This is a genomic window from Cupriavidus sp., from assembly GCF_057315035.1.
Map to the genome: position 1 here is coordinate 408893 of NZ_DBHKYV010000003.1, position 53955 is coordinate 462847.

The following is a 53955-nucleotide window of genomic DNA, read 5'->3' on the forward strand; positions in this document are numbered from 1 at the left end:
AAGCAGGCGCTGCTGGTGCCGGGCGCGTTCAATGCCATGAGCGCCCGCGTGATTGAAGACCTGGGCTTCCAGGCGGTGTACCTGACCGGCGCCGGCGTCACCAATATGTCATTCGGCTTGCCCGACCTGGGGTTTATCGGGCTGAGCGACATGGCCGAGCACACTTCGAGGGTGCGGGATGCGGTGGCATTGCCGCTGATCGTGGACTCGGACACCGGCTTTGGCAATGCACTGAACGTGCATCACGCCGTGCGCACGCTGGAACGCGCGGGCGCCGATGCGATCCAGCTCGAAGACCAGGTAATGCCCAAGAAGTGCGGGCATTTTGCCGGCAAGCATGTGGTCAGCACCGACGAGATGGTTGCCAAGATCAAGGCGGCGACCGACGCGCGTGACGACTCCGCGTTCCAGATCATCGCCCGGACCGATGCCGCCGCGGTGCATGGGATCGAAGACGCCATCGACCGTGGCTACCGCTTCGCGGAGGCCGGCGCCGACATCCTGTTCCTGGAAGCCATCGAAGACCTGGCCGATATCGAGCGCCTGCCCGGCTTGTTCAAGACACCGCTGCTGATCAATATCGTCATTGGCGGCAAGACGCCAGTGCAAAGCCGTGCTGCGCTGGAACAGCTCGACTATGGCCTGGTGCTCTACGCAAATGCCGCATTGCAAGGCGCCGTGCGCGGCATGCAGCAGGCGCTCGGCAAGCTGCAGGCGAATGGCCAGATGGATGAAGACCCGGCCATCGTGGCGCCGTTCAGCGAGCGCCAGCGGCTGGTCAGGAAGCCGCTGTACGACGAGCTCGATGCACGGTACAAGACCGACGACTAAGCCGCGGCCACGCAGCGGCCAAGCCGCGACGCCTGCTTTAATACATTTAAATCTGTTTCCATACATTTCACTTCAGTCCGGCAGGACTTACCGCGATGATGGCGTCGTTCCCCGCAGGGGACACTCATAAATGGGAGACGAACATGCATCTCGGAAAGAACTGGATGGTATTGGGCGTAATGGCGGCGGCCCTGGCTGCGCTGCCGGCCATGGCCCAGCAGCAGCCCGCGCCAAAGAATGCCCAGGAGGCAAAAGCCGCGTTCGCGGAGAAATTCCGGCAGGCCGATGCCGACGGTGATGGCAAGCTGAGCCGCCAGGAAGCAGAAGCCGGCATGCCTGAGGTGGCCAAGAATTTCGACAAGATCGATACCAAGAAGACCGGCTATGTCACGCAGAAGCAGGTGGGCGCCTATTTTGTGGCCCGTGCCAAGCAGAAGCGTGCCACCAGCGATCCGGGATCGTTGAACTAGTCATCGCGCTACCAGCCACAGCAAGCTCTCAGCGTCGTCTTCACGATTGCCGTCGAAGGCGGCGCTACTCCGCCGACCCTCATCAGGCACCAGTCATCGCACGCGTCGTGACGCGCATTCTGGTGCGCGCAACGCACCGGCGACGGGCCTGCGCCCCTGCTGCGGTGCACACTACCCGACGCCAATCCGTACCCGCCGTCGCGCCGGCACCTGCCGTCGGGATCGGCTCATCGCATTCTTTCCCATTGATTCACAAGGAGTTTTGTCCCGATTGACGGGCTAAATCCGGCAAATGTCGGGCATGTGGCACAGCCTTTGCAAATCTTGGATTCAAGATTGCATCCGCAGCAATCCACTGCCAACCATCGCCTGATACAAGGAAGCCCCGATGTCCAAGTCTCCGTTCGCGCCCGTCATCCAGACTGCCTCCGATGCAACAGAAGTCTCCACAACGCGCCGCCGCGTGCTGAAAACCGCCGGTGCCGCGCTGACCGCGCTGGCAGCGCCAGCCATCGTGCGGGCCCAGGGTTCATCGAAGCTGCGCATCGGCTTCTGGCCGGTGGCCTCGGGTTTGCCGTTCTACGCCGCGGTGGAGAAGGGCTATTTCAAGGAAGCGGGGCTGGATGTGGAGCCGCTCAAGTTCGCCAGCGCGCAGCAGGTTATCGAGGCCATGCTGGCGGGCCGTTGCGATGGCAGCGCCAACGGCACGGCATCCGCCGCGCTGGCGCTGGGCGAGATTGCCCAGCCAGGGCTGCTCAAGATCTTCTGCACCAATCCGACCAACGCGAAGTTCGTGCTCGAGGAATTCGTGGTTGCCAAGGACAGCCCGATCAAGTCGGTGGCCGAACTCAAGGGCAAGCGCGTGGCCTGCGGCCCGGGCGTGCAGAACGTTGTACTGGCCAAGACCATGCTCGAACGCGCCGGTGCTGGCCAGATGAGCGTGACCGAATTGCCAATCGGCCAGCACGTCGCGGCATTGGCGGCAGGGCAGATCGACGGGGTGTACACGCTCGAGCCAACCGGCACCGTGGGGCGGCTCAAGGGCATCACGCGCACGCTTGAAGCCGGCGTGGTGGCGCGCTACATCCTGGGCGATCCGTTGGCGCCGTGGCACGGCGGCTCGGCCAGCCTGACCACGGAATTCCTCACCAGGAACAAGGATGTGGCCAAGCGCTACATGACCGCTTATCGGCGTGGCATCGCGCTGGTCAAGCAGTCACCGCAGGAAGCGCGGCCGTACCTCAAGGGCTATACCGCCATCGAGGGGCCGCTGACGTCCGAGGTGCCGATGTCCGACTATGTGTTTTACGACGAGTTCAAGGCCAGCGACGCGGCGTACTTCCAGAAGTTCTACGACCTGTTTTCGGAGAAAGGCATTTTCTCGCGCAAGGTCGATGTAAACACGATGCTCTACAAGGGGTAACGATCATGCGCCAACTCTCGCCTTCCGAACCATCGGGCGCGGCTGCCGGCGCTGCCGCGCAGCCGTGGTCGCCACCAGCCTCGGCCGATGCCATGCCGCGCCGCCCGCTGGCGGACCGGCTGCTGCCCGCGCTCGGGCCGCTGATCCTGTTTGTCGTGTGGGATGCCGTGGTGCGGCTTGGCTGGATCAAGGCCATCCTGCTGCCAAGCCCGTTCGACACGGTATCGGCATTGGTCGCGGGCCTGGCCGGCGGTGCATTGCTGACCGATTTCGCGGTCACGGTGGCCCGCACGCTGCAGGCCTTTGCGATTGCGGCCGTGATTGGCGTGCCGCTCGGTGTACTGCTCGGCAGTAACGAGCGTGCCTATCGCAGCGTGGAGTTCGTGATCGACTTCTTCCGTTCGACCCCGTCGTCGGCGTTGATCCCGTTGTTCCTGTTGATCTTCGGGGTGTCGGAGATCAACAAGATCGCGATCGCCGCATTTGGCGCAATGCTGATCATCGTCTTCAACAGCGCGTACGGCGTGATCAACGCCCGCAAGCAACGCGTGATGGCGGCGCGCGTGATGGGTGCCTCCCGCTGGCGCATCTTCCGCGACGTGCTGATCTGGGAAAGCCTGCAGCCGAGCTTTGTCGGGCTGCGCTCGGCGGTGTCGATGTCACTGGTGATCGTCATCGTCGCCGAGATGTTCATCGGATCCGAGAATGGCCTGGGCCACGCGATCATCGACGCCCAGCAGGTGCTCAACGTCAAGACCATGTATGCGGCCATCCTGGCTGCCGGCGCGCTGGGCTACATCCTCAATATCGTGTTTCTGCTTGTCGAACGACGCATCGTTCATTGGAGCGGAAGGTAAATCATGAGCACTGTCCTGACTCCCGCACGCCATGCCGATGTCCCGACCCCGGCGTTCCGGCCTGGGCCGCCGGGCACCCATATCACGATCCGCGGCCTGACCAAGTACTTTGCCGGCTGGCCGCTATACGAGAACTTCGATCTCGACATCCCCAAGGGCAAGATCGTCTCGGTGTTCGGGCCCAATGGCTGCGGCAAAAGCACGCTGATCAACATGATTGCGGGGCTGATCCCGATCGATCGCGGAGAGATCCTGTTCGATGGCAAGTCGCTCAAGGACACGCGCATCGGCTACGTGTTCCAGAACTACCGCGAGGCGCTGTTCCCGTGGATGCGGACCATCGACAATATTGCCTATCCACTGCTGCTGGAAGGCTGCAGCAAGGCCGAGGTGGATCGCAGGCTGGCGGAGCTGGTGGCATCGTTCGATGTCAAGTTCGACCTGAACCGCTATCCGTATGAGTTGTCGGGCGGGCAGCAGCAGACTGCCTCGATCATGCGCGCGCTGGCGCCCCGGCCCGAGGTGCTGTTCCTCGACGAACCGTTCTCGGCGCTCGATTTCGAGATGACGCTATTTATCCGCGAGAAGCTGCAGGAAGTATTCATGCAGACTGGTACGACCATGCTGCTGGTCTCGCACGACCTCGAGGAAGCGGTATATCTGGCTGATCAGATCCTGTTGCTGACCAAGCGCCCGACGCGTGTGGCGGAGATCCTTGACTATGCCGACGCGCGTCCGCGTACCGTGGATACGCTGTCGCAGGCAAGCTTTGTCGCCGCCAAGCGCCAGAGCCTGGAGATCTTCCAGCGCGAGGTACGCCGCTGATGTCCGAGGCGGATCCGGTGCTGCAGGGCGACGGCCGCACGTCGCGCGCGGACAGCGTCTACGCACTGCTCAAGGGCGATATTGCGGATTTTCGGCTGGTGCCCGGTGACCGCTTTACCGAAGCCGAGGTCTGCGAAAGGCTTGGCGTATCACGTACGCCGGTGCGCCAGGCGCTGTTCCGCATGAAGCAGGAGGGCTTTGTCGATGTAAGTTTCCGGGCCGGCTGGCGCGTATTGCCATTCGATTTTGGCAAGCTCGAACAGCTCTATGACTTGCGCATGGTGCTGGAGACCGAGGCGGTACGACGCCTGTGCGCGATGGACCGTGACGCGTTGCAACCGCTGCTGGCGGAGCTCTGCGCGACCTGGCTCGTCGAGCCGGGCATGCGGCTATCGGACATGGCGCGCGTGGGGGAACTCGACGAGGCCTTCCACTGCGCGCTGGTACGTGTCGTTGGCAATGGCGAGATGTCGCGTGTGCACCAGGACATCACCGAGCGCATCCGTATCGTCCGCCGGCTCGACTTCACCAAGCGTGCGCGTGTGGATACCACCTACGAAGAGCATGCGCAAATCCTGCGCGCGATCCTGGCCCACCGTGCCGACGAAGCGGCACGATTGCTGCGCTCGCATATCAGCACCAGCCAGTCTGAAGTGCGCAAGATCACGCTGCACGAAGTCTATCTGGCGCGCATGCGTGCGAGCGAAGATGCGGCGTGAATCTCGGCCTGGGATTGCGACGCGTTGCAATAAACAATTGAACCTGACGTCATGATGGAAAGCATGAACAAGTCCACCGCATCCGCCCCTGTTACCTCGATTGCCGCACTGCACGAACACTATGCGCGTGGCACGCTCGACCCGCTAGCCTGCGTGGCCGAGGTACTGCGCCGGATCGACGCGTTTGACCGGCCCGAGGTCTGGATCCATCGCATTCCTACCGAATCGCTGATGCAGCGTGCCGCCGAACTGGGAGCGATGCTGGAAAGCGAAGGGGCGGGTGTGCTGCAACGCCTGCCATTGTTCGGTGTGCCGTTCGCCGTCAAGGACAATATCGACGTGGCCGGCGTGGCAACTACCGCAGCGTGCCCTGAATACGCCTATGTGCCGCAGGTCTCGGCCTTTGCGGTGCAACGGCTGCTCGCCGCGGGTGCGTTGCTGATCGGCAAGACCAATCTCGACCAGTTTGCCACCGGGCTGGTCGGTACACGCTCACCATTTGGCGCGGTGCGGCACACCACGGCGCCCGCTTATGTTTCCGGCGGATCGAGTTCGGGTTCGGCGGTGGCCGTGGCATCGGGCTGCGTGGCATTCTCACTGGGCACCGATACGGCCGGTTCTGGCCGTGTGCCGGCTGGCCTGAACGGCATTGTTGGCCTGAAGCCGTCGCTGGGTCTGGTCAGCAAGGGCGGGGTGGTGCCCGCGTGCCGCACGCTCGACACGATCTCGGTGTTCGCCCACGACGTGGCGGATGCATGGACTGTGTTGTCGCGCATCGCGATCTACGATGACGCTGACAGCTACGCGCGCCGCGTGCCGATGCTGGGTTTGCCGCGTGCGGCGTTGCGCGCGGGTATTCCGGATCAGCTCGACTTCGAGGGCGATGCCCATGCGGCGCTGGCTTTCGCCGCCTCGCTCGACATCATGGCCAGCAGCCTGGCACTCGAACCGGAAACGGTCGATTTCACACCGCTCGCGCAAACCTCAGCGCTGCTCTATGACGGCCCGTGGGTGGCCGAACGCCGGGCCGCGGTGGGCGAGTTCTTCGTGGACCGGCGTGCGGATATCGACGCCACGGTGGCTGCGGTGATTGGCAAGGCCGACCAGTTCGATGCGGTCGATACGTTCAACGCGCAGTACCGGCTGGCCGATCTCAAACGTCAGGCGGATGCGCTGTTTGCGGCGATCGATGTATTGATCGTGCCGACCACGCCGACGCATCCAACCATCGCCGCTGTGCAAGCTGATCCGATTGCCGAGAACAGCAAGCTTGGCCGCTATACCAACTTTGTGAACCTGCTCGATCTGTGTGCGTTGTCGTTACCTGGGGTGCCGCGCGCCGATGGCCTGCCGGCCGGCATCACGCTGATTGCGCCGGCCGGGGCCGACCATCGTCTGGCCGTGCTGGGCACGCAGATCCAGGCGCTGTTTGCCGATACGGCCATCCCGGCTTCATTGCCCGAGACACCGCTACCGTTCCAGGAACCGACCGTGGCACTGGCCGTGGTGGGCGCCCATTTGCGCGGCCAGCCGCTCAACTGGCAACTGCGCGAGGCAGGTGCGCGCTTTGTGGAGACCACGACAACGGCGGCGTGCTACAGCCTTTATGCGCTGGCCGGCACGGTACCGGCAAAGCCAGGTCTGGCGCGTGCCGAGCACGGTGCGGCAATTGAAGTAGAGGTCTGGGAAGTGCCGCAGCGCCACTTCGGCAAATTCGTGGCCGATGTACCGGCGCCGCTGGGCATCGGTACCGTGGCGCTGGCCGATGGGCGCCAGGTCAAGGGCTTTATCTGTGAACCATTTGCGCTCGCCGAAAGCAGCGGCGCACGCGATATCACTGCGTTTGGCGGCTGGCGCGCCTGGCTGCGCACTGCCACGGTTTAGTCCGATTGGGTAGTGGCCTGCTGGCTATTCAATCTTCTGGATGGTATCCACCGCCCTCCGCCGGCTTCTATGCTCTAGTCACCTGGATCACGGAGTGCAGGGTGAAGATCTTTACGGGGATTGTTGCTGGTTGCCTGCTGGTCGGCGGCTGTGCGACAAAGAGTGAAAAGGTCGGGTTCAAGGCGGACGAGAACAGCGGCAAGCCCAAAAAGGCCGCGCAAGGTTGGGTATCCGCCTACAAGGACTGGTCGACCGACAAGGACCTTGGTGCAATCCTGCAGCAGCCGGAGAACCAGGGGTTGCGCGAACTGCTGATGTCTGCGCGCTGCATGGAGCCCTCGTCACGGGGCAATGGCGCACGAGCGGCGGGGCAGCAGGGGGCTGGCGGCCAGGGATTCGTTGTCGCCGGCACCCGGCAGGTATTCGATCTATATGCCGATAGACAAAAGGCGGAACCGGAGCAGTTGAAGCGGGCCGCCCTCAACGCCAGCAGCGTCGACGTGAGCTTTCCGACCGCCAGCTTCCGCGGCGTCAAGTGCGCTGTTTATGCACGCTATGCCGAGGGAGACTCGCCAGCGCGACCTGGCCTGCTCGCCGTACTGGCGATCGAACAGAAATTCGAGGACGGGAAGTTCACTGATTACTTCAAGTTCCGCCCGCTGTATGTGCGGGTTGGCAACTCGATAGCCACGACGGCCAGCGGCACCAGTGCCGCGCCGTCCCGCATCGCCGTGTCTTTTGCATTGGTGGCAAAACAGCTGGTGGTCAACAGCGAAGGTGCGGCGTCGTTTGCCGAACTCGGTACCGCGGCGGTCAGCGTGGCACGAGTCAGGCTGAATGGGGAGGAAACACTCTGCACGCGCACGCCGTGCACCGGCTTGTCGCCACCGATTCCGGTGCCGGTGGCCAAGGGTTCGGTGGTGCTTTCCATCGGCGTCAGTGAAGCCGGCGATGTCGGCGCCGATATGGACCAGGCGGCCGCCGAGCGCGAGGCGGTCAGGGCCGCGCTGGGCTCTGCAGCTGGCCAGTAGGCATAGGTTATGGCATGCCCGTCGCGCTAACCTTTCAGTGATGCCGCAAGGTTAAGCAGATTCTGCGGCACCACCCGGATCGTGCCGCCGCGCGGGCTGTCGATATCGGCGATCAGGGCCAGCGACAGCGACACGGTCAGCGGCAAGACCAGCAACAGGACGGTCTTGCCGATCTCCGCGCGCGCGCCATAGCCCTGCATCACGCTGCTGAAGAAAGCGATGATGATCATCAGGAACCAGGCAGAGATGGGAATCCGGTTCAACCACGCGGCCTCCGTGTAGCCCTGCGAGTTGATGACGTCATTCATGCCAGCCACCACGAGCGCCGTGATGGGAGTTGGCTTGTCGCGCGCCGCCGCGCGCACCGCCTGCCACATTTCGTCCTCGATCTGGCTGGTAGCAGAGCCGATTTCCTTCAGTTTTTCGCTATCGCGCGTGCGGTAGTAGAGAATGCGCTGGTCCAGGTAGCGAACCAGCAGTCCCTTGATCTGTTCGGCTCCTGGCCCTTCTATCAGGTCCGCCCGCAGGTATTCGGTACCGATGGCGTTGGCCTCTTCTTCTTCAAGATTCTTGCGCTGGTCGTAGCGCCCCACGGCCATCGACAGTGTGAACCCGATCAACAGGGCCAGCAGCGTCAGCGTGGCGCCTTGCACGACATTGAAGTCGTCGCGCCCTTCGGCAGCGATGGGCCGGATCCGGCGCAGTACAAGCGCTCCGATCCCGGTTGCCACTGCCATGATCGCGATCATGACAACAAACAGAATGGCCGGATGATTGATGAACGGGTTCATTTCTTATCGCCACGCGTACGCGATGCCGGCGCCATAGGTGATCTGGTTGCGCGTGCCGCGCTGGCTGACGATGGGGCTGTCCGCGGCGCTGCCCGTGATCCGTTGCATATAGATCATGGCGCCAGCGTACCAGTGTTTGTCGATCTGGTAGATCGTCGCCAGCCAGGCCGTACCCTGTTCCAGTCCACCACCGGGCGTGTAGACCGGCAGGCCGCTTGCGGCGCTGTCGTCCGGCGTCACCCCGAAATAGGTCCGGTTGAAGCTGCCGCTGACCCAGGTCAACCCCAGTCCAGTGCCAAGCATGACCCGAGGATGCACCGGCAGCCAGAAACTGCCGTTGATGGCGACGCGCGTGCCGCCATAGACGATGCCGGCGTTGGTCATGACATTGATGCCACCGCGCAGGCGATACGGAATGGTTCCGGTGTGGATGTACTCGTAGCCGGCCCAGCCGCCGAATTCCACGGTCGTATCGATCTCATGGACGCGCGCGACCACCGGATCATCGACATTGTTGCGCCCCAGCCGCAGCGAGAGCGCCGGCCCATATTGCCACCCGGTCAGCCCGCCAAAGTTGAACTGCGCGTATGGGCCATACCACTCGAGCAGCCTGCCACTGTCAGTCGTATACCGGAGTCCGGGCAGCACGCCAATCATGCGCTCGTTGCCGCCGGCGTATTCCGTTGTCGAGCCAATGCCGATCCCCACCATATTGGGGATCGTGCCTGGCAGGTCGATCGGCAATGCCGCCGCGTTCCAGCTCGCGACGGAGATTGCCGCGCCGGCCAGGAGTCGCAATGGATGGGCGAGGCGCGCGGCAATCATTGCCCGGCAACCGCGCGGCCCTGATCGGATCGTTTCATGTTAAGTATCCGCGCCGACAGTGATGTCGAGGTTATTCTCCCCGACCGCCTTTCGGGGCGGAATTCAATCTTTTGTCGCGCGCATTAAGTTCTGTCGTTCATTGGCCATGCCGGCGCACCTATCCGACCCGCACGGCCCGGCCGATATAGAGAATCGGTCCGGTTGGACGGCCAGTCGGGGAGCCGGCGGGAGGCTCGAGCGTGATTTCGAACAATTGATTCGGTTGCAGCGGCGGCAACTTGTCGATCGGGATATCGAGCCGCTGGCCGGGGCGCACCAGACCAAGCGATACCGGGCCTGCCCAGTCATCGGCCTTGGTCCAGAACTGGAGGCTGCGATCGCTTGGCGCCGCTTGCGATGCAAGTGAAATCAGCGACAGCTTGCGGTCGGTGGACGCCTGGATCAGCCATCCCGGTGTCCTGTCGCGCGGCTCGGACAGGATCACGACAAAGCGTGGACCCGGCGGTGGCGCGAATGCCTGCCGGCCCAGCAGTACCGCCAGTACGATCGCACATGCGGCCGCGCCGAACGCCAGCCCGCGCCAAAGTGCCAGGGTGCCCCACCATCCCGGTGACGGATTGCGACCGGGCGTACGCAAGCCAACGCTGGTGGCGATACGGTGCCAGAGCGTTGCCGATGGCTGGACCGGCTCGGCCATGGCCGTGAGCGGGTGGAGCCGGTTTTCCCAGTCGCGCACGCGTCCGGCGAATCCGGCGTCGGCCCGCATGCGTTGCTGCACCTCCTCGCGGCGCGATTGCGATAGCGTGCCCAGAACATATTCGGCGGCAAGCTGATCCATTGCATCGTCTGGAGTCCGGTCGTCCGGACCGGGTGTGCCGGCGCTCATTGCATGCACTCCTTTAGCGCGCGCAAGCCGCGCCGCATCCAGGCCTTGACGGTGCCCAGTGGCGCGCCGAGCCGCTTTGCGATTTCACTTTGCGAGCAACCATCGAGATAAGCCAGCAGGATGCTGTCGCGCTTCGGTACTTCGAGTTCGCCGAGGCACTCGCCCAGACGCCCCACCAGCACGCGCTGCTCCGCCGCATCGAACTGAGTCGGGAACGCCGCCATTGCTGCCTCCGCGTCGAGCGCCTGTGCTACATCTTCATCGACCGGTATGGCCCGCATGCGACTGCGCACCGCATTCAACGCCTCGTGCCGCACGATGGAGAACAGCCAGCCGCGCGCCTCTCCGCGGTTGCCATCGTAGCTGCCAGCGGCACTCCAGATCTTCAGGAACGCGTCATGCAGGACATCCTCCGCCGTCTGGCGATCGCGCACGATACGCAGGGCCACGCCAAGCAGATAGGGCGAGGCATGGTCGTAGAGGCGGCGTAGCGCCTCCGCGTCATGCCTGGCGCAGCCGGCAATGGCGCCTGCGTAGTCGAACACGTCCTGGATATGCGGCGAATTGGCACCCAATTGAAGTTCCTGCGTCACGCATTGGCAATGGACGCATCATATCCGTCCAACGGACGTTTCAAATGCATCATGACGCTTTCCAGAACAGATAATCAGCCTGGTAGCCAACGGTTTGCCTTGCGCCAGCATTGGCACTCGAGCATGGCGTTGCCGGTGCCACGCCGCCCTTGGTCGCTACACGCTGGATATAGGTAACCCCGGTCATGCTGCCATTGCCCTGCGCCGGATTGGCCTTGACCAGCTGATGCGGAATGTTGCCGTCGCCACCGGGCGCCACGGCGACCTGCGTGGCTGTCACCTTTGATCCATCACTGGATTCCCACGTAGCCGGCGGTCCATAGTACTTGCCGATCGTGGCGCCACTGCGGTCCTTCAGGACCGCGGTTGGGCCGACAAAAGTCCACTCATGGTCGGCAGTGGTGTTTGCCTTCAGGCGGCATTCGTAGAGCAACTGGCCACTGCCAACCGTTTGCATGGTCATCTTGTGGCCGGCAGGTACGCGAATGGCGTCGGCAACCGGAGTTGCGGGCGCAACCGGCGTTTGGGATGCGCATGCGGAAAGGACTGCGGCGGTGGCTACGTAGAACAGGATGGTGCGAGACATGGTGGAACTCCCGAGTATTGAGCAGGCGTCAATCGATGCAAACCTCGAAGGCTGCATGGGCTCTACACCCCAGCCAGGCAAACGGATGCACCTCGGGAATTATTTTTTTGTGGAGCCGCCTGTCCGGTATCTCATGGCTTGCAGCCGGACTGAGCCAGGATGAACGCGGAAACATCGTCGCTCACCGGCGACAGCCAGCGCAGCGGTGCGGCGAAGGTGCCGATCAGCAGCGTATGCGACAGATGCCCATACGCGCGGTACGTTACCGGAACCCCCGCCGCGTTGAGCTTCTCCGCCATTTGCGCCGAATTGCGCTGCGGATTCACCAGCGTGTCTCCGGTGTCAACCCCAAGGAATGCGGGCGGGGAATTCCGGGTGACATGATCGATGGGTTGTGACCCCGCGGGGTAGTCAGGGTGGTGAAACACGGGTCTGGCTTCGGGATTGGTGATTGGCAGGAAGTCGTAGGGACCGGCCAGGCCGATCCAGCCGCGCAGTCGCGAGGGATCGGCCCCCGCGCCCTGGAGCCAGCGTGCGTCGAGCGCAAGCATCGCCGCGTTGTAGCCGCCCGCGCTGTGGCCCATCACGAAGACCTTGTCCGGATCGCCCTGGAAGCTGGCGATATTTCGCAAGGTCCACGCCACGGCACGGGCGTTGTCGAGCAGGAAGTCGGGATAGGTGACCTCGGGATAGAGCCGATAGTCTGGAATCACGGTCAGGATGCCGTGCGCGGCCAGGTTCGCCGCAACAAATGCATAGTCGGCACGCGCGCCGCTGTTCCACGTGCCGCCATAGAAGAACACCACCACGGGCGCCGTGGCGCCGCAGGCGGGCTGGCGCGGCACGTAGATATCGAGCAGGCCGCGCCGGCCTTCGGTGTAGTGCACGCCGGCATTGCGTGCATAGGCGGCGTCGGAAGTCAGTGCGTTCAGCGCGTCCGAAGTGGTGCACGCTCCCAATGCCAGCAGCGGTGCAAGGCATAGGCCGCGCAGCAGAAACAGGCGTTTCATCATGGCACGGGTGCGGCAAAGCGCCGCTGCAACCAGCTTACGGGCGAGCCAATCAGTGGCAACTGGCGCCACAGTGCCGCCGCATCCCAGAAGTCATGGTGCTCGACCACACGGCCATCGTCGCCGAAGCGCAGATGGGAGCTACCGGGAACCGAGAACTGCCGGCCGCGCACCGCGCCATTGAACTGCCATGTCGCAAAGCCTTCATCATGTCCCATCAGCCGCGAGCCGATGACAAAGCGCGGGGCCTCGACGGCTTCGAACATATGCTCGAACACCAGGCGAATCGCCGCGTAACCACGCACGTCGTTGAACGGGTCGACAAAGCGTGCATGCGGCAGGTAGAAGCGCCCGAGTGCCGATAAAGATTCCGGTGTCAGCGTGGCGTACCAGTCCAGCAGGGCCGACAATGCACCGGGAGGAACAGTAACGTTTGTCATGGGCGACTTCAGGTGGTTTTCATCAGGCGCTGCAGCAGCGCCAGGCGCAGCCGGTACGGCAGCATGCTGGCCAGCCGCATCACGCGCGTGAAGCGCGAGGGAAAGGCAATCTCGAAGCGTCCGCGCGCCAGTCCGGACACGATCGAAGCGGCGGCGTCCTCCGCGGTTTGCAGTGCCGGCATCGAGAAATCGTTGCGCTCCGTAAGGCGTGTCTTGACGAATCCCGGGTTGACCAGGTAGACGCCGAGTCCGCGTGGATGCAGTTCCGCGTAGAGCAGTTCGGCCAGGTTGATCAGCGCGGCCTTGGTGGGGCCATAGATGGTGGCGTTGGGCAGCCCCATGTATCCGGCGACGCTGGCCAGCAGCACCAGGCTGCCCGCATGGCGCGACAGCATCGACGGCAGTACGGCCGCCAGCCCGTAGTAGACGCTGCCGAGGTTGATGTCGATGGTGCGGCGCGCTTCGTCGGCGGTGACTTCCCACGGGCGTAGCGGACGATACTCCGCCGCGCAGAAGATCACCATGTCCACGTCCTGCCATGCATCGCGCAATGCGTCGTGCGCCGCGACCCAGTCTTGCGGGTGGCTGGCATCCATTGGCAAGGCGATGCCGAGCGGGTGGCCATCGATCACGGCGGCCAGCGCATCGGCACGCCGCGCCGAGACCGCCACGCGCGCGCCGCGCACCATCAGCGCCTGTGCCAGCGCAGCACCGATGCCGCTGGAAGCACCCACCAGCCAGACGCGTTGGCCGGTCCAGTCATTCCAGCGGGGGTTCAGGCTCAGGCCGTGCATGATGGATCGTTCCGGCAAACATCAGGGGGCGGGCCGGCGGAAGAACAGCGTGACCTGTCCGACCTCGAAGCCAAATTTCGTGACGCGCGCACGGTTGATCATGGTGCGCTCGTCCACCAGCACCATCCAGTCGTCGAACTGCACGTCATAGGTCTTGCCGTCCACCGGCAGCTGGAGCGTGTAGATCCAGCGCAGTACGTTGCCGCTGGCATGGCCAGTAGCGTGACCGGTTACATCGGGCGCTGTGCCCTGCCAGCTACCGTCGGCAGCGCGCGTCAAGGTCCACGTACGATGCTGGGTGGTGCCGTCGCTGTAGCGAAAATCCTCGTTCAGCACGAAGCGGCCATCCTGTTCGCGTCCGTCCAGGTCCACGTGAAAGCGCTTGACGATCTCGCCGCTACGTTTCTGGAACATGCCCCAGGCCTCGGTCTTGCCGCGGAAGAATGCCGGCACATCGAGCGGCGGTTGCTGATCCGCGTAGTGCGAGACGTCCGGGGCGGAACAGCCGGCGCACATTACCACGGTACTCATTGCGGCCCAGCGGCCAAGGCGTTTCATTGCGAAGGCTCCGGTGAGGCGCGCCGGCGGGTTGTCAGGCAGGCCATGGCGCAGAGTTTCAACACGCACGGCACGCCGGCGTACATCCAGGCCAGCGCATGTCCGGCCGGGCCGGTGGCCAGCGTGCCCGGCTGATAGCCCAGCGATGCCAGCACGGGCAAGGTCAGGCCCGCGATTGCCAGGCACAGTTTGCCCAGCAGGGTCCAGACACCGTAGTAGGCGGCGGGACCTTCGCCTGCCGGAATGCGCGCGGCCAGCAGGACCGGGGGCAGTGCCAGGTCGGCACCAAGGGTCAGTCCGGAGATCGTGCAGATGCACAGGAACGGCATCAAATCACCGGGACCAAGCAGGCTGGCCCAGGCAAAGGCCAGCACGGCCAGCAGCATGGCGATGCGCCAGGCCTGGATGGCGCCGATGCGTGCGGCGATCCGCACCCAGCCGGGCAGTCCTGCCGCGCCTGCCAGGAAGTAGAGCGCCAGGCATGGCGCCACTGCGCGTGGCTCGGCCAGCCGGTCCTCGATAAAGAAGACTGCGAGCGTGGCGGGAATCGCAACCGAGAGGCCATTGAGAAAGTAGGGCAGCAACAGTGCGCGAAACGCCCGGTTGGCGCGCAACGTGCGCCACGGCGACGGTGTGGCGCCTGGCGCTACCTGCCAGGTTGGCCCGAATCGGACCAGGGTCGAGAGTCCGCACATCAGCAGCACGGCAAACAGTGCCGCGAAGAACGTCATTGCCGGGCGCGGCATGGCGTTTGGCGCGGACAACAGCCAGGCGGGCAAGGTACTGGCGAGCAGGACGCCGACCAGTCCCGCGCCTTCACGCCAAGCCGCCGCCCGCGTGAGCGTCCGGTCGTCGCTGGAGATTCGCGCACCCCAGGCCAGATAGGCGACGTTGAGCAGGCTGTGTCCCACATAGACCGCCACGAGCGTGACGGCGAGCCAGATCGCCAGCCACGTATCACCGGAGACCGGTGGCAACCAGAGCGCTGCAAAGGCGGCGGCAAGCAATACCGCACCCAGCCACATTGCCGGAAGCAGACGCCCGCGCCGGACCAGTGCGTCGATCCACCGTCCCAGCAGCGGATCCTGGGCGGTATCGAAAAGACGCGCCGCGAACATGACCACGCCGGCCAGCGAGAGCGACAGGCCCAGTCGCGTGGTGTAGTAGGCGGGCGCCTGGACGTACACCGGCAATGCGGCCATGGCCAGCGGCAGGCCAAGCGCGCCGTAGGCAGCCAGTCGGGCGTTGCCGGGCGTGTTCATCCGGATTGCCCCAGCAATTTCAACCGCAAGGCCGGCGCTCGGGTGGCCGGGTCGAGCCAGATGCCAAAGAAGGCGCGGGCGAGCGCAGCGTCGTCGATCTGGCCAGTCTCGCGGTCGTTGGCATAGAAGCGCGCACCCTGACCCGGCAGGTACACACCAGTCAGGCTGTCACCGGCACGAACATCAACAAACACCTTGCGCAGTGCATCGCGCCAGCGTTCGAGCGTGGCATCGGTGACGTTCGAACTGCTGATGCGCCGGAGCTCGTCGACGCTGGTGTCCACCAGTCTGCGGGCGGTAAAGTCCCGCACGTAGGTAATCTGCAGCGCGAATGGCGCGTCGATGCTTGCTGGCAGATGCGCGGCCCAGAGCTGCGCAGTGTAGAGGCGCACGCCAAACCAGCGGTACTCGCCCTCGCCGCTGAGCTGCGCTTGCGGCAGTGCTGCGTGCCAGCCCTCGGCTGCCGCGCAGCCCAGCGAGGCCATCGTCAGAACGAGTGCGGTCAGCAGGCGTGGCATGTTTATGCCTCGCGCGTGAGCAGGAACTGCATCACGTCCGTGCGCTCTTCATCGAAACCTGCCTCGCAATAGCACAGGTACAAATGCCACAGCCGCACGAATGCTTCGTCGAAGCCCTGCGCCCCCTGCGCCATTATGTCCTCGCGGCTGGCCATGAACCGCTGGCGCCAGCGCCGCAGCGTTTCGGCGTAGTCATGGCCGAAGGCCAGCACGGTCCGGCTCGCCAGGCCGGATCGACCCGCCGCGCGGGCGAAGCGTTCAGGGCTCGGCAGCATGCCCCCCGGGAAAATGAACTCGCGGATAAAGTCGCTGCTGGCGCGGTAGGCGTCGATGCGGTGCTCGGCCATCGTGATCGACTGGACCAGCGCCTGGCCGCCCGGGCGCAGGCGCGCGTGCAGCGTGTCGAAATACGTGCGCCAGTAGGCCACACCCACCGCCTCGAACATCTCGATCGAGACTATGGCGTCATAGCATCCGTCCAGGTCGCGATAGTCGCGCAGTTCCAGTGTGATGCGGTCGGCCATGCCGGCTTGCGTCACGCGATCCTGTGCCAGTGCCAGTTGCGCGGACGATATGGTGATGCCGTGCACGCTCACGCCGCGTCGGGCCGCATGCAATGCAAAACCACCCCAGCCGCAGCCGATTTCCAGCACGCGCATGCCGGGCTGCAGGTTCAGGGCGTCGAAGATATTCGCGTACTTGGCTTCCTGGGCGTCGTGCAGTGACTGTCCCAGGTCCCCCGCGAACCATGCGGCGGAATAGGACCACGTGTCGTCGAGCCACAATGCATAGAAATCATTGCCAAGATCGTAGTGCGCGTGGATATTGCGACGGCTTCCGGTGCGGGTGTTCTTGCGCAGCAGATGACGCAATTGATACCACCGGCGCGACAACCATGTGCCGGCTATGGTACGCGGCAGCGCGGGTTCGTTGCGGAGCGCCAGTCGCAGCAGCGCGGTCACGTCCGGGCTGTCTACCCAGTGATCGCGCCACGCCTCGGCAAAGCCGATATCGCCGGCGCGCAGGATCCGGGCGCACGCGCGCCAGTCGCGCAGCGTCAGGCGCGCGCCCGGCGATGCGTGCGGATCGCCGAAGATCGACTCGGCGCCATCCGGTAGCGTCAGCACCAGATGGCCCACCTTCACGCGCGCCAGCATGGCCAGGAACGCGCGGCCCGCCAGGGGAATTTCTCCGCTTGCGAAACGGGACAAGGCACGAAGTCCGAAGCTGGAGCGGTTCATGGGCGAATATCGTCAAGGGGGGACTCGGCGGGCGAGGGAGGGTGCTTGCCGTGGAACGGCGTGCCCCGCATCCAGAGGAGCAATGCCTGCCAGTGGATACGCAGCGTGACGGACAACGTCAACCACGGTTGACGCAGCAATGCGGTCAGCATGGACATGCCGGTGAGCGGACGCTTGTGACCGCCAATCGATGTGCGAAGCAGCATGCCCTCGTCATCGAAGTAGTCGATCCCGACAAAGGAGGTGCAATCGGATTCGCGCACTTGCATGGCGTAGTGGCCGCGCACGTCGTTGAACGGTGACACATGCAGCAACTTGCGCGTGGCCAGCACCGTCTTGTCGTGGATCGGCCCGAGATCGGGGGCCGTTACCAGGTAAGCATGGCGCCCGCCAAACGTATTGTTGACCTCGGCTACCAAGGCACGCAGGTGCCCGTCGCGGTCATGGCAGAACCAGAAGCTGACCGGGTTGAACGCATAGCCAAGGATGCGCGGGAAAGTCTGGAGCCAGATGGTGCCATCGTCGGGCAGGCCGGCGGCGCGCAGTCGCCCACGTATCCATCGGGACAGGTCATTGCCGTCGCGTGCGCCGTAGTCATCGGTGCGCAGGCTGACGATACGCGCGCGGTCGACGCCGAACCACCAACGGTTGAGCCGCGGCAGCGCATCGATATTCAACCGCACGCAGAACACCGGGTAGACAAAGCGGTGGCGTGCCGGCCGCAGGCGGTCATGCAGGACGCGACAGTGCAGCAACCATGCGTCGGGGTTCATAGGCGGGCCCAGTCTGGTAGCGCACCAAAATCGCCGGCCACGCGTAGCGCGGACTTCAGGCCGTCCTCGTGGAAGCCATATCCGGTCCAGGCGCCGGCAAACCAGGTACGACGGCGTCCTTGCAGTGCAGGCAGCGCTTGCTGTGCGGCAATCGCGCGCAGGTCGAACAGCGGATGCTGATAGGTAAAGCGGCGTAGTTCGGTACCTGGCGCGGGATCCCTGAATGCATTGAGCGTGACCACCACGGGCGTGCTGAATGGCAGCGGCTGGAGCTGGTTGACCAGGTAGCTGACACATACCGCCCGCGACATGTCAGCGCGCTGCCCACCGAGATAGTTCCATGCCGACCATACGCGCGGGCGGCGCGGCAGCAGCGTGGGATCGGTATGGAGGATGGCGACATTGGGTGCATAGCGCACGGCCCCCAGCAGATCGCGTTCGGCATCGCTGGGGTCCGCCAGCATGCGCAGGCTGTCCGGCGCATGGGTAGCCAGCACAATGGCATCGAAGCGCACCGTACCGTCGTCCGTCATGACGTTGACACCATCTTCGTCGCGCCGTACCGCGCGCACCGCGGTGCTCAGGCGCACGTCGTCGAGCTGCGCGGCAATGCGCCGCACGTACTCGCGTCCGCCGCCGCACACGGTGCGCCACTGCGGGCGACCGGTAATCTGCAGCAGCGCATGGTTCAGGCAGAAGCGCAGGAATGTGGCGGCGGGAAAGCGCAGCACATCGGCGGTGGCGCACGACCAGATTGCCGCGGCCATTGGCAGCAGATAGTGCTGACGGAAGGGTTGGCCATAGTTGCCTGCGCTCAGCAGGTCGCCGAGCGAGCAGCCGGTGTGATCCGCGTGCGCAAGGTTGAGTCGCGCGGCGCCGTTGAAGCGGACGATGTCGCGCAGCATGCCCAGGAAGGTTGGCGAAAACGCGTTGCGGCGTTGTGCGAACACCGTGTTGAGACTGGTGCCGGCCCATTCCACGCGCCCGTGGTCCATCGACACGGAAAACGACATGTCGCTGGGACGCGATGCCACGCCCAGTTCGTCGAACATCGCCACCAGATTGGGATAGGTACGGTCGTTGAAAACCAGAAAACCGGTGTCGACCGGGCTGCTATGGTCGTCCAGCGATACATCCACGGTATTGGTGTGGCCGCCGAGGTACTCGCCCGCTTCAAACAGCGTGACCTGATGCCGACGGGAAAGCAGCCATGCACTGGCCAGGCCCGATATACCGGAGCCGATCACAGCAATACGCAGACCCTGTTGTGTGCTTGATAGTGCATTCACGACCCGCTTCCCCTGTGTTCTTCTACATTTCCGGTGCGTTTCTCGCTGCCGGTGCTAACATCAGGCTACCGCTTTGGAAAGAAGACTACTACATAGTAGCGAGATTTACTAATGAGTATTTTCGGCAGGCTCAGCTTCAAGGACCAGGCATTCCAGTTGCGTGAGGACGCGATTCTCGACGCAGCCACGCGCATTCTTGCTGGCAAGGGATTCGACCTGATGACCATGGACGACGTGGCTGGTGAAGTCGGCATTTCCAAGCCCAGCCTCTACAAGCATTTCAAGTCGAAGGACGAGCTGGTAGGCGCGGCGATGATCCGCCTGATCGACGGTGCGCTGGCCTTCCTGGACGCGTTGCCGCCAGACCTGACCGCGCTGGGCCGGCTGCGCACGCTGCTGGAATGGGCGTTGACCGTGCGACTCAAGGGCGGCCTGCCGTTCCTGCCGTCGACGAGCCCGAATGTCCGCGACATGCTGACGCGCAACCTGCGCTACGTCACGCGCGTGCTCAAGCTGAACGGCATACTGAAAGGGCTGGTAGCCGACGCCAAGAAAGCTGGTGATCTCGACAGCAGCCTGCCGGACGACGTGATCCTGTTCAGCTATTACGCGCGCACGTGCGATCCGGCCGTGGAGTACCTGCGCATCTACGCCAAGATGGACGATGAAGCCATCGTCAGCCGCATGCTCGACGTGTGCTTCCACGGTATTGGCGCGAACTGAGTGGCGCGACCTGATGCAACCTGACGCAACCTGACGCGACCACGCCCGATTTGACCCTCTCCAGAATTCCCATGTCGGAAGCTACGCTCGAACCAGATTGGTCCGTCGACCCCCTACGCGTGGAGTTTGCAGACGCACGGGTCGAGCAGGGCTTTCAACGCTATCACCTGGCGCGCAGCCGCGTGTCACTGCGGATTACGCTGGTCTTCTGCTCGCTGTTCTATATCGCGTTCGCGTTGACCGACCTGGCCGCGCTTGGTGTTGGGTCGGCCATGCTGACACTGCTGGCCGGGCGTGTGGTCGTGGCCCTGACCGCCTGTATCGGGCTGTATCGGATCCGCGCAAACGAGAGCATCGCCGCGCAATGGGCAGTGGCCAGTGCGGCCGAGATCGTGGGCATGGCAACCTTCATGCTGATCGTCTGGTTCCGGCCGGGCGAGATGCCATGGCATGCGATGTCGCTTTGCATCATGCTGCTCGTGGTCTATGTCTTTATCCCCAATCGCCAGTCCATTGCGATAGGAATCGGGTTTGCCGCAACCGCCGCATTTATCGTGATTGTCTTGGCGAAGGGCGAGCTTCGGCCGTCGGACGATGTCACGATGTCGATGCTGCTGCTGCTTGCCAACAGCTTCGGCATTGTCGCGGCACGCCGTTATCACAGGCTATGGCGTGACGAATATCGCGCGCTGATGGAGTTGCAGGCCGTTTCGATTCGGGATCACCTGACCGGCTGCTTCAACCGGCATCATCTGCATGCAACGCTGCTGCCAACCGAGGTCTCGCAGGCCCGCACCGCCAAGCGCTGGATGACCTTGATGGTTTGTGACATCGACCACTTCAAGCGCGTCAATGACGAATACGGCCACCACACCGGCGACGCGGTACTCCAGCATGTTTCGGCGCTGCTTCAGACCACCACCCGCACGCAACTGGACAGTGTGGTGCGGTACGGTGGCGAGGAGTTTCTTCTGGTGATGGCGCAAACCGATCTCGACGATGCCATGGCTGTCGCCGAGAACTTGCGAACCACGGTATCGGAACGTCCGTTGACAGGGCCGGACGGCGGCAGGATCGCGGTAACCGTCAGCATTGGTGTGCTGGCAATCGATTTCGGTGCACCCGGCAGCGACGTGCCGTTCGCCGGGTGGATCGCCGCCGCCGACAAGCTGCTCTATGAGGCCAAGCGGTCTGGCCGCAATGGCATTCGCAGCCAGCAATGGGGCTGCGTCTAGCGCACAGGAAATCTCAGGGGATCGGCTCCCGTCCGTGCCTGTCGTTCAACTCAGAATTCAAATTTTTGCAGCACGACATCATCCAACTGGCTGAGATGGCCTCGCTCGTGCCTTGCCTATGCTTCAGACTGATCCCGCAGGTTCCCGGCACGGCCAGGGATCCTGCGGCGACGGTTCGCGTATCGTCCGTCGATGGCTCCGCCATGGCCCAGTGGCCGTTGAGATCGGGAGGGTCCGATGCCAGACAATGTTGCCGGGACCATCGATGTCATCATCGACATCAACCATGACAACCACTTCGACGCCGTCAAGGCCATGCATGCGGGAGTCAGGGCCGTCATTCACAAGGCCAGTGAAGGTGCCACGTTCCAGGACCCCAAATACCGGGCCCGGCGCGAACAGGCGCGTGCCGCCGGCTTGCTATGGGGTGCATATCACTTCTCCAGTTCCCGGCCCGCGCGCGAGCAGGCGGACAATTTCCTGGCTGCCGCGCAATGGGGCGACCCGGCCGTAGACAATTCGAAGACGCTTTTCTGCCTTGATTTCGAACCGAGTTCAAGCGGCCCCGACATGACGCTGGACCAGGCTCACGAATTCGTCTCCAGGGTGAAGGACAAGACCGGCCGCTGGCCCATGGTCTATGGCGGCAACATGCTGCGCGACGCCGTGCAGGCCCATGGCGCGGACCCGATCCTCAAGAACTGTCCGCTCTGGTATGCCAGGTACAGGAACCAGCCAGTGGGAATCCCGACTGATACCTGGCCACACTTTACGCTGTGGCAATACACGGACGGCAGGTCGGGGCCATTGCCACACGCGTTTCCAGGGTTGGATGCCACCGATCGGGACTGCTTTGCCGGGACCGAAGTCCAGTTGAAGGCGCAATGGCCATTTGCTGACTTCTTCAGGACAGCGCCGCAATCGACCGACCAGAATGGGTAGCTGCGGGGCAACGCAACCAGCGGAGCAAGTCCATGCGCGAATCATGTCTTGCCGGTGTCTTCTGCGGGCTTGCGGTACTGGTGCTGTGCGCCTGCGCGCCCAACAGCGCGTACCGTACCCAGGTCGTCCAGGCCGAAGAGGTGAGTTGCCCACCGGTCAGCGTGGTCCGGCGCAGCGACGAGCGGGTGCCGGACAATTGTGGACGTACGACGCCGGAAGTTGCGCAAGGCATCTACGAACTGCACTTCGTGGAGTTTGACGACCAGGGCTGGCTTTTTCCGGACACGCCCGCGGCGCCTGACCAGCTTGCCGGCACCCCGTCGCTCCAGATCGATCACCTGATGAAGCGCCTGACCCGGCTTCTGGAAAAGGGTGACGACCTGAGCATCATCGTGTTCGTGCATGGGTGGAAGCACAATGCGCGGTCCGATGATGCCAATGTGCAGGAGTTCCGCGCGCTGCTGGAAGCCGCCGGTGCCGAGGAACGTGACCGGGCCAGACCGGGCAGCGCGCCGCGAAAGGTGGTGGGTATCTATGTCGCGTGGCGCGGCAGGTCATGGGTGGTGCCAGACCCGTTGCTGAGCCTGACGTTCTGGGCCCGCAAGGAGGCCGCGCGCCGTGTCTCGATCGGATCGGCACGCGAATTGTTCGCGCGCTTGCGATCGATCCGCTCTCACTACAACGACAAGCAGACGGCCGGCACAGAACAGACCGGTGCGGTTTCCGAGCAGGCGCCGCAGCGGCCGCGCATCCGCATGCTGATGATTGGCCATAGCTTTGGCGGGCTGATTCTCTATGCGGCGATGTCGGGCTCCCTGATCGAGTCATTGGCCGCGCAGCAGGACCTTGCCGGAACAGGAAAGACACCACGGCTCGCGGAAAGGCCGGCCGATATGATCCTGCTGATCAATCCCGCCTTCGAGGCGTCGCGCTATGAGGCGCTGTATCGCGTGGCGAGCCGCTACCGGCCCGAACGGTTCCAGCCGCCACTGCTGGTATCGGTTACCTCGATCAAGGATTGGGCCACTGGTATCGCGTTCCCGGCCGGCCGATCGGTCAACACGCTCTTCGAGCACGAGACGACAAGCGAGCAGGGCACGGCCATGAAGAAGACGCCCGGGCATATCGACCACTACCTGACGCATCGGCTACATGCCCACGCGCCGGGCCCGGTCCCCGGGGCAGGCAACGGGGGGCAAGGCGACGGAGCCCTCTGCCCGAACTGGAAATCCGAAGAGACACTGCGTGCGCTGCATGGCGCGGAACTGGGAGAAGCCGTGCGCCTCAACAAGCAGATCGAGGCAGAGAACGCCGCGGATTTCTTTCGCCAGAACCTGACGTCAAACCATCGGCTAAAGCCAAACTGGGCCCGCACGTTCTGCGGCGGTAGTTACCTGACAACGGTCAATGACAATAGCTTGGACGACACGGAAAACGCCATGGTCTGGAACGTCGAGGTGGACGGTGATGTCATCAGGAATCACGACGACGTAATGAACCCCGTGTTCCGTGCGTTCATGCGCCAGCTCTATGCGGATGTCTCATCGCATCCTTGATGGTCGGGTCTTGTACGATTTTCGGAGGGTGTACGCGTAACGCGTACGCCGCATGAGATTCATACAGCCCGTTTGTACGAAATTTTGACTTTGTTCGCGTAACGCGTACACTGGAGAAAAATCGTACAGAACGCCATGGAACAATCGCGCAACCGTTCGGAATGGGCAAGGCTTCTCCAGGAAGCAGCAGCCAAGGCCTTCGAGCAGTCTTCGGGGCTTAAAGCCACGCCAGAACCCGCCAGGCCGGACACAGATCCAGCAAAGGGGAGCATGCGGTTTGACCTGGGCCAGAAACGCAGTATCAGGATGCCTGTAGTGATCCGGCCGCGCATTGACAGGTTATCGGCTGTTGCGGCGCTCCGGAATTTGCAGAGCGACCAGGACGAACAGATGCTGGTCGTGACGGACAAGGTTTCGCCGGAGATGGCCGAACAGCTTAGAGCCAACAACATTCCGTTTCTGGACACCGCAGGAAATGCCTACCTGGATCTGTCGGAGGCATTGATCTACATCGTCGGTCGCCGGCAATCCGCACGCAGCACGATGCCGCCAGTACGCATCGGCAGTCCCAAGCAACTCCAGCTGCAATACGCGCTCATGACCCGTCCGGCTCTGGTCAACGCCACGTATCGAGAGATCGCAGCCACTGCGAACGTAGCGCTTAGCACCGTCAACCTCGCGATCGACGATTTGCTTGCGCGGCGACTTCTCATTGCTGACACCGATGGCCCACGGTGCTTTGGTGATTGGGATCGAATGGTGGAAGAGTGGGCAAACCAATACCCGGTTCGTCTAAAGACAAAGTTGCCCAGTCGGCGGTACACGTCTGACAGAAAAGACTGGTGGAAATCCAGCGACATATCCAGATACGATGCCGTGTTCAGCGGTGAAGTTGCGGCGGCGAAGCTGACAGGTCATCTTAGGCCGGCACGCGTCACGATCTACGCATCGTCTGTCACGCCGAAAGAGTTGATCATGGGCGAACGACTCCGTGCCGATCCACACGGAGAAATCGAAATTCTCCAGTCCTTCTGGACCGGTCATCCTGAAGGCGAGACGAACCTTCCCAATGGCGTAGCGCCGGCCGTGCTTGTCTATGCCGACCTTCTCGACTCGGGAGAGTCTCGCAATCTGGAGTTAGCTCGAACCATCAGAGAGAGCCATCTTGGCAAACCACCAGCCAATCAAGCTAAGTCGTCCGATTGATGATGTCACAGCATCTTTGCTTCGCGAAGTCGACCAACTTGCGCGCGCGATAGAAGTCCCTTACTTCGTGGGCGGCGCGGTGGCCAGGATCGTGGTGCTTGAGCATATCTTTGGATGCCCACCGGGGCGAGCCACGCTTGATGTAGACATTGGAGTCTGTTTGGCGGACTGGCAGTCGCACGAAGCATTCAAACGGAAGCTCACCGACACGGGTCTCTTTAGCGCAGTCCCGAAGAATGCTCACAAGCTGATCTACCGTCCCACCCCAACGGACGCACTCCAGTTGGATGTCATTCCGTTTGGAGACATCGAGCATCCTGCGGCAAGCATCGCGTGGCCCCCCGACATGGACGTCGTTATGAATGTGGCAGGCTTTCGCGAGGCGTCTCTATCAACTCTCCTTGTCGAAATCGCAGATGACCTTGCCGTGCCGTTTGCCTCATTGCCGTCCATGGCGCTATTGAAGCTGCTCGCCTGGCGCGATCGTCATCATGAGAGTAAGCGGGATGCGACCGATCTCCTGATCCTGGTCCGCTCTTACGCCACGGCAGAATGCGAGGACAGGCTTTACGGAAGCGAAAGCGCCATGATGGAGCAATACGATTTCGACATCGATCTGGCGAGCGCCGCACTGCTCGCGAAGGACTGCTCTCTCATTGCCCAGGCCGAAGCACAAAGGCAGGTAAAGGAGATCTTTACCGACGACGATCGGTTTCAGCTTCTCATGCGCCATATGGCATTCGGTGATCGCTCCGCACTGCTCGATAGCGAAACGGATTCCGGCAGGGTCCGGGAACGCATGAAGGCGTTTCGGGACGCGTTCATGGTGCGCGCCTGAAGCGCTGTTGCTTGAGCCGAAGGGCGCCATATTCTTTATTGCGCCCCTGCAGGCGGGCACTCCTCACCCCGGTCAACACCATGGTGGCCGCAACAGCCTCCACCCCAATAAGCGAACGGCAACGGAAGGCGAGCTAGTTTGGAACCCAGCGCAAGAAGCGTCCGTGCATGCTTCGTACCGCAGGCTTCCCATTCACTAGAGAAGACCATTCCAGGAGACATCCATGAGATCTCGGTATCGTTCCGGGCCGTTCGCGCACGCCCATGCAGTGCTGGCGCTATTCACAAGTTGTGTGGTGGCGCTCAGCGTGGCGGGTTGCGGCGGCGACAGTAGCAGCCCTGCCACGACCACTTCAACCGGTACCGGGTCCACCGGCACGACCACCACCACGGCCACGCTACAGGTGGTTGCGCCGATCGTCGATTGTGCGAAGCTGGCGTCCGTCGATATCACGGATATTGGCGGTGCGGGCAGCACGATTGCATCGGCCACGGTGACCACCGCGACGATCAACGGCGCTTCGGTGCAGTTCTGCGCGGTCAAAGGAACGCTTGCGCCAGCGAATACGTTCGAGGTCGCGTTGCCGGTCAGTACCTGGACGCAACGCTTTGCCGAACTTGGATGCGGCGGACTGTGCGGCAATCTGAGCGATCCGACCAAATCCACCTCGTTCAGCTTCAGCTACAACTGCCCGCTGGTGCAGCAGGGCGGCTTTGTCACCGCCGCGACCGATATGGGGCATACGGGTGCCGATGCCACATGGTCGACCGATACGCAAAAGCAGGCGGACTTTGCCTACCGTGGGCAACATGTCACGACGCTTGCCGCGAAGAAGCTGATCCAGGCCTATTACGGACAGCCGCAGAAGTACTCCTATTTTGTGGGCTGCTCGGATGGCGGACGTGAAGCGCTGATGGCCGCGCAGCGTTATCCGAACGACTACAACGGCATTATCGCTGGCGCACCGGCGGCGCATTTCCAGACGCAGAACTCGCTGTATCACGGCTGGAACGTGGTGTCGAACAGCAACACCGGCGATAACACTGGCAACGTTGTGCTCTACGCGGACAAGGCGAAGGTACTGCACAAGGCGGTAGTCGCGGCTTGCGGTAATACCAGTGGTGCGCCCGACGGGCTGTTGGTGGACCCGCGTGTCTGCAACTTCAACCCGGTTTCGATCCAGTGTGCGGCTGGTGCGACCGATACCAGCAACTGCCTGACCGCGGCCGAAGTCACCACGGCGAGCCGCATCTATAGCGGTCCGATCGATATCACCACCGGCAAGCGCATGCTGGCAGGCTCGCCGCAGTTTGGTTCCGAAGCGAACTGGATCGGTGTCGAGGTGCCGAGCACGAACTCGACCGATCCGGCCGTGCCGGTCACCGGCCTGTTCAGCAACATGATCGTGACGGGCGCCTATAACCTGATTTTTACCGGCTCGCCGACCATGCCGAATATCAATACGTTCGGCTATCACGATGGCAATTTCTTCCCCGACTACCTGCAGGCCAACCACTCGCTCAACGATGCCACAAATCCGGACCTGTCCGCATTCAAGAAGGCCGGTGGCAAGCTGATCCTCTGGCATGGCTGGGCCGACCAGCATATTTCACCGCTGTTCACCATTGCGTATTACGAAGCCATGCAGGGCACGATGGGGGCGTCGACGGTCGATGAGTTCGCGCGACTCTATCTGGTTCCCGGCGTCAGTCACTGTGGCGGGGGCGAGGGTCATCCCAACATCGACCTGGTGTCGCGGGTAACGGCCTGGGTGGAACAGGGCACCGCGCCCAATGACGTGATGACGTACCAGACTGACGCGTCGAGCACCGTGACCGCATCACGTCCGGTCTACCCGTATCCGGCAATTGCCAAGTACAAGGGCTCCGGCGACTGGCACGACGGCGCAAACTATGTGCAAGGTGCGGCGCTGTACAACGTAGCCACGGCTGCCTGGGCAGGGTCGGGCTTCTACGTGCCCTATGCAGCAAAGACGCAGGGCGTGGCGGCTCCATAAGCCTGTAGCCCTGGTCCCCAGGGCAGGCGGGGGGGCAAGTCATCCCCCCGCTTGCTTATGCGAAGCGTGCCGGATCGTAAGGGCGTGGATCGACGTACGGGGTTTCGCCGTGGATCAGTTCGGCCAGCAGGCGCGCGGTAGCCGGGCCCAGCGTGAAACCCTGGTGCGCATGGCCAAAATGGAACCAGAGTCCGGCATGCCGTGGCGCGCGGCCAATGATCGGCCGCATGTCGGCCACACAGGGGCGTGCGCCCATCCATGGACGGGGCTCGACGGGCGCGCCCAGGTTTACGAGATCGCGGGCATGGCGCTCGGCCGTTGCCAGTTGCACCGGCGTTTCCGGCGCGTCATGGCGGGCGAACTCGGCGCCCGTGGTGATGCGCAGGCCGCGTTGCATCGGTGCCAGTACGAAGCCGCATTCGGCATCCAGCAGTGGCAGGGTCGGCATGCGGTCCACGGCGTAGTGGCGATGGTAGCCACGCTTGATGAACAACGGAAAGCGATAGCCCAGCGGTCGGGTCAGTGCAGGTGCCCATGGCCCCAGCGCGACGACTGCCTGCGCAGCGCCAAGCGGGCCCGCATCGGTCATTACGCGCCAACCGTCGCCGTCGGCACGCAGCGTGGTGGCGTCGCCGCGATGCACGACGCCGCCTGAGCGTTCGAACAGCGCCGCATATCGCTGCACGAGTTCACCCGGATCGCTGACGGTCCACGGATCGCGCCAATGCAGCGCGCCCGCCAACCCGCCGCGCAAGGCCGGTTCCGTCGCTTGCAATGCTGCGCCATCGAGCACGGCGAGATCCAGTCCATGCTCCCGGGCCACGGCCATCGAGTGCTTCACGGAGGCCTCGAACGCCGCGCCGCTGCGGTACGCTTCGAGCCATCCGCCCTTGCGTACGAGGTCGCCGGCATCTGCTGCAGCAATCAGTCGTTCATGTTCGGACACGCAGTGCCGTACCAGGGCTGCGTAGGCGATGACGGTTGCCGCATAGCGATCGGGCGCGGATTCGCGCCAGTAGCGTGACAGTACCGGCAACAGGCGCAACATCGCGCCGGGGTGGTAGTGCACGTCGTTGCCCTGGCGCATGACGACGCGCAAGACCGTGCGCCAGTCGCGCGGAAACGCATAAGGCTGCACCGCTTCGCGCTGGATAAAGCCTGCATTGCCATACGACGTTTCGCGACCTGGCGGCTGGCGATCGACCAGCGCCACGTCATAACCGCGCTCGCGCAATGCCAGCGCGGTGCTGACGCCGACCATGCCAGCGCCCAGAACGATGATTTCCTTGGACATACTTGGGCCAATGATTCCGGATCAGGTGCGTGCCATTCTCCATCGGCAATTACGTAGCCGGGAAGATGCAAAGCGCACAATATTCTGAATGCGTGATTGCGATTTTGGCAATCATCCTGCTGTCGGTTGTTCCGTGATGCCTCGCTGCAAGTGCTGGACGAAGGCACGTGCCGCGGGCGGCAGCTTGCGGTTGGCCAGCGTCTGGACTTCTATCTGCCGCTCGTTCATCTCGCGATCGCGCAATGGCACCGCTGCGATGGTGCCGGTCTTGAGGCGCCCGCGAATCGATAACTCGCCGTAGAAGCAGACCACGTCGCCGCCCGCCGCGGCAAAGCCCACCAGCGAGTCGAGGTGGTTGCTCGAAAACACGGTCTGGTAGCGCAGGTCCTGGCGGCTGCAACTGGTGTCCAGCAATTGCCGCACCGAACTGTCCTTGGGCGGCAGCGCCAACGGATAGGCCGTAACCTGCGCCAGCGACAACTGGCGGTGGCCTGCCAACGGATGGTCGGGTGCCATGACGGCAAGGACCGGGGCAGGGACGCGGAATTCCACATGGATTTCGGGCTCTGGCAGCCATGCCAGAGTAATGCCGATATCGGCCTCGCCGTCGCGGATGCGCCGCGCAATGTCGCCCTGCGGGCAGACCTCGAGTTCGAAATGGATGCCGCCATGGGTCTCGCGGAAGCTGGCTGCCAGATTTGGCAGGAACTCATGAGCGACGCCTTCCACGCTGGCCAGCCGGACACGGCCGACGCGCAGACCGCGTAGCGCCTGGATATCGCCGGTCACGCGCTCGATGTCCTGCTGGGATCGTTTCGCGAATGCGGCGAGCAGTTCACCGGCGGCGTTAGGGACCAGGCCACGTGCGCGCCGGTCGAATAGCAGGGTATCCAGTTCGCTTTCAAGCTTGGCGATCTGCCGACTCACGGCCGAAGGCGCCACATTGAGCTTGAGGGCCGCGTCCTTGACCGACCCGGTACGGACCACTTCTAGAAAATAGCGGACAGCGGCTTCCTGGAGAGACCGGTAGGACATGGTGCGCTTTGTGAAGGGATGGAGCGGGACGGGGCGCGCGCTGGCATTCGTGTGTTTTCGCGAGTATTGGCGTGTCGATTCGTCGATTGCCGTTTCGGCAATCAATGCTTCGAAACATTGCGCTGATTCTATGCGAATTTTGGTCGTAGGATAAACATGAAACGACGCGCTGACTTCAATGACGTCGCCCCTGGATGACTACCAGCGAGTATTCCATGCGCCTGCCTGCCCCCCGCCTGTGTTTCCTGTTTGCCGCAGCCAGCCTGTCGGCCATGTCGATCGCGCCGTCGGCGGTGTTCGCGCAGGACGCCTTTCCCGCCAAACCGATCCAGCTGGTGCTGCCGTTTCCGCCGGGCGGTGCCACCGACGTGGTGGGCCGCATCGTGGCGCAGAAGCTCGGCGAACGGCTCGGCAAAACGATCGTGGTGGACAACCGGCCAGGTGCGGGCACCGTCGTAGGCGCCAGCTTCGTCGCCAAGTCGGCGCCGGATGGCTACACGTTGCTGGCCACGTCGGGCACCACGTTCACCGTCAATCCGGCGGTCTATCCGAAGCTGCCCTACGATCCGCAAAAGAACTTCGAACCGATCGGGCTGATCGGCTCCACGGGCCTGATCCTGTTGGCCAACCGCGATGTGCCAGTCAAGAACCTGAAGGAGTTCGTCGCCGCGGCCAAGGCGGAACCGGGCAAGTACTCGTACGGATCGTTCGGTGCGGGTACCACCGCCCACTTCGCCGGCGAAGCGCTGCTCAACCTGACCGGCGTAAAGATGCTGCATGTCCCGTACAAGGGCAGTGCCCCCGCGATGACCGACCTGATTGGCGGCCAGATTCCCTTCAGCATCGACACCGTGGCTGCCGCGCTGCCACAGGTGCGCAGCGGCAAGGTGAAGGCCATTGCGGTGACCACGGCCAAGCGATCGGCGCTGTTGCCAAACGTGCCCACGGTGGCCGAGAGCGGCTATCCCGGCATGGATACCAGCACGTGGATCGCACTGGTTGCACCGCGCGGCTTGCCGCCCGAAGTCCACGCGAAGCTGGAAAAGGCGCTGGCCGATACGATCGCCGACCCCGATACGCGCAAGAAGCTGACCGATAACGGCATCGAGCCATCGTTCGCGCCGGGCAAGCAGGTCAGCGCCATGATCGACAAGGAAATTCCGCAGATGCGTGCCATTGCCCAGCGCGCCAACATCAAGCTCGACTGATTGCATATGACCGACCAGAACTCACTGACGTCCCTTTCCGCCGTCGAACTGCGGCGCATGATTGGTACCCGGCAACTATCGCCGGTGGAACTGCTCGATGCCTGCATTGCACGTATCGAACGGTATAACCCGTTGATCAATGCCATCACGGCCACCTGCTACGACCGCGCGCGCGACGAAGCCCGGGCGGCCGAACAGGCCGTGATGCGCGGCGATACGCTGGGCTTGCTGCATGGCCTGCCGCTGGGCGTGAAGGACCTCGAGGCCACGGCGGGTTTGCTGACTACGTATGGATCGGCGCTGCACCGTGGCAACGTGCCCACGCAAGACAACCTGCTGGTGACGCGGCTACGCCAGGCTGGCGCCGTGGTGGTGGGCAAGACCAATATTCCTGAAATGGGCGCGGGTGCGAATTCCCGTAACGCCGTGTGGGGCGCCACCGGCAACCCGTTCAATCCGAATCTCAATGCCGGTGGATCGTCGGGCGGCTCGGCTGCAGCGCTGGCCGCGGATTTCCTGCCCGTCTGCACGGGCTCCGATACCGGTGGGTCGCTGCGTATTCCCGCCGCCAAATGCGGCGTGGTGGGTTTCCGCCCGTCGCCGGGGCTGGTGCCAAACTCGCGCAAGCTGCTTGGCTTCACACCGATTTCGGTAGTGGGCCCGATGGGGCGTACCGTGGCGGATACGTGCCTGCAGCTGGCCGCGACGGCCGGCGAATCCGCCAGCGATCCGCTCAGCTACGCGGTAGATCCGCTGTCGTTCCTGACGCCGCAGAATGTGGATCTGTCGCGCCTGCGCGTGGCCTGGACCGACGATTTCGGTGCCTGCGACGTCGACCCGGCAATTCGCCGCGTATTCCGGGCCCGCATCGCCGCCATGCAGCATCTGTTCAAGCGCTGCGACGAGGTGAGCTTCGACCTGGGTGACGTGCATCGCTGCTTCGACGTGCTGCGCGCGGAAAGCTTCGTGGCGTCGCTGCATTCGGCCTACCAGAACGATCCCGATTCGCTGGGGCCGAACACGCGGGCCAACTATGAACTGGGCGCGCGCATGACGCTGGTCGACAGCGCCTGGGCGCAGGCGGAGCAGTCGCGCATCTTGCAGCGTTTTCAGCAGACGTTCGGCGAATACGACGTGATCCTGTCGCCGACCACGCCGGTATCGCCATTCCCGTGGACACGTCTCTATGCCGAGACCATCGACGGGATCCAGCAGGAAAACTACTACCGTTGGCTGGCGCTGACCTATGTGGTGACGCTGACCACGCATCCGTCCATCGCGTTGCCTTGCGGCACCGACGAAGCGGGCATGCCGTTCGGCCTGCAGGTGACCGGCCCGTTCCGTGGCGATGCGCTGACGCTCGGCGTGGCGCAGGCCATGGAATCGGCGTTTGCGTCCACGTCGGACCTGCGCCGCCCGATACCGGATCTGGATCGGCTGGTGCCCGCGGAACCGGCCCTGCGCTCGATTGTGACAGCGCCACCGGAGCTTTCGGGCAAGACGGTGGAGAGCGTGGTTTCGGTCGTGTAAAAACGGCACGTCGGAAGCGCGTCGGAAGCGTTTGGGTCCCGATTTTGCAAAGCCGGGACCATGCCGTATCCTGCATCACGCGATCGGCCCATGCGGAACGCGTGGGCGGATGCTGGCAAATCGATGGTACTTAACGCTTCCGGAGACACGCAATGACCAGCAAGAACACGATCTGTCTGTGGTACGACGGCGACGCACTGGACGCCGCGACTTTCTATGCCGAAACGTTTCCCGATAGCGCTGTCGGCGCGGTTTATCGGGCACCGGGAGACTATCCCGACGGCAAGGAGGGTTCGATCCTGATGCTTGAGTTCACCGTCATGGGCATCCCTTGCCTGGGGTTGAACGGCGGTCCGCATTTCAAGCACAACGAGTCGTTTTCATTTCAGGTGGCGACCGACGACCAGGCCGAAACCGACCGTTACTGGAATGCCATCGTCGGCAATGGCGGAGAGGAAAGCGCCTGCGGCTGGTGCAAGGACCGCTGGGGGCTGTCGTGGCAGATCACCCCGCGCGTGCTGATGGAGGCGGTAGGCGGCGCGGATCGCGCCGCGGCCAAACGCGCCTTCGAGGCCATGATGACCATGAAGAAGATCGACGTCGCGGCCATCGAGGCGGCGCGGCAAGGCAAGTAGGCAAGCAGGGCCAGTTGCTGCCGCGCGCGGATGTTCGGATCAGAACAGGTCGATTGCCACCAGCACCGATGAAGCCAGCGCAAAGATCAGTCCGGCCAGCCCCATCCGGTCATAGACGATGCCGAATTTTTCCCGGCGTTTGGCACCTGGGTACGATGCGCTGAGTCCGCTTTCCTCGATCGAGGAGAGCGGCACCGGCACGTAGCGGAAGGCCTTGGCCTTGAAGCGCTTGTAGTACTGCAGCACGAAGTCGAGGTCGCTGTAGATGCGCCATTTTTCCTCGTAGCGCAAGTCGCAGACGCGGAAGGCCATGGCCTGGTGGCAGGCGTGAATGATGCCGGCCCGGAGCTTGTACAGTGGGGCAGCGGGTTCCACGCCGCGCGGACTGATATTGTCGCCGTAGATCAACCAGGCGTTGCCATCCTTGTGCGCGGCGTGAACCACGGTCGACAGCGCTTCCGGCGAGGCAAAGCAATCGCCCGAGTTCATGAATACTACCCACTCGCCGGTTGCACGGCTGAGCCCCTTGTTCATCGCGGCATAGACGCCGCCATCGGGTTCGCTGACAAGGACGTCGATCTCGGCGGCACGCGCACGCGCCAGTTCGACCGATCCGTCGGTAGATCCACCGTCTATGACCAGGTACTGCACCGAAAATGTATCGGTTTGCTGCTGTGCGACGCTGTCCATCGTACGGCGCAAGCCGTCACAGTTGTTGTAGTTGACGGTGACTACCGAAATCTGGGTCATTGGCTCTCTCCCCACGGCAAGATCGACCCCGCATTGGCCAGGGATCGGCATGAGAACCGTCCCGCTCTATACCGGTATTCCGGCTGTTTGAAACTTCTCGCGGTAGCGTTTCATGTATTGCGTTGCGGAAACGTGGGCTTCCGCACACAACGCGCACAAGGCACGGAAAGCGCGATCGTCTACGCCACTTCGAGCCGATTGCCGCCCAGGGATTTCGCGCGGTACAACGCCTGGTCGGCGATGGCAAGTGCGTCGGCCAGCGCAGGGGCCTTGTTCTCGAATTGCGCAAGACCGATGCTGACCGTGGCCGAAATTCCGATGCTGTCGATCTGGTGAGGGATGGCCTCCGCAAAGCGATTCGCAATGGCATCGCCGAGCGCCCTGGCGCGCAGTGCGTCGTCGCCGGACAACAGTGCGGCAAATTCCTCGCCGCCAATGCGCGCAAGAAGTGCTTCCGGCCCCATCACGCCGCGGGCAATCTCCGCGAAGGATTTCAACACCTTGTCGCCGGTCTGGTGCCCGTGCCGGTCGTTGATGGCCTTGAAGTGATCAAGGTCGAACGCGAGCACGGACACTGCACCACCGGGGTGCGCATCGTTGATAAGGCGGGTGCCCTGTTCGAAGAACCACCGGCGGTTGCCGAGGCGTGTCAGGTAGTCGGTCTGGGATTCCCGCACGAGCTGGCCGTGGGTCTCCTCGCGAATCAGCTTCAGCAGGGTCATCGGCAATATGACCGAATAGAGCACGCCCTCGTACAGCGTGAACTTGCTGGCCAGCGCCTGGAATGCCGGGCCATGCGCTGCCACGAGCCACGGCAGGACCAATGCCCTGGCGAAGTACAACAGCGCATGGAGGCCGGTCACCGCAATCACGATATGCCGCGCATGCAATGCTTTCAGCGAGTCACAGCGCAGCATCTCGCGCGTGGTCATCGCGCTCACGACCGCGATGGGAATGGCGGTTACGTAGTTCCACAACAGGTCTTGCCATCGTGCGCCGAAGACCGCCCACATCAGCGCCGATCCGCCGAGAACGACCGCAAAGGCAGCCCGATGGCGCCGCCCGCTCAACGAAGCCACGCCGTTGAGTACCAGCAGGTAGCCGGTGAGGATGATGAGGTTGCTGAGGGCGGCGCCGGTCGCGCCGGGCAGGGCGCGACGGTACAGCACAGCGGCGCAGCCGACCGCGAGTGTGGCGAATCCCGCCGCCAGAATCCGCAATGAATTGCTGCGTATGGGATGGGTCCGGTGTTCCCAGAACATCATCCCCGCACTGGCGAGAAGCGTTCCGATCGCAAGAAAGTAAAGGGTAAGGAGATCGACGTACATCTCAAATGTAAAGACAATGCGCCGATGCATCGCGGCCGCAGCCGAATTCTACGTGGGAAATCCGATAGTTAGCGCATGCCAGTCAGTTTGGGATGCTCAGCTCGGCCAGGCACAGGCTCATCAGCCCGATGCGGCCGCGTACGCCCAACTTGCGGAAAATGCTGGTGATGCAAGCCTGCATGGCCGATGTGGCCAGGCCGAGCCGCTGGGCGATCTGGTTTTCCGATGCTGCAGTCAGCAGCAACAGCAACACCTTTTGCTCGCATGGATCGAGCGCGCTCAGCAATGCAGCTGGCAGCAGATGGTCGGATGCAGGCTGCCGCAATGCGGTGACATCACGCGCCATACCAAGGCGCAGCTGATGCAACGGCAACCACTGTGCCGACCAGCTCAGGTGGATATCGCTGCCGTCGCGATGTTGATAGCGGTTCTCGAATCCCACCCGGTCGCGCCCGGCCAGAACCTCGCCGGCTTCCCTGATGGTCCGGGCGCGGTCATGCGGCACGACCAGCTCGATCATGGTCTGCCCGATCAGATCGGACTGCGCAAAACCCAGGGTCTCGGCGCACCTGGCGTTGGCGTACCGAACCTTCCCGAGCTTGTCGACCAGGAAGACCGAGTCGGGGGAGCAGTCTGCCAACGTAAGGATTGCGTCTTCCGCCAAATGCTCGATCATGGTCTGCCGACTCCGGGGCGAAGATGCTGTCTTGGCAATTCTGGCGATCTTGCCACAATACTGCTAAAAAAGGCTGTCGGTGTGCTCCCCTCTCCCGCATGGCGGGAGAGGGGCCGGGGGAGAGGGCCAGCGGCTCAAGCCGAGACAGGTCGCAATTTGAACCTCATTCCCTCTCCCCCAACCCCTCTCCCGCGCGCGGGAGAGGGGAGCCGGTTATGTGGTCGTCCAACGTCCTGAATCAGGACACACCACCGCACGCAAACCGTTCAACCAGACTTGCTCGTCCTGCACCGACGCCATGGCCGGCGTGACGTCAAACGCAACCCCCAGCGCCCGCGCGACCTGGACCTCCTCGATCGCAAGTTCCCACGTCAGGAACATATGGGTGGCAGCGTGGACTGGAGGAAAGTCATCGGCATGAAATCCGCTGCTGCCGCGCTTGATCACGCCGTGTGGCTGGCAGGTATCGAAAATCACGATCGTGCCGCGCGTCAGCGGAATGCGCAGGTCTAGCCCCGGAAAGTGCAGATCCTGGCCGTTGTCGTTGCTCAGGAACAGATTGCAGAAGGCCGCGCTGCCGTACTGCTCGCCATCGTGGTGATATCGCGCGCCACGGCAGGCCATCAGGGCGACGTCGCTGGAAGCCAGCAGGTCTGGTAGCCCGACTACATCGGTCCATTCGGCTGCCGCTTGCACGCAGCGCCGGTAGTCCGGCCATCGGGTACGCGCCCGCGCCAGCGGCATGGCCTCGACATCTCCAGCTTCGAGAACCATGCGCGTTGCAATCTCGCGCTCCCAATCGGCATTCAGGCGTGGTGACGGCTCAGGTATTTCCACCGTGCCGGACAAGACGATCTCGCCGACGCGGCGGCTGCGGATGGCGTCACCGCTCCAGAAGAAAGATGTGAGGTCTGGCATGGGCGCCAGTGTAAAGGAGTAAAGGTGTAGAGGATCGCGTCGCCGGCCTTTCGGCTTCACCGGAAAGTTTATACAATGAAAAGAATTTCATTGAATAAAACGGCGCAATGTCCAAGCTCCCCGAATCAGTATTGGCAGGCCGCCTCACTACCCTGCAGCAGCGCCCCATCGCCCAAGCCACACGCGACCGCCTTGCACAGGCCTTGCTCGACTGGTTCACGGCCGGCTGGTCGGGCAGCCCGATGCCAATGGCGGCGACGATGCGGGCACTGGCTGCCGACACGATGCCAGGCGAAGGGCCGGCGGCGGTATTCGGCGGCGGCACGATGACACCGCCCGGCGCGGCATTCGCGAATGCCGCCATCGCGCATCTGCGGGAGATCGACGATGCCCATCGTGCCGCGATGCTGCATCCGGGCGTGATTGCGATCTCGCCGGTGCTGGCGCTTGCAGCGGGCGGCAACCTGAGCCAACGGCGCGTGGCCGATGCGATCGTGGCCGGCTACGAAGTTGCACTGCGCATCGGCGAGGCGCTCGGCACCGGGCATGCAGCGAAGTTCCATGCCACGGCCACGGCCGGAGCGGTTGGCGCAGCCGCCGCGGTTGGCGTGGCGCTGGGGCTCGATACGGAACAGTTGCATCACGCAATGGGTATCGGCGCCACGCAGGCCGCGGGGCTATGGCAGCTGATCGACGATGACGCGCACGAATCCAAATCGCTGCATCCTGCGTTTGCGGTGCGCAATGGCATCCATGCCGCATTCGCGGCGCGTGCCGGCTTGCCTGGCGCGCGGGCCTTTGTCACAGGCGCGCGCGGACTCTACGCGCTGTTGTCGGCCGACGGACCACTGCAGGCACTGAGCAACGATCTCGACGGTCCCGAGCGCATCAACACCGCCACCATCAAGGCGTGGCCGTGTTGCGCGCAACTGTTCACGCCGCTCGATGCCACACGTGCGCTGCTCGATGAGCACCGCTTCGTGCCCGAGGATATCGTGTCGGTGGAGATCGAGATCTTCCCTCATGCGCTCAAGATCGCCGGAGTGGTGTGGCCAGCCAAGCCGGCGGAAACCTGTTTCTCGCTGCGCTACGTGGTGGCTACGCTGCTGTTGCGCGGCAAGCTCGGCATCGAGGACATGGAGACGCCTGCGCTTGATTCGATGGCGCTGCTGGCCTTGGCCGAGCGCATCAAGGTGACTACCAGCGAGGTATTCCAGCAGGCGTTTCCGCAGAAGCGCCCGGCGTCCGTGCGCATTACGCTGCGTGATGGTCGGCAGGTCGAAGCGTTGCGCGAACTGCGTCGCGGGGATCCGGAAGATCCTTACGACTGGCCGGCGCTGCAGGCGCGCATGCGCGCGTTCGCACCGGCCATGGATGACCATGCCGCGCAACGCGTGGCTGGCTGGTGCGCGGGCTTTGCCGACGCGGAACGCGACAGTGAACCCTGCAACGTGCCGCCGTCACTGTTCAGCGCGCCAGCGCAGGCTGCGCGCTGAAGCCTTGAAGCGCCAGCTCGCGGCGCACGACATCGACGGCATGGAGCTGTTGGGCGTCGCCGAAGCGCGACGCCAGGCCAATGACGACCACGGCGCCCAGGAAGCCGCTGTCGCTGTCGAACACGGGCAATGCCACCGAGGTCATCTCGGCCACGCGTTCCGAGCGCGTCATCGCGTATCCCTTCGTGCGGATCTCGGCGGCTAGCGGCGTATCGTCGCCCGTAAACACCTTCAACACATGCGCCGACGAGCCGCCATCGGCCAGCCGCAGGCGGGTGCCTACCTCCACGTGGTGGCGGACCTCTTTCGAGGTGTTCTCGCGGTACAGGCAGATGCGTTCGTCGTTGCTGCGCACATAAAACGCCACGGTCTCGCCGGTCTCGCGCATGGTGTTGTGCAACACCGGCTGGATCCGCGTGCCCAGGTCGAACGTGCTGCGATAGAGCATGCCCATATGCAACAGCGCGGGGCCGGGCGCATACAAGCCGCTCTCGAACCGGTGGATCATGCGCGCGCGCGTCAGCACCCCCAGCAGGCGCAGCAGCGTGGCCTTGTCCAGCCCGGTGCTTTCCGCGAGCTCGCGCAGCGACAGGCGCAGGCGATCTTCCCGGAAGCTCTCAAGGATCGATATGCCGCGCTCCAGCACGCCAGGTGGCGGCTTTGGGGCGCTGCTCGCGTCCGGGGTGTCGGTCATATCGTGGGTGTCTTCAATTGCCAGAGGCTTCTTGGTACGTGATGTACGTGACGTGTTCATGGTTCTTGTGTGCGTTTGTCGCGTTATCCCTGCTTGACACGGAATTCGCAGCTTTCTATAGTTTTATTCATTAAAACACGATTTCATTCAATGAAACAATAAGAAAGAAGCGGATGGCAGCCGCCTTCGCTGGAGACAATTGTCGCTGATCGTGCGCCCCGTGCCTCATGTGCGTGGACGTGGTCAGCGCAGCAACCGTGAGCCTCAGTTGATGCAAGCCGGTAGTGATGCTTTTCTTGAAGTCCTGGCCGGGATCGCCGGCCGCTCCAATGTGCTGACGTCCGACGCCGATACGGCGCGCTATACGGCCGACTGGCGCCGTAGCTTCCCAGGCGCCGCGCGCGCCGTGGTACGGCCCGGCAACACGCAAGAGGTGGCGCAAGTGGTGGCCGCATGCGCTGCGCATGGCGTGCCGGTGGTGCCGCAAGGCGGCAATACCGGGTTGGTGGGCGGCTCCACGCCGGACGCCTCGCGCACCGAGGTCGTGCTGAGTCTCGATCGCATGACCGCAGTGCGTCGCGTCGACCGGCTCGACAACACCCTGACGCTCGAAGCCGGGTGCACGGTGCTGCAGGCCCAGGAGCTGGCCAGTGCCGAAGGGCGCCTGTTTCCGCTGTCATTGGCATCGGAAGGCAGTGCGACGGTTGGCGGAGTGCTGGCCACCAACGCGGGCGGCGAGCAGGTGCTGCGCTATGGCAATACCCGTGACCTGACGCTTGGCATCGAAGTGGTCACCGCCGACGGACGAGTGCTCGACAGCCTTGTCGGCCTGCGCAAGGACAACACCGGCTACGACCTCAAGCAACTGTTTATCGGCAGCGAAGGCACGCTGGGCATTGTCACCGCCGCCACGTTCCGCCTGTTCGCGCAGCCGCGTAGCACGGTGACCGGCTGGATGGCGGTGCGCGATCCACAGGCCGCCGTGGAGATGCTGACCCGACTCGTCGATGCGGTGGGCGAGCGCGTTACCGCGTTCGAACTGATCGGGCATGAAGCGCTGTCGCAGGTGCTGGCCCATCCGCTGCAAGGCATGCGCGACCCTCTGCCTGGCGGGCATCGATGGGCGGTGCTGTTCGATGTCTCCGAAACCTCGGCACGGCTCGACCCGCGTCCGGTCGTGGAAGAGGTGCTGGCAGACGCGCTGGGCGATGGCCTGCTCATCGATGCGGTGCTGGCCGAGTCGGCGCGGCAGGCGCACGACCTGTGGGCCTTGCGCGATCATGTTCCGGAGGCCCAACGCCTGTGCGGCCCGTCGATCAAGCACGATATCTCGGTGGCCACGTCACGCATTCCGGAGTTCATTGCCGCAGCCGCGGACGCGCTGGAACTGGCCATGCCCGGTATCCGCGTGGTCTGTTTCGGCCATGTGGGCGACGGCAACCTGCACTACAACCAGAGCAAGCCGCTGGAGATGTCCGACGCCGACTTCCGTGCGCGCGAGGACGAGATCCACGACATCGTTCATGCGGTGGCGGCGCGCATGCATGGGTCGATCTCCGCGGAGCACGGCATCGGCCGGCTCAAGCAAGCCGCGCTGCTGCAATACAAGTCGCCGGTGGCGCTGGACCTGATGGCGCGCATCAAGCACGCGCTGGACCCCGTCAACCTCTTCAATCCCGGACGCGTGCTGCCGCGTGAGCGCATCAGCCAGAGCGTCACATCCGCTGCTTGCACCCAGACTCATTCCACCCAGACCCTTTCCACCCAGATCCTGTCCCGGTAAAACTTCCATGCCCGTATCCGTATTCGACATGCAATCGCTCCAGCATCTCTGGGGCACCGACGAACTGCGCGCGATCTTCTCGGAAGAGAATCGCGTACAGAAGTGGCTCGACTTCGAGGCGGCGCTGGCACTGGCACAGGCCGAGCTTGGAATCATTCCCGAGGCCGCCGCGCGCGACATCGCCGCGCAAGCCAAGGTGGAGAACATCGACCTCGCGAAGATGTCCGCCGAAATCCGCCGTATCAAGCATTCGCTGGTGCCGGCCCTGAAGCAGTTGCAGGGATGCTGCGCGCGCGAGCATGGCGAATGGGTGCACTTTGGCGCTACCACGCAGGATGTGGTCGATACCGGCGTGGCTTTGCAGCTCAAGGAATTCCACACCGTAGTGCTGCGCGACATGAAGGCCGTGGGCACGGAGCTGGCACGACTTGCCCAGGCGCATCGCGACACCCCAATGGCCGGCCGCACGCACGGTGTGCAGGCGCTGCCGATCACGTTTGGCCATAAGTGCGCGATCTGGCTCGATGAACTGGGCCGCCATCACGAGCGGCTCAAGCAATGTGAATCGCGCGTGCTGGTGGGCATGGTCGCTGGCGCGGTGGGCAGCCAGGCGTCGCTCGGTGTGCAGGCCGAGGAAGTCGAGCGCCGCACGCTGGCAAAGCTCGGGCTTGGCACGCCTGCCATCAGCTGGGCGCCGGCGCGCGACCGCTTCACGGAGTATGCATTGCTGCTGGCGATGATCGGCACCACGCTGTCGAAGATCGGCAACGAGCTGTTCAATATGCAACGTAACGAGTTTGCCGAAGTCGAGGAGGCGTTCTCGGAAGGCAAGCTCGGTTCATCGACGATGCCGCACAAGCGCAACCCGACCTCGGCCGAGAACCTGGCCGGCCTGTCGCGGCCGCTGCGCTACAACGCCACGATGATGCTCGAAGGCATGGTGCAGGAAGGCGAGCGCGACGGCATTGCATGGAAGATGGAATGGAAGGCGCTACCCGAGTGCTGCCTGATTGCCGGTGCCATGCTGTTCCAGGCCAGGAACCTGCTGGCGGGCCTGCGTGTGGATACCGGTGTGATGGCCGGCAATCTCGATCGCATGCGTGGCTACCTGCTGTCCGAGCATGTGATGCTTGAACTCGGTGCGCGCGTGGGAAAGCAGACTGCCCATGAATGGATCTACGAAGCGTCGATGCATGGCATCACCAACAAACTCGATTTTGCCGAAGCAATGCGCGGGCACCAGCATCTGGCCGAGGTGCTCGGTGAAGCGGAAATCGTGCGCCTGACCGACCCGGCCGGATATCTCGGCCAATGCGGGGCATCGGTGGATCGCGTGGTGGCGCAGCAGCACGACGATTGGCTCGGCCGCTGACCCCGGGCACATCGCACAAAATAAAACAGATCGGAGACAACAGACCATGGCAACTTCCGGGCGTGACGCGCCACGACGTTCATCGGGATGGCTGATTGGGGCGGCTTTCGTCTTGCTATGCAGTGTGATGCCGCTGGCAAATTCCGCACAGCCTGCCTATCCCGACCAGCCAATCAAGCTGGTGGTGGGTTTTCCGCCCGGCGGTGGCGGTGATCTCTATGGCCGGCTGATTGCCACCGCCATGAGCAAGACACTGGGCCAGACCGTGGTGGTGGACAACCGTGCGGGGGCGGGCGGCAATATTGCCGCGGACATCGTTGCCAAGGCCAAGCCGGATGGGTACACGATCCTGCTGGCCATGAGCGGCAACCTGGCGGTGTCGCCGGCCCTCAAGCCTGCCGCGCTGCCTTACAAGGTACCTGACGACTTCGCGCCAATCGGGTTGATCCTCGAAGCACCGCACGGTCTGTTTGTACCCGCCAACTCGAAGTTCAAGGATGCCAAGGCCGTGCTGGCCGCCGCGAAAGCGCAGAAGCTCAGTTTCGCGTCGACGGGCACCGGTGGCGCCGCGCATATCGGCATGGAGATGATCAAGCAGCGTGCCGGCGTGGAGATGCTCCACGTGCCTTACAAGGGCTCGGGCCCGGCCATCACCGACCTGATCGGTGGCCAGGTCGATACGTTCTTTGCCACGGCGTCGCCGCTGATGGGCCAGGTCCGGCAGGGCCAGTTGCGCGTGCTGGCATTGACGGGGCCGCAACGCAATCCGGCGCTGCCCGATGTGCCGACGTTCAAGGAACTTGGTGTCGATGTGGTGGTGACGCAATGGTATGGCCTGGTAGCGCCTGCCGGTACGCCGCCGGCCATCGTGAAGACGCTGTCCGAGCATCTGACGCGTGCGCTGGCACAGCCCGAGGTGCAGCAGGCCATCCGCAAGGATGCCGCGATGGAGCGCAACCTGCCGCTCGACGCGTTCCGCCGCTATATCGTCGAAGACATCGCGCGGTACAAAAGCGCCGCCACCCCCGAACTGCTGACCCAGCTCGGCCAATAGACTCCGGATGCACGCATGACAATGTTTGAGACCCTGATTTCCGCAACCCAGCTGGCCGAAGCCATCGACCAAGCGGCGCCAGGCCAACTGGTGGTCCTCGATTGCAGCTTTGAACTTGGCGACCCGCAGGCGGGCCACCGCACGTTCGCGTCGGGCCATGTTCCCGGTGCGCACTATATCCATCTCGAGGATACGCTCAGCGCCCCGAAGACTGGCAGTAATGGACGTCACCCGTTGCCGGAACCCAATGGCTTCGTACGTGCGCTGGCATCGCTTGGCGTCAGCAACGACACCCAGGTGGTGGCCTACGACAATGCCGGCGGCATGTATGCGTCACGGCTCTGGTGGATGCTGCGCTGGGTGGGGCACCAGGCCGTGGCGGTGCTCGACGGGGGACTGGCGGCGTGGCAAGCCGCGGGTTTGCCGGTCACGCAGGATGCCGGACAGCCGGCACAGGCGGGAGGTCTGTCGCGCCGCGCATCGCGGGTACGGACCGTCGACTACGCCGAGGTGCTGGCGAACCTCGACAGTGGCGCACGTCTGGTCATCGACGCCCGGGCTCCCGATCGGTATCGGGGCGAGAATGAGACCATCGACCCGGTTGGCGGCCATATTCCGGGCGCGCGCAATCGGCTGTTCCGCGACAACCTTGGCGCCGACGGCAGGTTCAAGCCCGCGGCCCAGCTGCGCGACGAACTCAGCCAGATGATCGGTGCTCGCAGCCCTGCCGAACTGGTAAGCCAGTGCGGCTCGGGCGTGACCGCATGCCACAACCTGCTGGCGCTGGAAGTGGCCGGCCTGCCGGGCGCGGCGCTCTATCCGGGGTCGTGGAGCGAATGGTGCGCGCAGCCCGGCGCACGTATTGCCACGGGCGCAGCCGCCTGAGTCCGTCAACATGTCCGCTGCCATGCATCCTCACAGTGCCCATTGGGGCGTGTTCTCCGCACGCTGGCAAGATGGCGAACTGACCGTTCAACCGCACCCGGGCGATCCCGATCCGAATCCGCTGATCGACAACTTTACCAATGCACTGCGCCACCCGGTGCGTGTCACCATGCCGATGGTAAGGCGTGGCTGGTTAGAGGACGGGCCAGGACCCGACACGCGGCGCGGCAGCGACACGTATGTGCCGATGGCGTGGGATGAAGTACTCGACCGTATCGCCGCCGAACTGGATCGGGTCAATCAGCGGCATGGCGCGCAGGCCGTCTTCGGTGGCTCCTATGGATGGTCCAGTGCCGGTCGCTTTCATCACGCGCAAAGCCAGGTGCACCGCTTCCTCAATACGTCGATCGGCGGCTATGTGCGCTCGGTCAACAGCTACAGTGCCGGGGCCTCGGCGGTAATCCTGCCGCATATCCTGGGTACCATGGACGATGTGGCGCGGCGCAACGTGACCTGGGAACAGATCGTCGAACACAGCGACGTGGTGCTGGCGTTCGGCGGCATGGCACTCAAGAACTCGCGTGTCGCCAGCGGTGGCATCAGCCGCCATATCGAACGGGAATCCATGCAGCAGGCGGCACGGCGCGGTTGCCGGTTTGTGTCGATCAGCCCGCTGCGCACCGATTTTCCGGGCGAGGCCAATGCGCAGTGGCTGGCAGCGCGGCCCAATACCGATACCGCGCTGATGCTTGGGCTGGTGCACGAACTGGTGCGGCAGGACCTGCATGACCGTGCCTTTATCGACCGCTATTGCGACGGCTGGCCGGCGTTCGAGGATTACCTGATGGGGCGTGGCGATGGCGTGCCCAAGACGGCGACATGGGCGGCTTCGGTCTGCGGTTTGCCGGCGCAACAGATCGTCGAACTGGCGGCCAGCCTGCCGGGCAAGCGCGTGCTGGTGGTGGTCGCCCATTCATTGCAACGCGCTGAGCACGGCGAGCAACCGGTCTGGATGGGCGCGGTGCTGGCGGCGGTGCTGGGCCAGATCGGCCTGCCCGGAGGAGGCTACAACTATGCGCTTGGCACGCTGGCGCACTATGGCAAGCGCACCAACGCGGTTCCGGTTGCCGCGTTGCCGCAGGGCACCAATGGCGTCAAGGACTTCATTCCGGTCGCGCGTATCTCCGACATGCTGCTGCATCCCGGCGAGGCGTTCGACTACAACGGACAGCGGCGCACCTATCCGCATATCCGGCTGGCGTACTGGGCCGGTGGCAATCCGTTCCATCACCATCAGGATCTCCAACGCTTGAGCCGCGCATTCCAGACGCTCGATACGTTTATCGTCCACGAGATCGGCTGGACCGCGACCGCGCGGCATGCGGATATCGTCCTGCCATGCACGATGACGCTGGAGCGCGAAGACATCGGCGCGGCACCCACCGATCCGTTGATGGTGGCCATGCATCGCATTGCCGAACCGCATGGGCTGGCACGCGACGACTACGATATCTTTGCAGACCTGGCCGAACGGCTCGGCGCGCGCGAAGCGTTTACCGAAGGTCGCACCAGCGGCCAATGGCTACGCCATCTGTACGAGAGAACACGCAACGCGCTGGTCGAGCGTGCCCTGGACGCGCCTGACTTCGATACCTTCTGGGCGCGCGGTGAACTGATGCTGCCCCAGCAGGACGACGATGGCGGCATCCTGCGCGCATTCCGCGACGATCCGGACGGGCGGCCATTGCCCACGCCAAGCGGCAAGGTCCAGCTTTCGTCGCCAACGATCGCGGGCTTCAACTATGCGGATTGTCCCGGGCATCCCGCCTGGTTGCCGGCCACGGATGGCCCGACCGATGCGCATCCGTTGGTGCTGGTCTCGAACCAGCCAGCCACGCGGCTGCATAGCCAGCTCGATTTCGGTGCGCATAGCGTGAGCGAGAAACGCGATGCACGCGAGGTCTGCCGCCTGAATCCGGCTGACGCCAGCGCACGTGGCATAGCGGACGGCGACCTCGTGCGTCTCTACAACGCACGCGGCGCATGCCTGGCCAGTGCCATGCTGTCCGATGCGGTGATGGTGGGTGTGGTGCAGTTGCCGACCGGCGCCTGGTATGACCCGGCTACCGATGGCAATGGCGAGCCGCTGTGCGCGCATGGCAATCCCAATGTACTGACACGCGACAAAGGCACGTCGTCGCTGGCGCAGGGCTGCACCGGGCAATTGACGGCAGTGCAGGTGGAGCGCTTCGGCGAGCAGCCGCCGCCGGTGCGCGCGTTCGAGCCACCGGCTACGGTAGCTGCCTGAAACTGCATGCGGGGCACGCTAGCGCAGCGTGCCCCAATGATTGGTAACGCGCAACAGCGAGGCGTGTGGTCCGAACTCGCCGAGGCCGCTCGACAGTTGCTCGGCCGCCTCGCATACGGGGGCGGCCAGGTCGCGCAGCCGTGCCGGACGTAGGCGGGTATCGGGTCCCGAGATACCGAGCGCGGCGATTACCGTACCGGTGCCATCGAAGATCGGCGCGGCCAGCCCGTTCACGCCCGTACGCCATTCGCCGCGGTTGACCGCATAGCCGGCGCGGCGCACCCGCTGCATCTCCTGCAGGAATGCGTCGGGGTCGGTAATTGTGCGCGAGGTGGCTGCGCTGAGGTCCTGCGAGATCTCTTCGAGCCACTGCGGATTCCGGAAGGCAAGCATGGCCTTGCCGGTGGCCACGCAATGCGCCTGCGAACGGCCGCCAATCTGGCTGTAGGCGCGAATCGGATTGGGGCATTCCACCTTATGCACATAGACCACTTCCCGCCCGTCCAGCACGGAAAGGTGCACCGATTCCCCGGTGGATTGCATCAGCGTCTCCATCAATGCATCGGCATGCCGGCGCAGGTCGAAACTCCACAGCGCCGCCGAACCGAGTTCCCACAGCTTGATCGACACGGTATAGCTCGCCGGCGGCACACGCACCACGTAATGCTCGTCGACCAGCGCCTGCAGCAGCCGATGCGCGCCGCTCTTGGGCATGCCCGCGACGTTGGCGAGTTCGCTCACACCAATCGGCTTGCCATGGCGCGCCATGATGTCGAGCAGGTGAAGACCTTTGATCAGCGTGTTGTTCATGGCACGGAGCATCCAACGCCCGGCATGGTGCGGGCAACTGTTCCACAGTTTAGAACACCAGCGTCAAAATAAGGAACGGTTCTAGACTCGGTTCAACGTCATGCAACCCGGCGACGACGAACAACTCTTTGACCATGACCGACATCCGAACCGAAGACCTGCCCCTGAGCGGCATCCGCGTGCTGGAGTTCTGCTCCGTTGCCGCCGGCCCGTTCTGCGCCATGCTGCTGGCCGACATGGGCGCCGAAGTGATCAAGATCGAGCCACCCGGCGGCGATACGCTGCGTAGCTGGCCACCGATCACCGCCGGCTTCAGCGAAAACTTCGCCTCGCTGAACCGCAACAAGCAATCCGTGGTGCTGGACCTCAAGCGCCGCGAAGACCTCGATGTAGCGCTGACATTGTGTGCGCAGGCCGACGTGGTGATCGAGAACAACCGGCCCGGCGTGATGGACCGCCTGGGTCTCGGATATGAACAACTGAGCCGCCTGCGGCCAGAGCTGGTGTATTGCTCGATCTCGGCCTACGGCCAGTCGGGTCCGCGCGCCGTGGAAGGCGGCTTCGACCTGACGATCCAGGCCGCAGCCGGTGTGATGAGCGTCACAGGCGATTCCGATGCCCCGGTCAAGTGCGGTGTGCCGGTCTCGGACTTCGCCTCCGGCCTGTATGGCGCATTCTCGATTGCCAGTGCCTTGCTCCAGGCACGGGCACGCAAGCGCGGCATGCATCTGGACGTGCCGATGTTTGGCTGCACGCTGGCCATCGGCGCATTGCAGACCAGCGAATACTTCGGTACCGGACGCAGCCCCGGCAAGCTCGGCTCCGCGCATCCGCGCAATGCGCCGTACCAGGCGTATCGCGCGGCCGACGGCTACTTTGCGATTGCGGCCGGCAATGACGGTCTTTGGCGCGCGGTATTGCGCGCGGTACAGATGGAAGCACTGGTCGACGATCCGCGCTTCCTGTCACCGACACTCCGGGCGCGCCATCAGGTGGAACTGAAGGACCTGCTCGAAGAAGTATTTGTAGGGCAGGGCGTGGACCACTGGATCGCGGTGTTTCGCGATGCCGGTGTGCCCCATTCGCGCATCAATGACTACGCGCAAGCGCTGGAAGATCCACAGGTGGATCACATGCGCTGGGTGCGGGACATCGAGCTGCCAGGGGGCACGCAGACGCGCACTTTCGCGTCGCCGGTGCGTATCGACGGTAAAGGCGTGCCGGTACGCAGCGCGCCGCCGGCACTGGGCGAACACTCGCAGGCCGTGCGCGATGCCGTCGGCCAAGTCCAAGCTCAAATCCAAGCCAATCCTCAGGAGTAAGCCATGCAGATTGCACCCAAGTCAGACCTCGACAGCCAGGCCTTGACGCGTTTTATCGCGCGGATGGACGACATCGTGGCCGATGCCAGCCAGCCAGAAGCCGCAACGCTGGAACGGGTTGGCCAGGCACTGGGCGAACTGGTGGCGCACGACGACTGGCTCGACCCGCAGTTCGCCGTGCCCCACCCCGAGTTCTACCGGCAATACCTGTTGCATGCCGATCCGGCGGACCGCTATAGCGTGGTCAGCTTCGTATGGGGGCCCGGCCAGAAGACGCCGATCCACGACCATTGCACCTGGGGTGCCATCGGCATGCTGCGTGGGGCGGAACTGGGGCAGGCGTACACGCGTAGCGAGGCGGGCCTGCTCGAGGCTGGCGAATCCGAACGGCTGGAACCGGGTGATGTGGCGTTTGTCTCGCCGGAGATTGGTGATATCCACGTGGTGCGCAATGCATTCGATGACCGGGTGTCGATCAGCATTCACGTCTATGGCACCGATATCGGCAAGCAGTCGCGCCATGTCTTCGACCCGGTTACTGGTGCCGTAAAGACGTTCATCTCGGGCTACGCCAATGTCGAGAGGGCCCCCGCATGAACGCGTCGCCATTGCTGCAACGCTGGGAAGGGGACATCTGTTACCTGACCCTGAACCGGCCGGAACAGGGCAATGCATTGTCCCGCGATCTGGTCGAGGCACTCGACGCGGCGCTGGATGCCTGTACGGCGCGCAACCCCTCCGCCGTGGTCATCGAAGGCGCCGGGCGTCATTTCTGTACCGGTTTCGACCTGTCCGGCCTGGCCGATGAGACCGACGACAGCCTGCTGGCGCGCTTCACGCGTATCGAATTGATGCTGCAGCGCGTGGCACGGGCGCCGTTTCACACGATTGCGGTAGCCCACGGTCGCGTGATGGGTGCCGGTGCCGATCTGTTTGCAGCGTGCGCCCAACGGGTAGTGGTCAGCGGCGCGAGTTTCGCGTTTCCAGGGGCGCTTGGCTTCGGGCTGGTACTCGGTAGCCGCAGGCTGGCCGCCTGTGTCGGCACACGGCGTGCGCGTGCGTGGATCGAGAGCGCGTGCGTGATCGGTGATGCCGAGGCGCTCTCGACGGGACTCGCGACCGATCGTATGGAGGGCACAGGCGCCATCAATCCCGCACCGAGCGCGTCGTCCGCGACAAGGGCAGGTGGCTTGCTCGACGACGCCATCGACGGCAATGCGGAGCTCGACGATGCGCGCGACCTGGCGGCGCTGGTGCGCTCGGCAGCCGCTGTCGGGTTGCAACAGCGGCTGCAGGACTATGTGGCAAGGCAGGCGCAGGCGCGCCAGGCCACTGGCACGCGCTAGCCGGACGACAGAGCCGGGCGTGACAGCATACGGAGGAGACACAGCATGAACTACGACATCAAGCGTATCGCCGCAGCGGTTTGCCTCGCCATCCCGGCGATGGTTACCGCAAGTGCCCATGCGCAGGGCGAAGGCCCATATCCGTCGAAGCCGATCCATCTGGTCGTGGGCTATGCGCCCGGCGGCGGCACCGACATCATGGCGCGGTTGATCGGCCAGCATATCGGCACCGCCCTGGGTCAGCCCGTGGTGGTCGACAACAAGCCCGGTGCAGGCCAGAACATCGCGGCGAGCTACGTGGCACGCTCACCGGCCGACGGTTACACGCTGTTCCTGAGTTCCAGCGCGTTGGCCGTGAATATCAGCCTCTACAGCAAGCTGGACTACGACCCGATCAAGAGCTTCGCGCCGGTGGCGGTGTTCGGGCAAAGCCCCAACCTGATGGTGGTGCCTTCCGCGCTGGGCGTCAGCACCGTCAGCGAATTCGTGGCCTATGCGAAGAAGAAAGGTGCCGATGGCGTGAACTTCTCGTCGTCGGGTGCCGGAAGCTCGCAGCATCTGGGCGGCGAACTGTTCCGGCAGGAAACCGGTATCAAAGCCAGCCATGTGCCCTACAAGGGCTCGGCGCCGTCGATCGTCGCCATCCTGAGCAACGAAGTGCAGTACACGTTTATCAACATTCCGTCGGTGATGGCCGTGAAGTCCAATGATCGCTTGCGCGTGCTGGCCATCACCAGCGCCAAGCGCTCGCCGCTGATGCCCAATGTGCCAACCATGACGGAGGCCGGCATGCCGCATATGACCATGGCGGCGTGGTACGGCATCCTGGCCCCGGCCGGCACGCCCGCGCCAATCGTCGCGCGCCTGAACGCGGCGATCAACAAGGCCGTGGCCGACCCGGCGTTCCGTGCGCGCATGCAGACCGACGGTGCCGAAACCATGTCCGAATCGCCCGAGTACTTCAAGCGTTTCCTGGCCGATGACATTGCGCGCTGGCGCGAGGTCGTGAAGGCCGGCAACGTGAAAGTTGAATGACCTGCAACACCCCCGCTTTTTCTTCCCTTCCCATTGTCAACAAGGCAACAAGGCAACAAGCCAACAAGGAGAATCCGCATGTCCATGTTCATGAACTGGCCCGATCTGCTGGGCACCCTCAAGCGTTCCTACAACCGCCTGGGCAACACCAATCCGAAGATGCTCGAAGCCTATCGCAACCTGGCGGCTGCGCAGGGCTCGAACGGGGCGCTAGATGCCAAGACACGCGAGCTGATTGCGATGGCCGTGGCGGTTACCACGCGCTGCGACGGCTGCATTTCGTCGCACGCCGCTGCGGCGGTCAAGGCCGGGGCAACCGAGGCCGAGATCAGCGATGCGCTGGGTACCGCGATTGCACTGAACGCCGGTGCCGCCTATGTCTACTCGCTGCGTGCGATGGAAGCGGTCAGCCAGCTCAAGGAAGCCGCCTGACGCATCTACGCACAGGTATCAATCAATCCGGAGGAGACAAGCATGGCAGCCTATGTAATCGACAGCGCCTTGTTCCGCGATCAGTTCAGTACCGCGCAGATGCGTGAGATCTTCAGCGATGAGCAAACGGTACAGCGTTGGCTCGATGTGGAGGCCGCGCTGGCGAAGGTGCAGGCACAGCTGGGGATCATTCCCCAGGGTGCCGCCGACGAAATCTGCGCCAAGGCGCGGGTCGAGCTGATCGACCTGCCAGACCTGAAGCGCGAGATGGACCGCACCAGCCACCCGATCGTGCCACTGCTGCGCGCCATGAAGAAGGTGTGCAGCGGCGATGCCGCCGAGTACATCCATTGGGGAGCCACCACACAGGACATCATCGACACCGGCACCATGCTGCAGGTGCGCGATGCGCTCGACATCATCGGCAAGCGCTATGCCGAGCTGGAAGGGCACCTTGTGAAGCTGGCGGAAAAGCATCGCGACCTGACCATGGTGGCACGCAGCCACGGCCAGCAGGCGTTGCCAATCACGTTTGGTTTCAAGGCCGCGGTATGGGTGGAAGAGATGCGCCGCAACCGCGAGCGCTTCGACGCCATGAAGCAGCGCGTGCTGGTGGGGCAGTTCTCTGGCGCGGTCGGTACGTTGGCGGCGCTGGGTGACAAGGGTATCGCGGTGCAGGAGGCATTGTTCGAGGAACTCGGCCTGGGCTGCCCGCGCATCCACTGGCATGTATCGCGCGACAGCATTGCCGAACTGGCGTGCGTACTGGCCATCTGTACCGGCACCATTGGCAAGATTGCGCACGAGGTGTACAGCCTGCAGAAGACCGAAACCGCCGAACTGGAAGAGCCGTTCGCGATGGGCAAGGTGGGCAGCAGCACCATGCCGCACAAGCGCAACCCTCCGACCTGCGAAACCGTGGTGGCACTGGCCCGCCTGGTCCGCAATACGGCCCCGATGGCGCTGGAATCGATCATGGCCGAGCACGAACGCGACAAGATCGTGCTGCAGACCGAGCGCGAGTTCATTTCGCGGCTGTGCTGCATGTGCGATGCGGCAGCCGTCAAGCTTGGCTACGTCTGCGCCAACCTGACGGTGCGTCCGGCCAATATGGAGAAGAACCTGTTTATCCAGCGTGGCCTGCTGATGTCGGAAGCGGTCATGATGGGCCTGAGCGACCGGCTTGGCCGGCAAGAGGCACACGAGATCGTCTATGAGGTGTGCATGGATGTGTTCGAGCGCGGCGGAGATTTTCGCGAGGCATTGCTGGCCAATCCAAAGGTGGCCGAGGGCATCGACGCGAAAACGATCGACCGCATGCTCGATCCGCATGGATATACAGGCATGGCCGGGGTGTTCGTGGATCGGGTGGTAGGGGCGGGGAGGGAGTGATGGTCACGGCAAGCGCGGTAGGGCTTGCTGTTTGAGGTGATGCGTCAAAAAGCATGTGCCCGGATAAGCCGGGCACATGCTTTTTCTAGGTTCTTCGCCGATCTGAGGGGGAGTTGGAAGTCGCGGACCCATAACGGTCCTCCGCAGACCGCCGAGTAAACGACCGGAGTCCGGTCCAACCTGGCCATCGATTGAAGCCTCACTTGCATAGCGAGTCGGTATTTCACGCTTTATCTCCGCGTCGTTGACGACGCGCATCAAAACGAGGCCTCCCACCGTTCCTGCATAGGCCGCTTTCGTTGCGCGAGAGGTGCTCGACGACTTTACGCTGTTCTGGCTCACGAACAGCGCGGCCTCGGCGGGGCGGCTCTACTTGGAGAACATGGGGAGCCTCCCCTTGTTCGCCGCAGCCCAACGGACTGCCGAGATCTCGCTGCCCGTTGCGGTGACGATATTTCCGGAAGATGTCTATCGATCGCCGGAGACCTGGACCCGGCGCGCCTATCGCAACCTGATCTACTTCCACGAA

Annotated in this window: 52 protein-coding genes and 1 pseudogene (1 of these 53 running past the window's edge); 31 read left to right on the forward strand and 22 right to left on the reverse strand. The window is 63.7% G+C overall.

Annotated elements, in window-relative coordinates:
- The 8 genes from ACO550_RS08265 to ACO550_RS08300 all read left to right on the forward strand — a co-directional run.
- Positions 1-831, forward strand: the 3' portion of a protein-coding gene (locus ACO550_RS08265; protein ID WP_315593503.1) for an isocitrate lyase/phosphoenolpyruvate mutase family protein. It extends 54 nt beyond the left edge of the window; the window shows 831 of its 885 coding nt (coding positions 55-885); its start codon lies beyond the left edge, outside the window; the stop codon is at positions 829-831.
- A 143-nt stretch (positions 832-974) separates the two neighbouring features.
- On the forward strand, positions 975-1301 hold the full coding sequence (locus ACO550_RS08270) for an EF-hand domain-containing protein (RefSeq protein WP_485994563.1): 327 nt from the start codon (positions 975-977) through the stop codon (positions 1299-1301).
- 388 nt (positions 1302-1689) lie between these two features.
- Positions 1690-2724 (forward strand): ABC transporter substrate-binding protein, encoded by a 1035-nt coding sequence (locus tag ACO550_RS08275; RefSeq protein ID WP_315593502.1) that lies wholly within the window; start codon positions 1690-1692, stop codon positions 2722-2724.
- A 92-nt stretch (positions 2725-2816) separates the two neighbouring features.
- A complete protein-coding gene (locus ACO550_RS08280) occupies positions 2817-3581 on the forward strand; it encodes an ABC transporter permease (RefSeq protein ID WP_315593589.1) in 765 nt (254 codons plus the stop codon).
- A gap of 3 nt (positions 3582-3584) precedes the next feature.
- Positions 3585-4406, forward strand: coding sequence for an ABC transporter ATP-binding protein (locus tag ACO550_RS08285; RefSeq protein ID WP_315593501.1), 822 nt, complete (start codon positions 3585-3587; stop codon positions 4404-4406).
- Positions 4406-5125, forward strand: coding sequence for an FCD domain-containing protein (locus ACO550_RS08290; RefSeq protein ID WP_315593500.1), 720 nt, complete (start codon positions 4406-4408; stop codon positions 5123-5125). Before ACO550_RS08285 ends, ACO550_RS08290 begins: the two co-directional genes overlap by 1 nt.
- 54 nt (positions 5126-5179) lie before the next feature.
- The gene (atzF, locus tag ACO550_RS08295) at positions 5180-7009 is read left to right on the forward strand and encodes an allophanate hydrolase (protein ID WP_315593588.1); all 1830 of its coding nucleotides are present in this window, start codon (positions 5180-5182) and stop codon (positions 7007-7009) included.
- A gap of 101 nt (positions 7010-7110) precedes the next feature.
- Positions 7111-8040 carry a hypothetical protein gene (locus ACO550_RS08300; RefSeq protein ID WP_315593499.1) on the forward strand — a complete coding sequence of 310 codons (930 nt, stop codon included), beginning with the start codon at positions 7111-7113 and terminating at the stop codon, positions 8038-8040.
- 26 nt (positions 8041-8066) lie between these two features.
- Here ACO550_RS08300 and ACO550_RS08305 read toward each other — a convergent pair whose 3' ends face one another.
- From ACO550_RS08305 to ACO550_RS08370, 14 genes are all read right to left on the reverse strand, one after another.
- Complete coding sequence (locus ACO550_RS08305; protein WP_315593498.1) at positions 8067-8831, reverse strand: bestrophin-like domain; 765 nt, start codon at positions 8829-8831, stop codon at positions 8067-8069.
- Between the two features lie 3 nt (positions 8832-8834).
- Positions 8835-9656, reverse strand: a complete 822-nt coding sequence (locus ACO550_RS08310) for a MipA/OmpV family protein (RefSeq protein ID WP_315593497.1) — start codon at positions 9654-9656, stop codon at positions 8835-8837.
- A gap of 157 nt (positions 9657-9813) precedes the next feature.
- Complete coding sequence (locus ACO550_RS08315) at positions 9814-10542, reverse strand: anti-sigma factor (protein WP_315593496.1); 729 nt, start codon at positions 10540-10542, stop codon at positions 9814-9816.
- Entirely contained in the window at positions 10539-11117 is a 579-nt protein-coding gene (locus tag ACO550_RS08320; protein ID WP_315593495.1) for a sigma-70 family RNA polymerase sigma factor, read from the reverse strand. The genes ACO550_RS08315 and ACO550_RS08320 overlap by 4 nt, the downstream gene beginning before the upstream one ends.
- Positions 11118-11184: 67 nt before the next feature.
- A complete protein-coding gene (locus ACO550_RS08325) occupies positions 11185-11721 on the reverse strand; it encodes a DUF3455 domain-containing protein (protein ID WP_315593494.1) in 537 nt (178 codons plus the stop codon).
- 131 nt (positions 11722-11852) lie between these two features.
- Positions 11853-12734 carry an alpha/beta hydrolase fold domain-containing protein gene (locus tag ACO550_RS08330; RefSeq protein WP_315593493.1) on the reverse strand — a complete coding sequence of 294 codons (882 nt, stop codon included), beginning with the start codon at positions 12732-12734 and terminating at the stop codon, positions 11853-11855.
- Positions 12731-13171, reverse strand: coding sequence for a nuclear transport factor 2 family protein (locus ACO550_RS08335; RefSeq protein WP_315593492.1), 441 nt, complete (start codon positions 13169-13171; stop codon positions 12731-12733). The genes ACO550_RS08330 and ACO550_RS08335 overlap by 4 nt, the downstream gene beginning before the upstream one ends.
- An 8-nt stretch (positions 13172-13179) precedes the next feature.
- On the reverse strand, positions 13180-13965 hold the full coding sequence (locus tag ACO550_RS08340) for an SDR family NAD(P)-dependent oxidoreductase (RefSeq protein ID WP_315593491.1): 786 nt from the start codon (positions 13963-13965) through the stop codon (positions 13180-13182).
- A gap of 21 nt (positions 13966-13986) precedes the next feature.
- Positions 13987-14523, reverse strand: a complete 537-nt coding sequence (locus ACO550_RS08345) for a DUF3833 family protein (protein WP_315593490.1) — start codon at positions 14521-14523, stop codon at positions 13987-13989.
- Positions 14520-15785 carry an MFS transporter gene (locus tag ACO550_RS08350; RefSeq protein WP_315593489.1) on the reverse strand — a complete coding sequence of 422 codons (1266 nt, stop codon included), beginning with the start codon at positions 15783-15785 and terminating at the stop codon, positions 14520-14522. The genes ACO550_RS08345 and ACO550_RS08350 overlap by 4 nt, the downstream gene beginning before the upstream one ends.
- Positions 15782-16303 carry a chalcone isomerase family protein gene (locus ACO550_RS08355; protein ID WP_315593488.1) on the reverse strand — a complete coding sequence of 174 codons (522 nt, stop codon included), beginning with the start codon at positions 16301-16303 and terminating at the stop codon, positions 15782-15784. Before ACO550_RS08355 ends, ACO550_RS08350 begins: the two co-directional genes overlap by 4 nt.
- Before the next feature lie 2 nt (positions 16304-16305).
- Complete coding sequence (locus tag ACO550_RS08360; protein ID WP_315593487.1) at positions 16306-17544, reverse strand: class I SAM-dependent methyltransferase; 1239 nt, start codon at positions 17542-17544, stop codon at positions 16306-16308.
- Positions 17541-18317, reverse strand: a complete 777-nt coding sequence (locus ACO550_RS08365; RefSeq protein ID WP_315593486.1) for a DUF1365 family protein — start codon at positions 18315-18317, stop codon at positions 17541-17543. Before ACO550_RS08365 ends, ACO550_RS08360 begins: the two co-directional genes overlap by 4 nt.
- Entirely contained in the window at positions 18314-19606 is a 1293-nt protein-coding gene (locus ACO550_RS08370) for an NAD(P)/FAD-dependent oxidoreductase (RefSeq protein ID WP_315593485.1), read from the reverse strand. Before ACO550_RS08370 ends, ACO550_RS08365 begins: the two co-directional genes overlap by 4 nt.
- 111 nt (positions 19607-19717) lie before the next feature.
- Between ACO550_RS08370 and ACO550_RS08375 the strand changes: the two genes are divergently transcribed.
- The 7 genes from ACO550_RS08375 to ACO550_RS08405 all read left to right on the forward strand — a co-directional run bounded on the left by ACO550_RS08375 (position 19718) and on the right by ACO550_RS08405 (position 28123).
- Positions 19718-20329 carry a TetR family transcriptional regulator gene (locus tag ACO550_RS08375; protein WP_315593484.1) on the forward strand — a complete coding sequence of 204 codons (612 nt, stop codon included), beginning with the start codon at positions 19718-19720 and terminating at the stop codon, positions 20327-20329.
- Between the two features lie 71 nt (positions 20330-20400).
- On the forward strand, positions 20401-21564 hold the full coding sequence (locus ACO550_RS08380; RefSeq protein WP_315593483.1) for a GGDEF domain-containing protein: 1164 nt from the start codon (positions 20401-20403) through the stop codon (positions 21562-21564).
- Positions 21565-21801: 237 nt separating this feature from the next.
- The gene (locus tag ACO550_RS08385; RefSeq protein ID WP_315593482.1) at positions 21802-22506 is read left to right on the forward strand and encodes a GH25 family lysozyme; all 705 of its coding nucleotides are present in this window, start codon (positions 21802-21804) and stop codon (positions 22504-22506) included.
- 32 nt (positions 22507-22538) lie between these two features.
- A complete protein-coding gene (locus ACO550_RS08390) occupies positions 22539-24062 on the forward strand; it encodes a hypothetical protein (RefSeq protein WP_315593481.1) in 1524 nt (507 codons plus the stop codon).
- Between the two features lie 135 nt (positions 24063-24197).
- Positions 24198-25268 (forward strand): type IV toxin-antitoxin system AbiEi family antitoxin, encoded by a 1071-nt coding sequence (locus ACO550_RS08395; RefSeq protein WP_315593480.1) that lies wholly within the window; start codon positions 24198-24200, stop codon positions 25266-25268.
- On the forward strand, positions 25228-26106 hold the full coding sequence (locus ACO550_RS08400; protein WP_315593479.1) for a nucleotidyl transferase AbiEii/AbiGii toxin family protein: 879 nt from the start codon (positions 25228-25230) through the stop codon (positions 26104-26106). The genes ACO550_RS08395 and ACO550_RS08400 overlap by 41 nt, the downstream gene beginning before the upstream one ends.
- A gap of 223 nt (positions 26107-26329) precedes the next feature.
- Positions 26330-28123 carry a tannase/feruloyl esterase family alpha/beta hydrolase gene (locus tag ACO550_RS08405; protein WP_315593478.1) on the forward strand — a complete coding sequence of 598 codons (1794 nt, stop codon included), beginning with the start codon at positions 26330-26332 and terminating at the stop codon, positions 28121-28123.
- 55 nt (positions 28124-28178) lie between these two features.
- On the opposite strand, the gene ACO550_RS08410 is transcribed toward ACO550_RS08405, so the two are convergent.
- Entirely contained in the window at positions 28179-29417 is a 1239-nt protein-coding gene (locus tag ACO550_RS08410) for an NAD(P)/FAD-dependent oxidoreductase (RefSeq protein ID WP_315593477.1), read from the reverse strand.
- Between the two features lie 111 nt (positions 29418-29528).
- Complete coding sequence (locus tag ACO550_RS08415) at positions 29529-30452, reverse strand: LysR family transcriptional regulator (protein WP_315593476.1); 924 nt, start codon at positions 30450-30452, stop codon at positions 29529-29531.
- A 215-nt stretch (positions 30453-30667) separates the two neighbouring features.
- Between ACO550_RS08415 and ACO550_RS08420 the strand changes: the two genes are divergently transcribed.
- The 3 genes from ACO550_RS08420 to ACO550_RS08430 all read left to right on the forward strand — a co-directional run bounded on the left by ACO550_RS08420 (position 30668) and on the right by ACO550_RS08430 (position 33825).
- Entirely contained in the window at positions 30668-31660 is a 993-nt protein-coding gene (locus tag ACO550_RS08420) for a tripartite tricarboxylate transporter substrate binding protein (RefSeq protein WP_315593475.1), read from the forward strand.
- Between the two features lie 6 nt (positions 31661-31666).
- On the forward strand, positions 31667-33190 hold the full coding sequence (locus ACO550_RS08425) for an amidase (protein ID WP_315593474.1): 1524 nt from the start codon (positions 31667-31669) through the stop codon (positions 33188-33190).
- A 152-nt stretch (positions 33191-33342) separates the two neighbouring features.
- Positions 33343-33825 carry a VOC family protein gene (locus ACO550_RS08430; protein WP_315593473.1) on the forward strand — a complete coding sequence of 161 codons (483 nt, stop codon included), beginning with the start codon at positions 33343-33345 and terminating at the stop codon, positions 33823-33825.
- Between the two features lie 39 nt (positions 33826-33864).
- Here the strand turns inward: ACO550_RS08430 and ACO550_RS08435 are convergent, their stop codons facing one another.
- The 4 genes from ACO550_RS08435 to ACO550_RS08450 form a co-directional block, all read right to left on the reverse strand.
- Positions 33865-34575, reverse strand: coding sequence for a glycosyltransferase (locus ACO550_RS08435; protein WP_315593472.1), 711 nt, complete (start codon positions 34573-34575; stop codon positions 33865-33867).
- 179 nt (positions 34576-34754) lie between these two features.
- Positions 34755-35903, reverse strand: a complete 1149-nt coding sequence (locus tag ACO550_RS08440; RefSeq protein ID WP_315593471.1) for a diguanylate cyclase domain-containing protein — start codon at positions 35901-35903, stop codon at positions 34755-34757.
- 82 nt (positions 35904-35985) lie between these two features.
- The gene (locus ACO550_RS08445) at positions 35986-36579 is read right to left on the reverse strand and encodes a PAS domain S-box protein (RefSeq protein ID WP_315593470.1); all 594 of its coding nucleotides are present in this window, start codon (positions 36577-36579) and stop codon (positions 35986-35988) included.
- 213 nt (positions 36580-36792) lie between these two features.
- Positions 36793-37497 (reverse strand): hypothetical protein, encoded by a 705-nt coding sequence (locus tag ACO550_RS08450; protein WP_315593469.1) that lies wholly within the window; start codon positions 37495-37497, stop codon positions 36793-36795.
- 107 nt (positions 37498-37604) lie between these two features.
- Here ACO550_RS08450 and ACO550_RS08455 point away from each other — a divergent pair, with 107 nt between their 5' ends.
- Positions 37605-38993 carry an MmgE/PrpD family protein gene (locus ACO550_RS08455; protein ID WP_315593468.1) on the forward strand — a complete coding sequence of 463 codons (1389 nt, stop codon included), beginning with the start codon at positions 37605-37607 and terminating at the stop codon, positions 38991-38993.
- On the opposite strand, the gene ACO550_RS08460 is transcribed toward ACO550_RS08455, so the two are convergent.
- Positions 38965-39747, reverse strand: a complete 783-nt coding sequence (locus tag ACO550_RS08460) for an IclR family transcriptional regulator domain-containing protein (protein ID WP_315593467.1) — start codon at positions 39745-39747, stop codon at positions 38965-38967. The genes ACO550_RS08455 and ACO550_RS08460 overlap by 29 nt on opposite strands.
- Positions 39748-39958: 211 nt before the next feature.
- Here ACO550_RS08460 and ACO550_RS08465 point away from each other — a divergent pair, with 211 nt between their 5' ends.
- Genes ACO550_RS08465 through ACO550_RS08485 form a run of 5 tightly spaced genes read left to right on the forward strand, consistent with a single transcriptional unit; the run spans position 39959 to position 47089 of the window.
- Positions 39959-41470, forward strand: a complete 1512-nt coding sequence (locus tag ACO550_RS08465; RefSeq protein ID WP_315593587.1) for an FAD-linked oxidase C-terminal domain-containing protein — start codon at positions 39959-39961, stop codon at positions 41468-41470.
- Between the two features lie 7 nt (positions 41471-41477).
- Positions 41478-42842: an adenylosuccinate lyase gene (gene purB, locus ACO550_RS08470; protein ID WP_315593466.1), complete on the forward strand. Its 1365-nt coding sequence runs from the start codon at positions 41478-41480 to the stop codon at positions 42840-42842.
- A 46-nt stretch (positions 42843-42888) separates the two neighbouring features.
- Entirely contained in the window at positions 42889-43896 is a 1008-nt protein-coding gene (locus ACO550_RS08475; RefSeq protein WP_315593465.1) for a tripartite tricarboxylate transporter substrate binding protein, read from the forward strand.
- Between the two features lie 21 nt (positions 43897-43917).
- The gene (locus tag ACO550_RS08480) at positions 43918-44781 is read left to right on the forward strand and encodes a rhodanese-like domain-containing protein (RefSeq protein ID WP_315593586.1); all 864 of its coding nucleotides are present in this window, start codon (positions 43918-43920) and stop codon (positions 44779-44781) included.
- A gap of 10 nt (positions 44782-44791) precedes the next feature.
- On the forward strand, positions 44792-47089 hold the full coding sequence (locus ACO550_RS08485; protein ID WP_315593464.1) for a molybdopterin guanine dinucleotide-containing S/N-oxide reductase: 2298 nt from the start codon (positions 44792-44794) through the stop codon (positions 47087-47089).
- An 18-nt stretch (positions 47090-47107) separates the two neighbouring features.
- Here the strand turns inward: ACO550_RS08485 and ACO550_RS08490 are convergent, their stop codons facing one another.
- On the reverse strand, positions 47108-47899 hold the full coding sequence (locus ACO550_RS08490) for an IclR family transcriptional regulator domain-containing protein (RefSeq protein WP_315593463.1): 792 nt from the start codon (positions 47897-47899) through the stop codon (positions 47108-47110).
- A 134-nt stretch (positions 47900-48033) separates the two neighbouring features.
- Between ACO550_RS08490 and ACO550_RS08495 the strand changes: the two genes are divergently transcribed.
- The 7 genes and pseudogenes from ACO550_RS08495 to ACO550_RS08525 form a co-directional block, all read left to right on the forward strand.
- Positions 48034-49221 (forward strand): CoA transferase, encoded by a 1188-nt coding sequence (locus ACO550_RS08495; RefSeq protein ID WP_315593462.1) that lies wholly within the window; start codon positions 48034-48036, stop codon positions 49219-49221.
- Positions 49222-49224: 3 nt separating this feature from the next.
- A complete protein-coding gene (locus tag ACO550_RS08500) occupies positions 49225-49818 on the forward strand; it encodes a cysteine dioxygenase family protein (RefSeq protein ID WP_485994578.1) in 594 nt (197 codons plus the stop codon).
- Positions 49815-50567 carry an enoyl-CoA hydratase/isomerase family protein gene (locus tag ACO550_RS08505; RefSeq protein ID WP_315593461.1) on the forward strand — a complete coding sequence of 251 codons (753 nt, stop codon included), beginning with the start codon at positions 49815-49817 and terminating at the stop codon, positions 50565-50567. Before ACO550_RS08500 ends, ACO550_RS08505 begins: the two co-directional genes overlap by 4 nt.
- 45 nt (positions 50568-50612) lie before the next feature.
- Positions 50613-51602, forward strand: a complete 990-nt coding sequence (locus tag ACO550_RS08510; RefSeq protein ID WP_315593460.1) for a tripartite tricarboxylate transporter substrate-binding protein — start codon at positions 50613-50615, stop codon at positions 51600-51602.
- 84 nt (positions 51603-51686) lie between these two features.
- Positions 51687-52034 (forward strand): carboxymuconolactone decarboxylase family protein, encoded by a 348-nt coding sequence (locus ACO550_RS08515; protein WP_315593584.1) that lies wholly within the window; start codon positions 51687-51689, stop codon positions 52032-52034.
- A 42-nt stretch (positions 52035-52076) separates the two neighbouring features.
- Positions 52077-53426: an adenylosuccinate lyase gene (purB, locus tag ACO550_RS08520; protein WP_315593459.1), complete on the forward strand. Its 1350-nt coding sequence runs from the start codon at positions 52077-52079 to the stop codon at positions 53424-53426.
- A 310-nt stretch (positions 53427-53736) separates the two neighbouring features.
- A pseudogene (locus tag ACO550_RS08525) lies at positions 53737-53955 on the forward strand (epoxide hydrolase); the annotation flags it as partial.

What these genes read in the sequence shown, in the direction of transcription:
- ACO550_RS08495 (WP_315593462.1), top strand. Translation starts at nt 48,034, where the DNA reads ATGACCGACATCCGAACCGAAGACCTGCCCCTGAGCGGCATCCGCGTG.
- ACO550_RS08275 (WP_315593502.1), top strand. Translation starts at nt 1,690, where the DNA reads ATGTCCAAGTCTCCGTTCGCGCCCGTCATCCAGACTGCCTCCGATGCA.
- ACO550_RS08270 (WP_485994563.1), top strand. Translation starts at nt 975, where the DNA reads ATGCATCTCGGAAAGAACTGGATGGTATTGGGCGTAATGGCGGCGGCC.
- ACO550_RS08310 (WP_315593497.1), bottom strand. Translation starts at nt 9,656, where the DNA reads ATGATTGCCGCGCGCCTCGCCCATCCATTGCGACTCCTGGCCGGCGCG.
- ACO550_RS08410 (WP_315593477.1), bottom strand. Translation starts at nt 29,417, where the DNA reads ATGTCCAAGGAAATCATCGTTCTGGGCGCTGGCATGGTCGGCGTCAGC.
- ACO550_RS08345 (WP_315593490.1), bottom strand. Translation starts at nt 14,523, where the DNA reads ATGAAACGCCTTGGCCGCTGGGCCGCAATGAGTACCGTGGTAATGTGC.
- ACO550_RS08430 (WP_315593473.1), top strand. Translation starts at nt 33,343, where the DNA reads ATGACCAGCAAGAACACGATCTGTCTGTGGTACGACGGCGACGCACTG.
- ACO550_RS08280 (WP_315593589.1), top strand. Translation starts at nt 2,817, where the DNA reads ATGCCGCGCCGCCCGCTGGCGGACCGGCTGCTGCCCGCGCTCGGGCCG.
- ACO550_RS08325 (WP_315593494.1), bottom strand. Translation starts at nt 11,721, where the DNA reads ATGTCTCGCACCATCCTGTTCTACGTAGCCACCGCCGCAGTCCTTTCC.
- atzF (WP_315593588.1), top strand. Translation starts at nt 5,180, where the DNA reads ATGGAAAGCATGAACAAGTCCACCGCATCCGCCCCTGTTACCTCGATT.
- ACO550_RS08515 (WP_315593584.1), top strand. Translation starts at nt 51,687, where the DNA reads ATGTTCATGAACTGGCCCGATCTGCTGGGCACCCTCAAGCGTTCCTAC.
- ACO550_RS08460 (WP_315593467.1), bottom strand. Translation starts at nt 39,747, where the DNA reads ATGAACACGTCACGTACATCACGTACCAAGAAGCCTCTGGCAATTGAA.
- ACO550_RS08500 (WP_485994578.1), top strand. Translation starts at nt 49,225, where the DNA reads ATGCAGATTGCACCCAAGTCAGACCTCGACAGCCAGGCCTTGACGCGT.
- ACO550_RS08330 (WP_315593493.1), bottom strand. Translation starts at nt 12,734, where the DNA reads ATGATGAAACGCCTGTTTCTGCTGCGCGGCCTATGCCTTGCACCGCTG.
- ACO550_RS08480 (WP_315593586.1), top strand. Translation starts at nt 43,918, where the DNA reads ATGTTTGAGACCCTGATTTCCGCAACCCAGCTGGCCGAAGCCATCGAC.
- ACO550_RS08490 (WP_315593463.1), bottom strand. Translation starts at nt 47,899, where the DNA reads ATGAACAACACGCTGATCAAAGGTCTTCACCTGCTCGACATCATGGCG.
- ACO550_RS08315 (WP_315593496.1), bottom strand. Translation starts at nt 10,542, where the DNA reads ATGAGCGCCGGCACACCCGGTCCGGACGACCGGACTCCAGACGATGCA.
- ACO550_RS08335 (WP_315593492.1), bottom strand. Translation starts at nt 13,171, where the DNA reads ATGACAAACGTTACTGTTCCTCCCGGTGCATTGTCGGCCCTGCTGGAC.
- ACO550_RS08425 (WP_315593474.1), top strand. Translation starts at nt 31,667, where the DNA reads ATGACCGACCAGAACTCACTGACGTCCCTTTCCGCCGTCGAACTGCGG.
- ACO550_RS08380 (WP_315593483.1), top strand. Translation starts at nt 20,401, where the DNA reads ATGTCGGAAGCTACGCTCGAACCAGATTGGTCCGTCGACCCCCTACGC.
- ACO550_RS08450 (WP_315593469.1), bottom strand. Translation starts at nt 37,497, where the DNA reads ATGCCAGACCTCACATCTTTCTTCTGGAGCGGTGACGCCATCCGCAGC.
- ACO550_RS08360 (WP_315593487.1), bottom strand. Translation starts at nt 17,544, where the DNA reads ATGAACCGCTCCAGCTTCGGACTTCGTGCCTTGTCCCGTTTCGCAAGC.
- ACO550_RS08455 (WP_315593468.1), top strand. Translation starts at nt 37,605, where the DNA reads ATGTCCAAGCTCCCCGAATCAGTATTGGCAGGCCGCCTCACTACCCTG.
- ACO550_RS08365 (WP_315593486.1), bottom strand. Translation starts at nt 18,317, where the DNA reads ATGAACCCCGACGCATGGTTGCTGCACTGTCGCGTCCTGCATGACCGC.
- purB (WP_315593466.1), top strand. Translation starts at nt 41,478, where the DNA reads ATGCCCGTATCCGTATTCGACATGCAATCGCTCCAGCATCTCTGGGGC.
- ACO550_RS08485 (WP_315593464.1), top strand. Translation starts at nt 44,792, where the DNA reads ATGTCCGCTGCCATGCATCCTCACAGTGCCCATTGGGGCGTGTTCTCC.
- ACO550_RS08285 (WP_315593501.1), top strand. Translation starts at nt 3,585, where the DNA reads ATGAGCACTGTCCTGACTCCCGCACGCCATGCCGATGTCCCGACCCCG.
- ACO550_RS08290 (WP_315593500.1), top strand. Translation starts at nt 4,406, where the DNA reads ATGTCCGAGGCGGATCCGGTGCTGCAGGGCGACGGCCGCACGTCGCGC.
- ACO550_RS08355 (WP_315593488.1), bottom strand. Translation starts at nt 16,303, where the DNA reads ATGCCACGCCTGCTGACCGCACTCGTTCTGACGATGGCCTCGCTGGGC.
- ACO550_RS08395 (WP_315593480.1), top strand. Translation starts at nt 24,198, where the DNA reads ATGGAACAATCGCGCAACCGTTCGGAATGGGCAAGGCTTCTCCAGGAA.
- ACO550_RS08435 (WP_315593472.1), bottom strand. Translation starts at nt 34,575, where the DNA reads ATGACCCAGATTTCGGTAGTCACCGTCAACTACAACAACTGTGACGGC.
- ACO550_RS08415 (WP_315593476.1), bottom strand. Translation starts at nt 30,452, where the DNA reads ATGTCCTACCGGTCTCTCCAGGAAGCCGCTGTCCGCTATTTTCTAGAA.
- ACO550_RS08440 (WP_315593471.1), bottom strand. Translation starts at nt 35,903, where the DNA reads ATGTACGTCGATCTCCTTACCCTTTACTTTCTTGCGATCGGAACGCTT.
- ACO550_RS08390 (WP_315593481.1), top strand. Translation starts at nt 22,539, where the DNA reads ATGCGCGAATCATGTCTTGCCGGTGTCTTCTGCGGGCTTGCGGTACTG.
- ACO550_RS08420 (WP_315593475.1), top strand. Translation starts at nt 30,668, where the DNA reads ATGCGCCTGCCTGCCCCCCGCCTGTGTTTCCTGTTTGCCGCAGCCAGC.
- ACO550_RS08475 (WP_315593465.1), top strand. Translation starts at nt 42,889, where the DNA reads ATGGCAACTTCCGGGCGTGACGCGCCACGACGTTCATCGGGATGGCTG.
- ACO550_RS08445 (WP_315593470.1), bottom strand. Translation starts at nt 36,579, where the DNA reads ATGATCGAGCATTTGGCGGAAGACGCAATCCTTACGTTGGCAGACTGC.
- ACO550_RS08385 (WP_315593482.1), top strand. Translation starts at nt 21,802, where the DNA reads ATGCCAGACAATGTTGCCGGGACCATCGATGTCATCATCGACATCAAC.
- ACO550_RS08340 (WP_315593491.1), bottom strand. Translation starts at nt 13,965, where the DNA reads ATGCACGGCCTGAGCCTGAACCCCCGCTGGAATGACTGGACCGGCCAA.
- ACO550_RS08510 (WP_315593460.1), top strand. Translation starts at nt 50,613, where the DNA reads ATGAACTACGACATCAAGCGTATCGCCGCAGCGGTTTGCCTCGCCATC.
- ACO550_RS08465 (WP_315593587.1), top strand. Translation starts at nt 39,959, where the DNA reads ATGCAAGCCGGTAGTGATGCTTTTCTTGAAGTCCTGGCCGGGATCGCC.
- purB (WP_315593459.1), top strand. Translation starts at nt 52,077, where the DNA reads ATGGCAGCCTATGTAATCGACAGCGCCTTGTTCCGCGATCAGTTCAGT.
- ACO550_RS08305 (WP_315593498.1), bottom strand. Translation starts at nt 8,831, where the DNA reads ATGAACCCGTTCATCAATCATCCGGCCATTCTGTTTGTTGTCATGATC.
- ACO550_RS08405 (WP_315593478.1), top strand. Translation starts at nt 26,330, where the DNA reads ATGAGATCTCGGTATCGTTCCGGGCCGTTCGCGCACGCCCATGCAGTG.
- ACO550_RS08375 (WP_315593484.1), top strand. Translation starts at nt 19,718, where the DNA reads ATGAGTATTTTCGGCAGGCTCAGCTTCAAGGACCAGGCATTCCAGTTG.
- ACO550_RS08505 (WP_315593461.1), top strand. Translation starts at nt 49,815, where the DNA reads ATGAACGCGTCGCCATTGCTGCAACGCTGGGAAGGGGACATCTGTTAC.
- ACO550_RS08350 (WP_315593489.1), bottom strand. Translation starts at nt 15,785, where the DNA reads ATGAACACGCCCGGCAACGCCCGACTGGCTGCCTACGGCGCGCTTGGC.